The organism is Variovorax sp. KBS0712 (genome assembly GCF_006323185.2).
GTDB classification, from domain to species: Bacteria; Pseudomonadota; Gammaproteobacteria; order Burkholderiales; family Burkholderiaceae_C; genus Variovorax; species Variovorax boronicumulans.
Window position 1 is genome coordinate 1,072,501 of the sequence record NZ_VCCD02000002.1, and the last position, 56,284, is coordinate 1,128,784.

51 protein-coding genes (2 of these 51 running past the window's edge) are annotated in these 56,284 nt (G+C 69.8%); 22 read left to right on the forward strand and 29 right to left on the reverse strand.

Annotated features, from left to right (window positions below):
• Positions 1-645, forward strand: partial view of an ATP-binding cassette domain-containing protein gene (locus FFI97_RS21905; RefSeq protein WP_139701331.1) — the end only. 1,263 nt of this gene lie to the left of the window's left edge; the window shows 645 of its 1,908 coding nt (coding positions 1,264-1,908); its start codon lies beyond the left edge, outside the window; its stop codon occupies positions 643-645.
• Between the two features lie 106 nt (positions 646-751).
• Positions 752-2,482, forward strand: a complete 1,731-nt coding sequence (locus FFI97_RS21910) for a phospholipase D family protein (protein WP_139701330.1) — start codon at positions 752-754, stop codon at positions 2,480-2,482.
• A gap of 18 nt (positions 2,483-2,500) precedes the next feature.
• Here the strand turns inward: FFI97_RS21910 and FFI97_RS34350 are convergent, their stop codons facing one another.
• From FFI97_RS34350 to FFI97_RS21930, 4 genes are all read right to left on the reverse strand, one after another.
• Complete coding sequence (locus tag FFI97_RS34350) at positions 2,501-3,427, reverse strand: copper chaperone PCu(A)C (RefSeq protein WP_139701329.1); 927 nt, start codon at positions 3,425-3,427, stop codon at positions 2,501-2,503.
• A 32-nt stretch (positions 3,428-3,459) separates the two neighbouring features.
• Positions 3,460-5,799, reverse strand: a complete 2,340-nt coding sequence (locus tag FFI97_RS21920; RefSeq protein WP_139701328.1) for a TonB-dependent receptor — start codon at positions 5,797-5,799, stop codon at positions 3,460-3,462.
• 86 nt (positions 5,800-5,885) lie between these two features.
• Positions 5,886-6,257 (reverse strand): DUF2946 family protein, encoded by a 372-nt coding sequence (locus tag FFI97_RS21925; protein ID WP_139701327.1) that lies wholly within the window; start codon positions 6,255-6,257, stop codon positions 5,886-5,888.
• Between the two features lie 11 nt (positions 6,258-6,268).
• Positions 6,269-7,525: a TraB/GumN family protein gene (locus FFI97_RS21930; RefSeq protein ID WP_144004507.1), complete on the reverse strand. Its 1,257-nt coding sequence runs from the start codon at positions 7,523-7,525 to the stop codon at positions 6,269-6,271.
• A gap of 65 nt (positions 7,526-7,590) precedes the next feature.
• Here FFI97_RS21930 and FFI97_RS21935 point away from each other — a divergent pair, with 65 nt between their 5' ends.
• Positions 7,591-8,004, forward strand: coding sequence for a VOC family protein (locus FFI97_RS21935; RefSeq protein WP_062482861.1), 414 nt, complete (start codon positions 7,591-7,593; stop codon positions 8,002-8,004).
• 74 nt (positions 8,005-8,078) lie between these two features.
• On the forward strand, positions 8,079-9,206 hold the full coding sequence (locus tag FFI97_RS21940) for a toxin-antitoxin system YwqK family antitoxin (RefSeq protein WP_260685104.1): 1,128 nt from the start codon (positions 8,079-8,081) through the stop codon (positions 9,204-9,206).
• 21 nt (positions 9,207-9,227) lie between these two features.
• Here FFI97_RS21940 and FFI97_RS21945 read toward each other — a convergent pair whose 3' ends face one another.
• The 3 genes from FFI97_RS21945 to FFI97_RS21955 are packed head-to-tail and all read right to left on the reverse strand — an operon-like array spanning position 9,228 to position 12,194.
• On the reverse strand, positions 9,228-10,202 hold the full coding sequence (locus FFI97_RS21945) for a Bug family tripartite tricarboxylate transporter substrate binding protein (protein ID WP_139701326.1): 975 nt from the start codon (positions 10,200-10,202) through the stop codon (positions 9,228-9,230).
• A gap of 4 nt (positions 10,203-10,206) precedes the next feature.
• Positions 10,207-10,443, reverse strand: coding sequence for a hypothetical protein (locus FFI97_RS21950; protein WP_095746954.1), 237 nt, complete (start codon positions 10,441-10,443; stop codon positions 10,207-10,209).
• Positions 10,440-12,194 (reverse strand): FAD-dependent monooxygenase, encoded by a 1,755-nt coding sequence (locus tag FFI97_RS21955; protein WP_144004508.1) that lies wholly within the window; start codon positions 12,192-12,194, stop codon positions 10,440-10,442. Before FFI97_RS21955 ends, FFI97_RS21950 begins: the two co-directional genes overlap by 4 nt.
• Before the next feature lie 84 nt (positions 12,195-12,278).
• Here FFI97_RS21955 and FFI97_RS21960 point away from each other — a divergent pair, with 84 nt between their 5' ends.
• Positions 12,279-13,076 carry a helix-turn-helix transcriptional regulator gene (locus tag FFI97_RS21960; protein WP_139701325.1) on the forward strand — a complete coding sequence of 266 codons (798 nt, stop codon included), beginning with the start codon at positions 12,279-12,281 and terminating at the stop codon, positions 13,074-13,076.
• Here the strand turns inward: FFI97_RS21960 and FFI97_RS21965 are convergent.
• The 3 genes from FFI97_RS21965 to FFI97_RS21975 form a co-directional block, all read right to left on the reverse strand.
• A complete protein-coding gene (locus FFI97_RS21965) occupies positions 13,063-14,190 on the reverse strand; it encodes a zinc-dependent alcohol dehydrogenase family protein (protein ID WP_139701324.1) in 1,128 nt (375 codons plus the stop codon). The genes FFI97_RS21960 and FFI97_RS21965 overlap by 14 nt on opposite strands.
• A 27-nt stretch (positions 14,191-14,217) precedes the next feature.
• The gene (locus FFI97_RS21970) at positions 14,218-15,402 is read right to left on the reverse strand and encodes an ABC transporter substrate-binding protein (protein ID WP_409574646.1); all 1,185 of its coding nucleotides are present in this window, start codon (positions 15,400-15,402) and stop codon (positions 14,218-14,220) included.
• Positions 15,403-15,574: 172 nt separating this feature from the next.
• Complete coding sequence (locus FFI97_RS21975; protein WP_139701322.1) at positions 15,575-16,669, reverse strand: fumarylacetoacetate hydrolase family protein; 1,095 nt, start codon at positions 16,667-16,669, stop codon at positions 15,575-15,577.
• 118 nt (positions 16,670-16,787) lie between these two features.
• On the opposite strand from FFI97_RS21975, the gene FFI97_RS21980 reads away from it, so the two are divergent.
• Positions 16,788-17,960 carry a DUF3108 domain-containing protein gene (locus tag FFI97_RS21980; protein ID WP_139701321.1) on the forward strand — a complete coding sequence of 391 codons (1,173 nt, stop codon included), beginning with the start codon at positions 16,788-16,790 and terminating at the stop codon, positions 17,958-17,960.
• A gap of 109 nt (positions 17,961-18,069) precedes the next feature.
• Complete coding sequence (locus tag FFI97_RS21985; RefSeq protein WP_062478455.1) at positions 18,070-18,351, forward strand: DUF3567 domain-containing protein; 282 nt, start codon at positions 18,070-18,072, stop codon at positions 18,349-18,351.
• Positions 18,352-18,420: 69 nt separating this feature from the next.
• Here the strand turns inward: FFI97_RS21985 and FFI97_RS21990 are convergent, their stop codons facing one another.
• A complete protein-coding gene (locus tag FFI97_RS21990; RefSeq protein WP_139701320.1) occupies positions 18,421-19,476 on the reverse strand; it encodes an AbrB family transcriptional regulator in 1,056 nt (351 codons plus the stop codon).
• A 64-nt stretch (positions 19,477-19,540) separates the two neighbouring features.
• Between FFI97_RS21990 and FFI97_RS21995 the strand changes: the two genes are divergently transcribed.
• A complete protein-coding gene (locus FFI97_RS21995) occupies positions 19,541-20,359 on the forward strand; it encodes a ChaN family lipoprotein (protein WP_139701319.1) in 819 nt (272 codons plus the stop codon).
• Here the strand turns inward: FFI97_RS21995 and FFI97_RS22000 are convergent.
• The gene (locus FFI97_RS22000) at positions 20,343-21,677 is read right to left on the reverse strand and encodes an aminotransferase class III-fold pyridoxal phosphate-dependent enzyme (protein ID WP_139701318.1); all 1,335 of its coding nucleotides are present in this window, start codon (positions 21,675-21,677) and stop codon (positions 20,343-20,345) included. The two genes, FFI97_RS21995 and FFI97_RS22000, sit on opposite strands and share 17 nt — an antisense overlap.
• 70 nt (positions 21,678-21,747) lie before the next feature.
• On the opposite strand from FFI97_RS22000, the gene purU reads away from it, so the two are divergent.
• Positions 21,748-22,605: a formyltetrahydrofolate deformylase gene (gene purU / locus FFI97_RS22005; RefSeq protein ID WP_062478396.1), complete on the forward strand. Its 858-nt coding sequence runs from the start codon at positions 21,748-21,750 to the stop codon at positions 22,603-22,605.
• Between the two features lie 22 nt (positions 22,606-22,627).
• Positions 22,628-23,875, forward strand: coding sequence for a serine protease (locus FFI97_RS22010; RefSeq protein ID WP_139701317.1), 1,248 nt, complete (start codon positions 22,628-22,630; stop codon positions 23,873-23,875).
• A 31-nt stretch (positions 23,876-23,906) separates the two neighbouring features.
• Here the strand turns inward: FFI97_RS22010 and FFI97_RS22015 are convergent, their stop codons facing one another.
• The 4 genes from FFI97_RS22015 to FFI97_RS22030 all read right to left on the reverse strand — a co-directional run bounded on the left by FFI97_RS22015 (position 23,907) and on the right by FFI97_RS22030 (position 30,885).
• Positions 23,907-24,281 carry a YXWGXW repeat-containing protein gene (locus tag FFI97_RS22015; RefSeq protein WP_070063838.1) on the reverse strand — a complete coding sequence of 125 codons (375 nt, stop codon included), beginning with the start codon at positions 24,279-24,281 and terminating at the stop codon, positions 23,907-23,909.
• A gap of 112 nt (positions 24,282-24,393) precedes the next feature.
• On the reverse strand, positions 24,394-25,728 hold the full coding sequence (locus FFI97_RS22020) for a GDSL-type esterase/lipase family protein (RefSeq protein ID WP_313906288.1): 1,335 nt from the start codon (positions 25,726-25,728) through the stop codon (positions 24,394-24,396).
• Positions 25,729-25,794: 66 nt separating this feature from the next.
• Positions 25,795-29,091, reverse strand: coding sequence for a carboxyl transferase domain-containing protein (locus tag FFI97_RS22025; protein WP_144004509.1), 3,297 nt, complete (start codon positions 29,089-29,091; stop codon positions 25,795-25,797).
• Positions 29,092-29,280: 189 nt separating this feature from the next.
• Positions 29,281-30,885, reverse strand: coding sequence for an AMP-binding protein (locus tag FFI97_RS22030; RefSeq protein ID WP_139701396.1), 1,605 nt, complete (start codon positions 30,883-30,885; stop codon positions 29,281-29,283).
• 127 nt (positions 30,886-31,012) lie between these two features.
• Here FFI97_RS22030 and FFI97_RS22035 point away from each other — a divergent pair, with 127 nt between their 5' ends.
• From FFI97_RS22035 to FFI97_RS22045, 3 genes are all read left to right on the forward strand, one after another.
• Positions 31,013-31,702: a TetR/AcrR family transcriptional regulator gene (locus FFI97_RS22035; RefSeq protein WP_139701316.1), complete on the forward strand. Its 690-nt coding sequence runs from the start codon at positions 31,013-31,015 to the stop codon at positions 31,700-31,702.
• Between the two features lie 32 nt (positions 31,703-31,734).
• A complete protein-coding gene (locus FFI97_RS22040) occupies positions 31,735-32,994 on the forward strand; it encodes a branched-chain amino acid ABC transporter substrate-binding protein (protein WP_139701315.1) in 1,260 nt (419 codons plus the stop codon).
• A 193-nt stretch (positions 32,995-33,187) separates the two neighbouring features.
• Positions 33,188-36,406 carry a bifunctional cytochrome P450/NADPH--P450 reductase gene (locus tag FFI97_RS22045; RefSeq protein WP_139701314.1) on the forward strand — a complete coding sequence of 1,073 codons (3,219 nt, stop codon included), beginning with the start codon at positions 33,188-33,190 and terminating at the stop codon, positions 36,404-36,406.
• 75 nt (positions 36,407-36,481) lie between these two features.
• Here the strand turns inward: FFI97_RS22045 and FFI97_RS22050 are convergent, their stop codons facing one another.
• From FFI97_RS22050 to FFI97_RS22070, 5 genes are all read right to left on the reverse strand, one after another.
• Positions 36,482-37,255, reverse strand: coding sequence for an esterase/lipase family protein (locus tag FFI97_RS22050; protein WP_139701313.1), 774 nt, complete (start codon positions 37,253-37,255; stop codon positions 36,482-36,484).
• Between the two features lie 85 nt (positions 37,256-37,340).
• Entirely contained in the window at positions 37,341-37,976 is a 636-nt protein-coding gene (locus FFI97_RS22055; protein ID WP_062478422.1) for a TetR/AcrR family transcriptional regulator, read from the reverse strand.
• A gap of 30 nt (positions 37,977-38,006) precedes the next feature.
• Entirely contained in the window at positions 38,007-38,441 is a 435-nt protein-coding gene (locus tag FFI97_RS22060; RefSeq protein WP_260685105.1) for a phasin family protein, read from the reverse strand.
• A gap of 121 nt (positions 38,442-38,562) precedes the next feature.
• Positions 38,563-39,114: a hypothetical protein gene (locus FFI97_RS22065; RefSeq protein ID WP_095950081.1), complete on the reverse strand. Its 552-nt coding sequence runs from the start codon at positions 39,112-39,114 to the stop codon at positions 38,563-38,565.
• 146 nt (positions 39,115-39,260) lie between these two features.
• Entirely contained in the window at positions 39,261-40,967 is a 1,707-nt protein-coding gene (locus tag FFI97_RS22070; protein WP_139701311.1) for a WS/DGAT/MGAT family O-acyltransferase, read from the reverse strand.
• Positions 40,968-41,202: 235 nt separating this feature from the next.
• On the opposite strand from FFI97_RS22070, the gene FFI97_RS22075 reads away from it, so the two are divergent.
• The gene (locus FFI97_RS22075) at positions 41,203-43,254 is read left to right on the forward strand and encodes a prolyl oligopeptidase family serine peptidase (protein WP_139701310.1); all 2,052 of its coding nucleotides are present in this window, start codon (positions 41,203-41,205) and stop codon (positions 43,252-43,254) included.
• Positions 43,251-44,180, forward strand: a complete 930-nt coding sequence (gene rocF, locus FFI97_RS22080) for an arginase (RefSeq protein ID WP_139701309.1) — start codon at positions 43,251-43,253, stop codon at positions 44,178-44,180. Before FFI97_RS22075 ends, rocF begins: the two co-directional genes overlap by 4 nt.
• A gap of 13 nt (positions 44,181-44,193) precedes the next feature.
• On the opposite strand, the gene FFI97_RS22085 is transcribed toward rocF, so the two are convergent.
• Together FFI97_RS22085 and FFI97_RS22090 are read right to left on the reverse strand one after the other, a co-directional pair.
• Complete coding sequence (locus FFI97_RS22085) at positions 44,194-44,871, reverse strand: DUF2242 domain-containing protein (RefSeq protein ID WP_139701308.1); 678 nt, start codon at positions 44,869-44,871, stop codon at positions 44,194-44,196.
• A gap of 104 nt (positions 44,872-44,975) precedes the next feature.
• Positions 44,976-46,250 carry a Glu/Leu/Phe/Val family dehydrogenase gene (locus FFI97_RS22090; RefSeq protein ID WP_062478443.1) on the reverse strand — a complete coding sequence of 425 codons (1,275 nt, stop codon included), beginning with the start codon at positions 46,248-46,250 and terminating at the stop codon, positions 44,976-44,978.
• A gap of 252 nt (positions 46,251-46,502) precedes the next feature.
• On the opposite strand from FFI97_RS22090, the gene FFI97_RS22095 reads away from it, so the two are divergent.
• Both FFI97_RS22095 and FFI97_RS22100 read left to right on the forward strand, forming a co-directional pair.
• Positions 46,503-46,958, forward strand: a complete 456-nt coding sequence (locus tag FFI97_RS22095) for a hypothetical protein (RefSeq protein WP_139701307.1) — start codon at positions 46,503-46,505, stop codon at positions 46,956-46,958.
• A 143-nt stretch (positions 46,959-47,101) separates the two neighbouring features.
• Positions 47,102-47,569 carry an Lrp/AsnC ligand binding domain-containing protein gene (locus tag FFI97_RS22100; protein ID WP_062478450.1) on the forward strand — a complete coding sequence of 156 codons (468 nt, stop codon included), beginning with the start codon at positions 47,102-47,104 and terminating at the stop codon, positions 47,567-47,569.
• Between the two features lie 7 nt (positions 47,570-47,576).
• On the opposite strand, the gene FFI97_RS22105 is transcribed toward FFI97_RS22100, so the two are convergent.
• Positions 47,577-48,278 (reverse strand): YggS family pyridoxal phosphate-dependent enzyme, encoded by a 702-nt coding sequence (locus FFI97_RS22105; RefSeq protein WP_139701306.1) that lies wholly within the window; start codon positions 48,276-48,278, stop codon positions 47,577-47,579.
• Between the two features lie 51 nt (positions 48,279-48,329).
• Here FFI97_RS22105 and FFI97_RS22110 point away from each other — a divergent pair, with 51 nt between their 5' ends.
• The 3 genes from FFI97_RS22110 to FFI97_RS22120 all read left to right on the forward strand — a co-directional run bounded on the left by FFI97_RS22110 (position 48,330) and on the right by FFI97_RS22120 (position 51,616).
• Entirely contained in the window at positions 48,330-49,373 is a 1,044-nt protein-coding gene (locus FFI97_RS22110) for a type IV pilus twitching motility protein PilT (RefSeq protein WP_062482334.1), read from the forward strand.
• A gap of 132 nt (positions 49,374-49,505) precedes the next feature.
• Positions 49,506-50,642: a PilT/PilU family type 4a pilus ATPase gene (locus tag FFI97_RS22115; RefSeq protein WP_062482331.1), complete on the forward strand. Its 1,137-nt coding sequence runs from the start codon at positions 49,506-49,508 to the stop codon at positions 50,640-50,642.
• A 65-nt stretch (positions 50,643-50,707) separates the two neighbouring features.
• Positions 50,708-51,616: an NAD(P)-dependent oxidoreductase gene (locus FFI97_RS22120; protein WP_062482328.1), complete on the forward strand. Its 909-nt coding sequence runs from the start codon at positions 50,708-50,710 to the stop codon at positions 51,614-51,616.
• A gap of 30 nt (positions 51,617-51,646) precedes the next feature.
• Here FFI97_RS22120 and FFI97_RS22125 read toward each other — a convergent pair whose 3' ends face one another.
• The 3 genes from FFI97_RS22125 to FFI97_RS22135 all read right to left on the reverse strand — a co-directional run bounded on the left by FFI97_RS22125 (position 51,647) and on the right by FFI97_RS22135 (position 53,539).
• Positions 51,647-52,444 carry a BON domain-containing protein gene (locus tag FFI97_RS22125; RefSeq protein ID WP_095950095.1) on the reverse strand — a complete coding sequence of 266 codons (798 nt, stop codon included), beginning with the start codon at positions 52,442-52,444 and terminating at the stop codon, positions 51,647-51,649.
• Positions 52,441-53,082, reverse strand: coding sequence for an SIS domain-containing protein (locus FFI97_RS22130; protein ID WP_062482322.1), 642 nt, complete (start codon positions 53,080-53,082; stop codon positions 52,441-52,443). Before FFI97_RS22130 ends, FFI97_RS22125 begins: the two co-directional genes overlap by 4 nt.
• Before the next feature lie 85 nt (positions 53,083-53,167).
• Complete coding sequence (locus FFI97_RS22135) at positions 53,168-53,539, reverse strand: YraN family protein (protein WP_139701305.1); 372 nt, start codon at positions 53,537-53,539, stop codon at positions 53,168-53,170.
• Positions 53,540-53,587: 48 nt separating this feature from the next.
• Here FFI97_RS22135 and rsmI point away from each other — a divergent pair, with 48 nt between their 5' ends.
• Positions 53,588-54,583, forward strand: coding sequence for a 16S rRNA (cytidine(1402)-2'-O)-methyltransferase (gene rsmI / locus FFI97_RS22140; protein ID WP_139701304.1), 996 nt, complete (start codon positions 53,588-53,590; stop codon positions 54,581-54,583).
• 3 nt (positions 54,584-54,586) lie between these two features.
• Here the strand turns inward: rsmI and FFI97_RS22145 are convergent, their stop codons facing one another.
• Both FFI97_RS22145 and FFI97_RS22150 read right to left on the reverse strand, forming a co-directional pair.
• Positions 54,587-55,315: a glutathione S-transferase gene (locus FFI97_RS22145; RefSeq protein ID WP_139701303.1), complete on the reverse strand. Its 729-nt coding sequence runs from the start codon at positions 55,313-55,315 to the stop codon at positions 54,587-54,589.
• Between the two features lie 89 nt (positions 55,316-55,404).
• The gene (locus FFI97_RS22150; protein WP_062481748.1) at positions 55,405-55,632 is read right to left on the reverse strand and encodes a hypothetical protein; all 228 of its coding nucleotides are present in this window, start codon (positions 55,630-55,632) and stop codon (positions 55,405-55,407) included.
• A 276-nt stretch (positions 55,633-55,908) separates the two neighbouring features.
• Between FFI97_RS22150 and FFI97_RS22155 the strand changes: the two genes are divergently transcribed.
• Positions 55,909-56,284, forward strand: partial view of a tyrosine-type recombinase/integrase gene (locus FFI97_RS22155; RefSeq protein ID WP_139701302.1) — the 5' end (the start) only. 830 nt of this gene lie beyond the right edge of the window; the window shows 376 of its 1,206 coding nt (coding positions 1-376); the start codon lies at positions 55,909-55,911; its stop codon lies off the right edge, out of view.

The following is a 56,284-nucleotide window of genomic DNA, read 5'->3' on the forward strand; positions in this document are numbered from 1 at the left end:
GCGCGCGCCAACTCGCCCGTGCGCTCGCTCAGTGGCGGCGAACGCAACCGCCTGCTGCTGGCGCGCCTGTTCGCGCGACCGGCCAACGTGCTGGTGCTCGACGAGCCGACCAACGACCTGGACATCGACACGCTCGAGCTGCTCGAAGGCCTGCTGCAGGACTACGACGGCACCGTGTTCCTCGTGAGCCACGACCGCACCTTCCTCGACAACGTGGTGACCAGCACGATCGCCTTCGAGGGCGACGGCCGCTGGCGCGAGTACGAGGGCAGCGTGGAAGACTGGCTCATCCAGTCCAAGCGCGCACGCGAGATCGCCGAGCAGCGCCTCGCGTCGGCACCACCGCCGCCTCCAGCCGCCGCACCGGCCCCGGCGCCCGCGGCTGCACCCGCCGCAGCCCCCACCGGCGGTCCCCGCAAGAAGCTCTCTTACAAGGAGCAGCGCGAACTCGAAGCCCTGCCCGCGCAGATCGAAGCCCTCGAAGCCGAGCAGAAGCGCATCAGCGAAATGCTCGAGCTCGACGGCGGCGCCATCTACGCGAGCGACGCCTCCCGTGCGGTCGAGCTGAGCGAGCGCCACGCCAAGATCGACGACGAACTGCTCGCCGCACTGGAGCGCCAGGAAGAACTCGGCGCCGGGCGCTGAGCGCCGTCTTCCTGCGCCGGTTGGCCGCCCGTCCCACCCACGGCGGGCGCCAACTCGGCTATACATGCGGCACCGCCTTCCCAAGCCCCCGGAAAGACCCCGCCGCATGCCTTCCTCTTCCTTCCACGCGTTGGTCCGCCGCAGCGTCGCGCTGCTGGCCCTCATGGTGCTCGGCGCCTGCGCGCAGCTGCCGAAGGAGGTGGACCGCCCCGTCTCGACCGCGCTCGCCTCGCCCGACGGCACGGCGCTGGCCACGCTGCTGCGGGAGCGCCGCAACGCCGACAAGGCGCGCTTCGACTCCGGCTTCCTGCTGCTCGGCGGCCCGCAGGCCGCCTACGGCAGCCGACTGGCGCTGATCGAGAACGCACAGAAGACGCTGGACCTGCAGTACTACGCCATCCACGCCGACGCCAGCACCGGCCGGCTGGTGCGCGGGCTGCGCGCGGCGGCCGAGCGCGGCGTGCGGGTGCGCATCCTGCTGGACGACTTCCACACCATCGGCCGCGACGCGCTGGTGCTCGGCCTGGCCTTCATTCCGAACATCGAGATGCGGCTGTTCAACCCGCTCGCGGGCTCGCGCGGCACCGGCTTCAACCGCATGCTCAACGCCATCGGCGAGGTCTCGCGCATCCAGCAGCGCATGCACAACAAGCTGTTCCTGGCCGACAACGTGATGGGCGTGACGGGCGGGCGCAACCTGGGCGACGCCTACTTCGGCAATGCCCTCACCGGTAACTTCGTCGACGTCGACGTGCTGGCGGCCGGCCCGATCGTGCAGGACCTCTCGCGCAGCTTCGACAGCTACTGGAACAACGAGCGCGCCTACCCCGTGCAGTCGCTGGTCTCGCGCGAGGAGTTCCAGCGCATCCGCGACCGCGCGCGCCGCATCGACCAGGAACTCAGCGACGAAGCGGCCGAGGCGCGCAACCAGCCCAAGGCCCCGGACGGCGAACCGCGCCCCGGCGCCGGCCCCACGCCCGAGCAGCGGGCCCGCGCCTGGGACGAGAAGCCGCTCGACCTGCGCAGCGCCGCCTTCGTCTGGGCCCCGGCCCTGATGCTGGCCGACGCGCCCGGCAAGATCCCGGCCGACAGCGGCCCCGGCGCGGTGCGCAACCCCGACCTCGTGGTGAGCCGGCCCGAGCTGCCCTCGCGCAGCGCCACCGCGCTGGCCGACCTGGCCTCCAGCGGCGACACGGTGGTCGAAGGCCTGCTGCACCTGATCGGCCAGGCGCGCACCGACCTGCTGATCATCTCGCCCTACTTCGTGCCCGGCCCCGACATGCAGCAGGCCTTTGCCGCGGCGCGCACGCGGGGCGTGCGCATCCGGGTGCTGACGAATTCACTGGCCTCGAACGACGCGCCCATCGCCCATGTCGGCTATGCGCGCCACCGCAAGGCGCTGCTCGCCGCGGGCGTGGAGTTGTACGAGCTGCGCAGCGAACAGGCCGACTTCGGCAATGTGTTCGGCTCCTCGGGCGGCAGCGGCGCGGGCAGCGTCAGCGGCGAATCGCGCGCGATGCTGCACTCCAAGGTGCTGGTGATGGACGGCCGGCTGCTGGTGGTCGGCTCGATGAACCTGGACCTGCGCTCGCAGCTGCAGAACACCGAGATCGCGCTGCTGATCCGCAGCGGCGAACTCTCGCGCATGGCGGCCGAGCAGATCGAGCGCGGCATGCGCGAGCGCGCCTGGCATGTCGAACTCGCGCAGGGCACGCTGGTGTGGCACGCGCCCGAGGGCAGCGGCCTGCAGGACACGGACACCGAGCCCGACGCGAGCGCCACGCTGCGCTTCCTGCTGCGGCTGTTCGGGCCGCTGGCGCCGGACCAGTTGCTCTGACGGTCCGGTTCGACCGGCTCAGTGCTTGTGCTGGTGCGCACCGCCCGCCGCGGGCGCAGCAGCAGCGGCGCCCTCCGGTGCACCGACCGGCAGCTTCAGCTCCAGCGTCGTCTTCGCGCCCTTGGCGTCCTCGAACTTCAGGGTCATGGGCACGGTCGCGCCCTTGGTCATGGCGCCCTTCAGGTCCATCAGCATCACGTGGTAGCCGCCGGGCTTGAGCTCGACGGTCTTGCCGGCCGGCAGCTCGAGGCCGCCCGCGAGTTCGCGCATGCGCATGGTGTCGCCTTCCATCTTCATCTCGTGCACCTCGGCCACGCCGGCGGCGGGCGTCGAGATGCCGACCAGCTTCGTGCCCGTGGGCGCGGTGAGCTTCATGAAGGCGCCCGTGCCGCTCTGGCCCGGCACCGACTGGCGCACCCAGGCGTCGCGCACGTCGACCGTGGCCACGCCCTGCGCCACCACGTCGAGCTTGGCCGCGGGCTTCTTCAGGCCGGCCGTGGTGCTGCCCGCGGCGGGCACTTCGGCCCAGTCGACGCTGCCGACGTCGCAGTCCTGGCGCACCTTGAACCACAGCGGGCCCGGCGTGGCGGGCACCTTGCCGCGCAGCACGAACTCGCCGCGCTCGCTGCCGGGCAGCGCGTTCTGCGGCGTCTCTGCCGTCCAGCGCACTTCACCTTCGGCGCTGCCGGCCTTGGGCGCGTCGAGCTTCCAGCCCTTGCGCGCCTGGGCGTCGGTGAGCACGAAGCCCTTGGGCAGGCGCACCGCGAGGCCGGTCGTGGCCTTGGCGCCTTCGCAGGCGTGGCCGACGCGGAAGGCGGCGTTGTACTCGCTGCCGACGGTGGCGCCGCCCGGGGGCAGGCTCACGTGGGCGCCGGCGGCGCCGGCACCGGCCAGCAGGGCGCAGGCGGCGAGGGTGTGGAACGTAGGGGTCGAAAGCTTCGTCATGGCGTGTGTCCTTGGAGAGGAAAAAGTGAGGATCAAAGGTCGAACTTGAGTTCGGCCACGAAGGTGCGTTGCGGGTACGGGTGGAAGGCCCAGTAGGTGCGGTTGTTCAGGTTGTCGATGCCGACGGCGGCGCTCCACTGGCGGTCGATGCGGTAGCGGATGCGCGCATCGACCACGAAGAACTTCGAGAAGCCCATGAAAGCCATGCCGTTCGGGTCGCTGTTGTCGAGCGTGCCGTACTGCCGGCCGCTGTAGCGCGCGCCGACGGTGTAGCTCCACTTCGCGTCGGGCCGGTAGGTGGCGAGCAGCGAGGCGCGCACCTTGGGCACGCGCGGCTGGTCGCGCCCCACGCTGGCCGGGAAGCCGCGGTTGGCGGTGATCTTCGAATCGGTCAGCGTGAGGCTGCCGCCCAGGTCCAGCCCCTGGATGCCCGCGTCGACCGTGTTGATCGCCACCTCCAGCCCGCGCGTGCGGATGGCATCGACGTTCTGCACGGTGCTCACGAGGTTGGTGAGCGCCTGGGTGTAGAGCGCGTCCTTCGTGTGCTCGAAGAACAGCGTGGTGCGCAGCACGCCGTCGACGCCCCAGCGCTTGAGGTCGCGCTCGGCACTCAGCTCGGCGGTCCACGAACGCTCGGGGCGCAGGTCGGGGTTGGTGTTGACGATGCGGTTGCCCTCGATCGAGCCCTGGTAGAGCTCGCTCACGGTGGGCATGCGCACGGCGCGCCCGACCGAGGCCTTGAAGTGCCAGTCGGGCGTGGCCTGCCAGGCGAGCGCGGCCTTGGGCGAGACGAAGCTGTTCTTGCGCGGCGCGAAGTCGAGCAGCCGCGCCGCGTTGCCGAGCTGGCCGCCGTACGCCTCCCAGCGCTCGTGGCGCAGGCCCAGCGTGGTCTTCCAGTCTTTGGCGAAACGCCAGGTGTCCTGCACGTAGAGCGAGCGCAGTCGCGTGTTGCCGTTGAAGGCAGAGAACGGCGACACGGCCGGCCCGCCGATCCAGTCGCGCGTGTTGCCGATGGCGCTGCGCAGCCGTGCGGTGTCCTGCTGGACGCCGAAGTCGACCACGTGCGCGCCCACGCCTTCGGCCGAGCCGGTGGGCCGCCAGGTGCCCGCGGCCTTGAAGGTGTGCCAGCCGGTGCCGCCCATGTCGGTGGTGCGGCCCGGGCCGCCGTAGAAGGCGCCCGGCAGCGCCGTGGTCGGCGTGCGCGAGGTGTCCTTCGCGTAGTCGAACAGGCTCGCCGCCACCTCCCAGTCGAACACGCCGCCCGTGTGGCTCTTCACCGAGAGGCCGTGCATGTAGTGCGTGAGCGCCGTCTCGGTCGGCGCGAAGGCGGCGGCCGGCGTGTCGAGGTTGTAGGTGCGTCCGCCGAGGTTCACGCGCCCGCCGTACACCGGCAGGCCGAGCGCATCGCGCAGGTACGTGTCGGTGCTGCCGTGCGTGGTGTTGTGCCAGGCGCCCAGCGTGTAGGTGGCGCGCACGGTGGGCGAGAAGTCGTAGGCCAGCTTGAGCTTGGCCTGCTCCTGGGTGGTGTCGTAGGCGGTGATGCCGCCCAGCAACCACCACGGCTGGTTCGACGGGTTCAGCCCGAGCACCGCGCCGGTGACGGGCGTGCCCGCGCTGCCTACCGTGCCGGCGCTCACGAGCCGGTTGGCGAACGACAGCGACTGCCCCTTGCTGTGGGTGCGCGAGGCGCCGAGCCACCACGACCAGTCGCCGCTGCGGCTGCCCAGCGACAGGTCGAGCTGCTGGCCGCCCGGCGACGAATGGCTGTTGTACAGGTCAAAGTTCGAGGTGAAGCCGCTGAGCTTGACGTGCGCCTCGAGCTGCGTGGGCATGCGCGTCACGTAGTCGACCACGGCGCCCACCGAGTTGCCCGGGTAGGCGGCCGAGAACGGCCCGTAGAGCACGTCGACGCGCTCGATCTCGTCGGGCGACACCATGCCCCAGCGCGGCGCGAAGGTGGCGCCGTTGCCCAGCGGGTTCGACAGCATGATGCCGTCGGCGTAGACCATCGCGCGGGCGCTGTTGCCCGTGCCCGAGGCGCGCGTGGCCAGCACCGCGTGGTTGAAGTCGCCGATGTAGCGCTTGCGCACCAGCAGGCTCGGCAGGTACTTGAGCGCGTCTTCGGCGTCGGTCGCGTTGACCGTCTCGGCGATCTGCTCGGCGGTCACGCCTTCGATGGTGGTGGGGATCTGCGTCGGCAGCGAGGTCGGCCGGCCACCGCTGATGGTGACGGTACCCAGCGTGCGGCCCGGGGCGGCCGCAGCGCCGGCCTCCGGCGGATCAATGTCCGGCGGCGTTTGCTGCTGCGCCCACACCGGCGCGCTGAAAGGAAATGCCATGGCGATCGCCAGGGCGCGGGAGTGCTGCTTCATGGGGAACCGGCTCCACGAACTTCAAGCCAAAGGGACTGCCTGCGCGCACCCGGGGTGCACCGACAGACAGCGCTGTTGCTGATCGCTCAGGCGGAACGCGGAGGCCCACGGGCCGGAAGCGGCGCGGCCGTGGCCGCGGCATGGCGCGCGGCGGGAATGGGTTGAAGCACGCGCCCCAGCGGCAGGGGCGCATCGAACGCGGCCGCCAGCGTCGGCGGGGGCGGTGCGCCGGTCAGCACGCACAGCGGGCAGTCCATGTGCGTGGCGCCCATGTCCTGCACGCCGTCTTCGGTGTGCACCACCACCTTGATGGTGCCGGCGCCAGAACACACCAGCTCCATCGCCTGCGGATGCACCACCGGCGACGCCACCGCCACGCCCAGCGACAGCATGAACCACAGCAGCACCCAGCGGCCGAGACGGCCGATCAGGCGGGGGTGGGGGCGCAGCGTGTGCATGGCGGTCGCAATTATCGGCGCACTTTGCTGTTGGCGGCCTTGGGGGCGGCACGGGGTGCGGCCTTGCCTTTCGGCGCGGCAGCGGCTTTGGCGGTCGGCTTGGCCCCGCCCTTCGCGGTCGCCTTCTGGCCAGCGCCCTTGACTGCCTTCTGCCCCTTGACGTTCTTGCCACCGCGCACCGCCTTGCGGGCTGGCGGCTCGGGCGCGGCGAGCGCCGGCATCGGCAGCGCCTGCTGCGCCTGCGCCTCGGTGAGCACCGGCGTCACGGTGAAGCCGCGCGCCGCCATCAGCGTGGGCAGGCCCTGCGCGCCGACCATGTGCAGCGCGCCGACCGCGGCGAAGGCGCTGCGCCCGCCCGCATGCAGGCGCTCGATGCCGTCGGCCAGCCCGGGGTTGCGGTCGTCGAGCAGGCGCTTCATGAGGCGCTGCTCGGCCGGCGTGTTCAGGCACTCGCACCACTCGGCGTAGCGCGCCAGCCGGGCCGCGTCGCTGCGCGCCCAGACATCGGCCAGCGTCTTGAGCTGGCCGCGCAGCCGGCCCGATTCGAGCTCGTCGAGCATGGCGTCGATCTGCTCGGCCTCCTCGGCCTCGGAGCCGCCGGTCAGCCAGCGCAGCTGGTCGGCCGCGTTCTCGAGCGCGACGATCGGCTTGTTGCTGTTGCGGGCCGAGACGGCCAGCGTCTCGTCGACGCCGAACTCCGCATACAGGCCGTCGGCGCGCGCCGCCAGCGCGGTCAGCGCCGTCACCTGCAGGATGGGCGGCAGCCGGGCGGTCGAGCCCGGCGACACGCAGGCCTCGGCGTTCTGGCGCTCGAGCCGGCGGGCGCGTTCGCCGCTGAGCACGCGCGCCACCGCGGCCGGGTCGGCCGGCTGGCTCAGGGCGCGCACCGTGGCGTCGTCGCGCGAGTCGAGCTCCAGCGCGAGCGTGTCGCTCTGCGCCAGCGCCTTCTGCACAGTGGGCCCGGGACGCACCCATTCGCCGCGCCCCAGGTGCAGGGTGCCGTAGAGCCACGAGGTGCGGCCGTCGCGCTCGATGCGCCACAGCAGGCCGCGGTCGATGCCGTTGCGCAGGCCGATGCCGGGCTTCTCGAGACTCGCGATGGCCGAGGGCGGGCAGGCGGCGGCGTGGGCCGCGACCGCGATGAAACAACCACCGACGGCCGCGAAGGCCTGGCGGGTCAGACGTGCAAGAAGGCGCTGGGGCGCCGGCCGGTCGGTGCCGCGCGACAGCAGGCGCAGCGGTGCGACGAGGGCTCGGAGTATCCGCAAGGCGAGCTCCATGATTGAAAGAAAGTCCGGCATTCTCACAGCACCGCTGCCCATAATCCAAAACCATGCAAAGCATCTTTCACCTTGCCTTCCACGTGCGCGACCTGGACGGCGCTCGCCGCTTCTACGGCGACGTGCTGGGCTGCGCCGAAGGCCGCAGCACCGACACCTGGGTCGACTTCGACTTCTTCGGCCACCAGATCTCGCTGCACCTGGGCGAGCCCTTCGCCACCACCCGCACCGGCCGCGTCGGCGATGCGATGGTGCCCATGCCGCACTTCGGCATCGTGCTCGCGCTGCCCGACTGGCAGGCGCTGGCCGGGCGCCTCGAAGCCGCCGGCACCGAGTTCGTGCTGAAGCCGCAGGTGCGCTTCGAAGGCCAGCCGGGCGAGCAGTGGACGATGTTCTTCTGCGATCCCTTCGGCAACCCGATCGAGGTCAAGGGTTTCCGTTCGCTCGACACGCTCTACGACAAGTGACCCTGCGCCCGCCCGTTCCCGCTCTTCGGGCGCCTCGGGCGGCCGCGTCCCTCCTCGGCCCGGCCGCGATCGCATTGGCCGCGCTGCTGGGTACCCCGACGGTCCATGCGCAGCAGGAGTGCGAGCTCAACGGCCAGCGCGTGAGCCCCGCCGACGGCAACAGCACCGCCGGCAAGACCGGCCTGATGCGCTGCAAGGACCGCGGCACCGGCGAGCTGCAGCGCGAGCAGCAGGTGCAGAACGGCGTCTTCATGGGCCTGGTGCGCTTCTATGAAAAGGGCAAGCTCGCGCGCGAGCACACCATCAACGCCAAGGGCAACATGCACGGCCGCGCGCGCGAGTTCGCGCCCGGCGGCCAGGTGCTGCGCGACGCCACGTACGACGACGGCCAGGAGCGCGGCCTCGTGCGCAGCTTCTACCCTGGCGGCCAGCTGCGGCGCGCCACCTTCTACCCCGACCGCGGCACCGAGCGCGCCATGGTCGAGTTCACCGAGCGCGGCCAGATGTCGATGCTGCGCTGCGCCGAAGCGCCGGTGCTGGCGCCGGTGGCCGACGATGCCAGGCTGTGCGGCTTCACGGGCGGGCCGTCGAACGTCGACCTGTTCGACGCGCGCGGCACGCTGCGCTCGCGGCTGTCGTACCAGGCGGGCAAGCGCGTGCGCACGCAGGAGTTCTACGACAACGGCAAGCCGTCGGTGGTCGACGAGACCACCGGCAACCGGCGCGTGGAGCGCAGTTTTTCGTCCGAGGGCGTGAAGCGGCGCGAAACCGTGTGGCTGCTGGTCGGGCGCTCGTCGATCCGCCAGCGCGAGCAGGAGTTCTCCGACCGCGGCTCGCTGGTGCGCGACCAGCGCTGGAACGCCGCGGGCGAGCCCCTGAGCGACGACAGCTACCACCTCAACGGCCAGCCGCGCAGCAAGGCCGTCTACAGCGGCGCCGGCAGCGAGCGCACGGTCGACGTGACCGAGTTCTACGACAGCGGCCAGCGCGCCGCACAGGGCCGCTACCTCGCGCCGGGGCGTGGCCGGCAGGTGCCCGTGGGCACGCACCAGCGCTTCAATGAAAAGGGCGAGCTGCTGGCCGAGTCGAGCTTCGACGACAAGGGCCGCGTGACGCGCGAACGCAGCTGGGACGAGAACGGCGAGCTGCAGCGCGACGACGAAGTCTTCGAAGACGGCTCGCGAAAAGCGTTCGCCCGCTAGGACGAACGCCCCTGGGCGGCATCAGTCCAGCTTGATGCCGGCCTGCTTGATGATCGGGCCCCAGCGCTTCGACTCCGCGCGCGACAGCGCCGCGAACTGCGCCGGCGTGCCGGGCATCGCTTCCATGCCGAAGTCGTCGAAGCGCTTTTGCACGGCCGGCGTGCTGAAGGCCTTGTTCAGGTCGCTGTTGAGCTTGTTCACCACCGCGGCGGGCAGGCCGGCCGGGCCGAGGATGCCCTGGAACGCGAACACCTCGGTGTTGGGCACGCCCACTTCGGCCAGCGTCGGCACGTCGGGCAGGCGCTTGCTGCGCGCGCCCGAGCCGATGGCCAGCACGCGCACCTTGTTGCCCTGCATGATCGGCAGGCCCGAGGCCAGGTCCAGGAACATGCACGGCACCTGGCCGCCCATCACGTCGGCCATGGCCGGCGCCGCGCCGCGGTACGGGATGTGGGTGATGAAGGTGCCGGTGCGCGCCTTGAACATTTCCATCGCCAGGTGGTGCGGCGAGCCGTTGCCCGGCGAGGCGTAGTTGACCTTGCCGGGGTTGGCCTTCACGTAGGCCAGGAACTCCTTGAAGGTCTTGGCCGGGAAGTCCGGGTGCACGACCAGCGCGAGCGGGAACTTGCCGATGGCGCCGATGTAGGTGAAGTCTTTCTCGGGGTTGAACGGCAGCTTGGTGAACAGGTGCTCGTTGAAGGCCAGCACGGCGTTGTCGGCCGACAGCACCGTGTAGCCGTCGGGCTTGCTCTTGGCGACCAGGTCGGCGCCGATGTTGGTCGACGCGCCGGGGCGGTTGTCGACCACGATCTGCTGGCCCAGCGTCTGGCGCATGGCCTCGGCCAGCACGCGCGCGATCACGTCGGTGCCGCCGCCCGCGGGGTACGGCACGACCCACTTGATGAGCTGCGCGGGGTAGTCCTGTGCGTGGGCGAAGGGGGCTGCGGCCACGGCGGCGCCGGAGGCGAGCGTGGCGAGAAGGGTGCGGCGATCCATGAGATCAATCTCCTGTTTTTTGTTCGGAAGCGGACAGCGATGGTACGGGCAGCGCGCGCAACGCGTCGGCCAGCGCGGCGCGGCAGCGCGCCTCGTCGCCGACCTGCTCGAACAGCAGCAGCGCGAGCCGCGCGAGGAACAGCGATTCGCGCTCGGCGCCGGCCTCGGTGATGGCGCGTGCGCACTCGGCGTACAGGCGGTCGCGGGCGTCGGGGTGGAGCGAGGGAGCGGAGGTCGTCATGCGGGAATGTCCTGTGAAGTGGCGACGGCCGCGCGCGCCAGCGCGGCGGGCAGCGCGCCGGCCGGCAGGCGGTGCCAGCGCGCGGCCACGTGGCCGTCGGGGCGCAGCAGGTAGACGGCGCCATCGCCGGCGCCGAGCGCGGCGAAGACGGCGGGGGACGCCTGCGCATCGGCGCGGTCGCTGCGGTCCAGGCTGGCGATGGTGCGCACCGCGAAAGGCAAGGCGCCTTGCCGGGCCTGCGCGATGTCGGCGTCGGGCAGCGGCGCCAGGTCCGGCTGCAGCACCAGCAGCGTGAACACCGGGCCGATCCAGTCGGTGAGATGGCCTTGCGCGAGCGGCTGCTCGGGCATCGCCTCGCCCGGCAGTGGACCGGCGGGCAGCGCATCGCCCACACTCGACAACGCCGAATCGTCATAGCGCACGGCCTGCGTCTGGCGCGGGTTGATGAGCTGCGCGATGCCGCGGTGCGCCTCCGACAGCGACAGCGCCGCCTCGCGCAGCAGGTCGAAGCCGCGCGAGGGCGGCGACATGAACTCGGTGCTGCGCATCGCGCTCTCGGCGTTGATGTGGAAGGCCGCGATGCGCTCCTGCGAATACGAATCCAGCAGCGCCGGGCCCGACAGGCCCTGGGCCACGAAGGCCAGCTTCCAGGCCAGGTTGTCGGCGTCGTCGAAGCCCGAGTTGAGCCCGCGCACGCCGAAGATCGGCATCGCGTGCGCCGCGTTGCCCGCGAACACGACGCGGCCGTGGCGGTAACTGTCGAGCGTCATCGCGCCGGCGCGGTACACCGAGGTCCACACCGTCTTCCACGGCAGGTGGCCTTCGCCGATGGCGTCGAGGTGGCGCTGCACGAACTCGGCCACCGCCGCGGGCTGCAGCGCGTCTTCGGTGCTCTGCCCGGCGCGCAGCTGGTAGTCGATGCGCCAGATGTCGTCGGGCTGGCGGTGCATCAGCACGGTCGAGCCGGGGTTCCACGGCGGGTCGAACCAGGCGCGGCGCTCGGTCGGATGGTCGCTGTGCAGCTCGATGTCGATGATCACGTAGCGGCCTTCGTAGCCCGTGCCCTCCAGCGCCAGCCCGAGCGACTTGCGCACGAAGCTCTGGCCGCCGTCGCAGGCCGCGAGCCACTGGCCACGCAGGCGGTAGGCGCCTTCGGCGTTGCGCACGTCGAGCGTCACGCCGTCGTTGTCTTGCGCGAGCGCGGTGAGCTCGGTGCCCCAGCGGATGTCGATGAGCCCCGGCGTCGCGGCGTTACGGCGCTCGATCTCGTCCAGCAGGTACTGCTCGATGTAGTACTGCTCCAGGTTGATCATCGGCGGCAGCTTCTGCTGCGCGGCCTGCGGCATCTCGAAGCGGAACACCTCGGCCGTCTTGTAGAAGCTGCGCCCCACGCTCCACGGCAGCCCCTTGCCCAGGAAGGCCGGCAGCGCGCCCAGGCGCTCGACGATCTCCAGGCTGCGGCGCGAGATGCAGGCCGCGCGGCTGCCCACGCAGACCGTGTCGTCGGCCTCGAGCACCACGCAGCGCACGCCGTGGTTGGCGAGCCCCAGCGCCAGCGCCATGCCCACCGGGCCGCCGCCCGCGATCACGACGGGGTGGCGGCCGGGCTCCATGCCGTCGGCGCCGAGCGACGGCAGCCGGGGCGCGAAGCGCGTGTAGTGGAAGGCGCCGACCGAGGGCGGCAGCGCGGTCGCGCAGGCTGGCGGCGGCACGGGGCCGGTGGCGGCGTCGGCGGTACGGGTGGTGGTCATGGAACGGGATTGTCCCGATGCACCGCCCGCGCCAATGTCATAACTTCGTAGGAGGTATTTACCCTAGTTCTCCTTCGAAACCCCATGAAACGCTGGCGCCTCCACCCCGCCGCCGACGCGCTGTTGTCGGCCGCCGTCGTCGGCGACGTGCTGGCGGGCATCGGCACGCCGCACCTGGCGGCCAGCTGCCTGGCGGCCATGCACCGCGTGATGCCCGTCACCTTCTGCACCGTGTTCGGCGTCGACGCCACCGGCCGCATCGAGACCGTGTCGGCCGCCAGCAGCTACGGCCACACGGCCGAGCGCACCGCCGAGCGCTACGTGGCGCAGCGCTTCGACCGGCTCGACCCCCACATGGCCTGGCTGGCCGCGCGCAAGCTGCCGAAGCGCGCCCAGCTGTGGATGGGCCACCAGCACGGCGACGAGGTGGCCGACCCCGCCTACCGCGCCGCCTGCTACGGCGACGTGGGCATCCGCGAGCGCAGCTCGGTGCTGTTGCTGCGCCCGAGCGGCCAGCGCGTGGCCGTGAGCTTCTACCGCAGCCTGGCGCAGCCCGAGTTCGGCGAGACCGACTTCGGCGTCATCGCCGCCCACGCCACCCTGCTGGCCGACGCCGCCAGCGCCCACAGCCGCAGCGCGGCGGCCGTGCACGAGGCGGCCGCGCCCACCCTCGCCTCGCGGCTCCTGACGCTGAGCCTGCGCGAGCGCGAGGTGATCGGCCACCTGATGGCAGGCCGCACGGCGAAGGAAACGGCGCGCGTGCTGGGCGTGGAACTCAGCACGGTGCGCACGCATCAGTACCGGGCGTTCCGGCGGTTGGGGATTCGGACGCAGAAGGAGTTGCTGCGGGGGGCGATGCCCGCGGCCGTCACGGCATCGTGACGATCTGCCGGATGGCCTCGCCGCGCTGCAGGCGGTCGAAGCCCTCGTTGATCTCCTCGAGCTTCAGGCGCCCGGTGAGCAGCCGGTCCACGGGCAGCTTGCCCTGGCGGTACAGCGCGATGAAGCGCCCCAGGTCGCGCCGCGGCACGCAGCTGCCGAGGTAGCTGCCCTTGAGCGTGCGCTCTTCGGCGACGAGGTGCCAGACCGGCGTGTTCAGCGTCTGGATGGCGGCGGGCAGGCCCACGGTCACGGTGGTGCCGCCGCGGCGCGTGACCTTGTAGGCGAACTCCAGCGCCTTGGCCGAACCCACCATCTCGAGCGCATGGTCGACGCCGCCCTCGGTCATGTCGCGCAGCCGCTTGGCCGCGTCGGGGTCGCTGGCGTTCACGCTGTCTGTGGCGCCCAGCGCGAGGGCGAAATCGAGCTTGTCCTGCGCCAGGTCGACCGCGATCACGCGCGCGGCGCCCGCCGCCAGCGCGCCCATGAGCGCGGCCAGCCCCACGCCGCCGAGCCCCACCACGGCCACGGTCTGACCCGGCCGCACCTGCGAGGTGTTGACCACGGCGCCGACGCCGGTCACCACCGCGCAGCCGAACATGGCGGCGATCTCCAGCGGCAGCTCGCGGTCGATCTTGTGCAGCGAGCGGCGCGACACCGTCGCGTACTCGGCAAAGGCCGACACGCCCACGAAGTGGTCCATCGGCTCGCCGCGGTACGACAGCCGCCGCGCGCCGCCCAGCAGCGTGCCCGCCACGTTGGCCGCGCCGCCCGGCTCGCACAGCGCGGGCCGGCCCTCGGCGCACGGCGCGCAATGGCCGCAGCTCGGCACGAACATCAGGATCACGTGGTCGCCCGGCGCCAGGTCGGTCACGCCCTCGCCCAGCGCCTCGACCACGCCGGCCGCTTCATGGCCCAGCACGATCGGCGTGCGGCGCGGCCGGTCGCCGTTGAGGATCGACAGGTCCGAGTGGCACAGCCCCGCGGCCGCGATGCGCACCAGCACCTCGCCGGGGCCGGGCGGCGCCAGCTCGACCTCCTCGATCTCGAGCGGTCGGCTCTGGGCATAGGGCGCGGGGGCGCCGAGGCGCTGCAGGACGGCGGCACGGACTTTCATGGGGTCTCCTTGGGTTCGGTCAGGCGATCAGGACTTCGCTGCGGCAACCAGCGGGCACTTGCTCTTGGACAAGGGCTGGAAGGCCTTGTCGCCGGGGATCGTGGACAGCACCGTGTAGTAGTCCCACGGGTACTTCGACTCGGCGGGCTTCTTCACGCTCACCAGGTACATGTCGTGCACCATGCGGCCGTCAGCGCGGATCGTGCCACCCTGCGCGAAGAAGTCGTTCACCGACATCGCCTTCATCTTCGCGGCCACGGTGGCGCCGTCGTCGGTGCCCGCGGCCTGCACCGCCTTCAGGTAGTGCGTGACCGCCGAGTAGGCGCCGGCCTGGATCATCGAGGGCATCTTCTTCATGCGCTCGAAGTAGCGCCGCGCCCAGGCGCGCGACTCGGGCGTGCGGTCCCAGTAGAAGCCGGTGGCGAAGGTCATGCCCTGCGCCTGCGCCAGGCCCAGCGCATGCACGTCGTTGATGAACATCAGCATCGGCACCACGCGCTGCTTGGGCGACACGCCGAACTGCCGCGCCGCCTTGACGGCATTGACCGTGTCGCTGGTGGCGTTGGCCAGCGCGATGGTGTCGGCCCCCGAGGCCTGCGCCTGCAGCACGTACGACGAGAAGTCGCTCGCGTTGAGCGGGTGGAACACGCTGCCGATCACCTTGCCCTGCAGCTCGCCGACGAACTCGGTCATGTTGGCGGCCATGGCCTTGCCGAAGGCGTAGTCCACGCCGATCAGGTACCAGGTCTTGCCGCCCTGGCGGCTCACGCCCTGCGCGGCGCCGTTGGCCAGCGCATAGGTGTCGTAGGTGTAGTGGACCGAGGTCGGCGCGCAGGCTTCGTTGGTGAGCGCCACCGAGGCGCCGCCGGTGTTGATCGACAGCTTCTGCCGCTCGCGCGCCAGGTTGACCACCGACAGCGCGACGGCCGAGTTGTTCATGTCGAAGATGGCGTCGACGCCGTCGCGGTCGTACCAGGTGCGCGCCAGCGAGGCGCCGATGTCGGCCTTGTTCTGGTGGTCGCCCGAGACCAGTTCGATGGGCCGCCCGAGCACCTTGCCGCCGAAGTCCTCGATGGCCATGCGCGCGGCCTCGACCGAGCCGCGCCCCGCGGTGTCGGCGTACAGGCCCGACATGTCCGACAGCACGCCCACGCGCACCTTGTCGTCGCTGAGCTTCTGGGCGGCGGCCTGCCCGGCCAGCGCCATGCCCATCCCCACCCATGCGCACAACGCGCGCCCCGCCAGCTTCGGCATGCCCATGGACCTGTCTCCTTGCAGTGAACGGATCGCTGCATCCTAGGCAGCGCCCGCCGCGCAGGGTTGGGCTTTGCGGAACGGGGGCTTCCGGCCAGCCGAACGGGGAGAAACCCCGACAGGGCCTGCGTCAGCCTTCGGCGGCGGGTTCCGGCGCGGTGCCGGTGTCGGTTCCGGCCTGCGGCTTGGTGAGCGACACCGGCGCCTCCACCGGCCGCCCCGCCGTCGACACGATCTCCTGGTCGATCGCGCCGAACAGCGAGCGCCCGTCCAGCCCCTTCATCTCGATGCGGATGGTGTCGCCGAACTTCATGAAGTCGGTGGCCGGCGCGCCGTCCTGGATGGTCTCGATGCAGCGCTTCTCGGCGATGCACGAGTAGCCCTTGGGCCATTCCATGCGGCCGTTCTTCTCGACGCCCTTGTTGCTCACGGTGCCGCTGCCGACGATGCTGCCGGCGCGCACGTTGCGGGTCTTGGCGATGTGGGCGATGAGCTGGCCGAAGTGGAAGGTCATCTCGGGGCCGGCGTCGCACAGGCCGACCTTGCGGCCGTTCCAGCTGCTTTGCAGCGCCAGGTGCACGCGCCCGTCCTGCCAGGCCTCGCCGAGCTCGTCGAGCGTGACGGCCACGGGGCTGAAGGCGGTGGCGGGCTTGCTCTGGAAGAAGCCGAAGCCCTTGGCCAGCTCGGCCGGGATGAGGTTGCGCAGGCTCACGTCGTTGGCCAGCATCACGAGGCGGATGCCGTCCAGCGCCTGCTCGGGCGTGGACCCCATCTTCACGTCGCCGGTGACGACGGCGATCTCGGCCTCGAAGTCGATGCCCATGGCCTCGCTGGGCACGATCACGTCGTCGACCGGGCCCAGGAAGTCGTCGCTGCCGCCCTGGTACATGAGGGGGTCGGTGTAGAAGCTCTCGGGCACCTCGGCGTTGCGCGCCTGGCGCACCAGCTCGACGTGGTTCAGGTAGGCCGAGCCGTCGGCCCACTGGTAGGCGCGCGGCAGCGGCGCCATGCACTGGGCAGGGTCGAAGGGAAAGGCGTGGCGCGCGCGGCCGTGGTTGAGGGCGTCGTACAGGTCCTGCAGCTGCGGGCTCATGAAGCCCCAGTCGTCCAGCACCTGCTGCAGCCGGCTCGCGATGCCGGTGGCGTAGTGGGCGAGCGTGAGGTCGCGCGAGACGACGACCAACTGGCCGTCGCGCGAGCCGTCCTTCAGGGTGGCGAGTTTCATGGTGCGGGCGTGAGCAAGAAAAAGGGCGCGGCGCCGCGCCCACTAAACTGGTTGAACGGGCGGCAGTGTACCGAGTGGACTTCGTGAACCTCGGCGCCGCAGCCCACTCCACACACCCATGTCGACGCACGTCGCGCCCCCACCGCTGTCCCTGGGCCTGCCCGGGCGCCCGTCCTGGCGCGCGCTCGCGGGGCTGACGCTGGCGGTGGCGCTGGCGCACCTGCTGCTGCTCGGGCTGGCGCCGATGGCCATCGGGCCGGAGCCCTCGCCGCTGGCCAGCAAGTTCATCACGCGCACGATCGTGATCGCTCCGCCTGCGGCGCAAGCCCCTGCGGCACCGGCCGCCGTGCCGGTCGCGGCCAAGCCGCCGCCTCCGGCCAAGCCCCGGCGTCCGCGCGAGGCCTCGGTGTCCCGCCCCAAGCCGGCCCCGGCGCCCGTGCCGGACGCGTCGGCCCAGACGCCTCCGCCCGAAACGCCCGACCAGACCGCGCAAGCCGCTACAGATTCAGGAGCGACCGCCCCCGAGGCACCGGCCAGCGCCCCGGCCGCCGCCACCGGCAACACGGCCGGCGGAACGCAGGGCGGCACGACCACGGCCGGCAGCGGCGCCTCGGGCACCATCGCCGGCACCCAGGCGCTGCGGATTCCGGGCTCGGTCACGCTCGATTTCGAGGCCACGGGCCAGAAAGGCGCCTCCCCGCAGCGCGGCGTGTTCGGCGAGCTGGTCTGGCTGCAGGACGGCACCCGCTACGACGGGCGGCTCACGCTCAAGGCGGTGTTCTTCACCCTGCTGAACTGGCACAGCACCGGCAAGATCGGCCCCTCGGGCCTGGAGCCCGAGCGCTATTCGGAGAGCCGCAAGGCCGAGGTGGCCTCGCATTTCGCGCGCGACCAGGGGCAGATCATCTTCAGCAACAACGCCCCCCCCGTGCCCCTGCAGCCCGGCGCCCAGGACCGCATGAGCGTCATGATGCAGCTGGGCGGCCTGCTGGCGGCCAGCCCGGCGCGCTACCCGGCCGGCACCCGGATCTCGGTGCAGACGGTGGGCGTGCGCGACGGCGATGTGTGGGTCTTCGAGGTCGGCGACGAGGAGCAGCTGAGCCTGCCGGCCGGCGACTTCACCACGCGCAAGCTCACCCGCACGCCCCGCAAGGATTTCGACCGGAAACTGGAACTCTGGCTGGCGCCGCGCTACGGCTACCTGCCCGTGCGCATCCGCCAGACCGAGGCAAACGGCGACTTTGCTGACGCCCAATTGCGCAAACCCCTACCCGAAGCGCCCGCCAATTGAGGCAAAAAGGCTCACATATCAACGGCGCGACGACAACTGTTCTTGAAACTGGCGCGTTGATTGCTATCTAACCCCCATGAACGCCATCGACATCCTCACAGGGCCCGCCATGAACATGCTTTACGACTCCGAGTCCTTCGTCGTCGTGCACGTGCAGCCGAACGACGGCGACGAGCCCAGCACGACGCCCAACGGCCCCGTGCTGGAACGCCACGGCTTCGAGATCGTGGACAAGCGATCGGGCAAGGAGGTGTACCTCGACGGCTCCTGGGCCGAACTGTTCCAGCAGCAGATCGCCGCCTGGCAGCTCAACACGCCCACGCAGGAAGAGGTCGAGGACACGCTCGAAGGCTATGCCGAGCTGGCGCACACGCCGGTGCTGGTGCACTGAGCAGCCCGCCCCGCCCGAACGAAAAAAGCGCCCCGCGGGGCGCTTTTTCTTTGCCGGTGTCCGTCGCCGTCAGCGTTCGGTCCACCGGTACATCGGCCCGACGATCAGCAGCACCGCCACCAGCCGGCACACCTGGAACGCCGTGACCACCGGCACGCCCAACTGCAGCACCTTGGCCGTGATCGACATCTCGGCGATGCCGCCAGGCGAGGTGCCCAGGATCATCGTGGCCGGATGCAGCCCCGTCGCCCACGCCAGCAGCCAGGCCGCGCCGGCGCACAGCACCAGCATGCCGACCGTGCCCAACGCCACCGAGCCGAGCCAGCGCGGCGCCGTGTGCAAAAACTCGCGGCTGAAACGCACACCCAGGCTCACGGCAATCACCAGCTGCGCGGTGTTCGACAGCCAGGTCGGCACGGCCGACAGCGACTGCCCCGCGACCGTGAGCCCCATCGCCACCAGCAGCGGCCCCATGAACCACGGATTCGTGCGGCCCAGCGCCCGCATCACGAGCCCGCCCGCGCCGGTGGCCAGCGCCAGCAGGGCCAGCCCGGCCGGGTTCACCTCGCGCACGCCGGGCGGGTTGATCTCCAGGCCGTGCAGCCCGCTCCACTGCATCGCGAACGGGATCGTCACCGTCACCACCATCAGTCGCAGGCTGTGCGCGGCAGCCACCAGGTCGGTGCGCGCGCCGGCCGATTCGGCCAGCAGCGTCATCTCCGAAGCGCCGCCGATGGCGCCCGCGAAGTAAGTCGTGGCTCTCATGGATTTCGCCGGCACATGCGGCATGCGCGCCGCATGCACGCGGTGCAGCCAGCGGCCGAAACCCCAGCCCAGCAGCAGCGCCCAACCGATGGCCAGCAGGATCGCCCACCACACGCCGGCCACCAGCGTCACCACCTGCGGCGTGAAATACAGGCCCAGCGCGGTGCCGATGACCCACTGCCCCAGGTTGCGCAGCGGCGTGTGGCTGGCGGTCGGCTGGCCCGCGATCGAGGCCAGCGACACCGCGAACAGCGGGCCGATCATCCAGGGCAGCGGGGTGTGCAGCGCGACACAGGCGAGTGCGGCGGCCAGCGCCAGCAGCAGCGTGGCCAGCACACGAAGGGGAAAACGAAAGGACACGGGCAGAGAAAGCAGCGGAAAAGGACGACAGCCCGGTGCAGGGCGCCGGGCATAGTATGGCGGGATGCCTCCTCGTCCTTCCCGTGCTTCCCGGTTCCTCGCGCCCCTGGTCGCCGTCGCCCTGCTCGCCGGCTGCGCCGCGCTGTCCGCCGAGGCGCCCGTCGCGCGCCGCGTGGCGGCCCTGCTGCCGGCCGATGCGCTGCTGCTCGGCGAACAGCACGACGCCCCCGAACACCACGCCCTCGAGCGCGAGACCGTGCAGGCCCTGTCCGAGCGCGGCCAGCTCGCCGCGCTGGCGCTCGAGATGGCCGAGGACGGCCGCAGCAGCGCCCGCCTGCCCGCCACCGCCAGCGAGGCCCAGGTGCAGACCGCCCTCGGCTGGAACGAGAAGGCCTGGCCCTGGACGCGGTACGGCCCCACGGTGATGACGGCGGTGCGTGCCGGCGTGCCGGTGGTCGGCGCCAACCTGCCGCGTGCGCGCATGAAGGACGCGATGGCCGACGTCTCGCTCGACGTGCAGCTCAACGGCGAGGCCTACGCCGCGCAGCAGGAGGCCGTGCGCGAGGGCCACTGCAAGCTGCTGCCCGAATCGCAGATCGGCCCCATGACCCGCATCCAGGTCGGGCGCGACCGCGCCATGGCGCAGGCGCTGGTGAAGGCCCGGCAGCCGGGCAAGACGGTGCTGCTGATCGCCGGCGCGGGCCACGTCACCAAGGTGTTGGGCGTGCCGCAGCACCTGCCGACCGACGTGTCGGTGAAGACGGTCCACCTGCAGGCCGGCGGCCCGGCCGAGGACGACACCGACGCCTACGACGCCACCTGGCGCACGCCGGCGCTGCCGCCGGTGGACTACTGCGCGGGCGTGCTCAGGCGAACTTCCTGATCGAATCCGCCAGCGTGTTGACCAGCGTGTCGATGTGCTGCTTCTCGACGATGTAGGGCGGCGCGATCACCAGCACGTCGCCCGCGGGCCGCACCAGCGCGCCCTTGTGGAAGCAGTCGAGAAACACCTCGTAGGCGCGCTTGCCCGGCGACCCGGCGATGGGCGCGAGCTCCACGGCCGCCGCCAGGCCCAGGCTGCGGATGCCCACCACGTTCGGCAGGCCCTTGAAGGTGCTGTGGAAGGCGTCGCCCAGCACCTTGCCCATCTCGCCGGCGCGGGCGAACAGGTTTTCTTCCTTGAACAGGTCGAGCGTGGCAATGGCAGCGGCGCAGGCCACCGGGTGGCCCGAGTAGGTGTAGCCGTGGAAGAACTCGACCACGTGCTCGGGCGCGTCGGTCTTCATCATCGCGTCGTAGAGCTTGTCGCGGCAGATCACGCCGCCCAGCGGAATCACGCCGTTGGTCACGCACTTGGCGAAGTTCAGCATGTCGGGCACCACGCCGAAATAGTCCGACGCGAAGTTGGTACCCATGCGCCCGAAGCCAGTGATGACCTCGTCGAAGATCAAGAGGATGCCGTGCTTGTCGCAGATCTCGCGCAGGCGCTTCAGGTAGCCCTGCGGCGGCAGGTACCAGCCGGCCGAACCGGCCACCGGCTCCACGATGATCGCGGCCACGTTGCTCGGGTCGTGCAGCGGCAGGATGCGGGTTTCGAGTTCGACCAGCGGGTCTTCGGACCACACCGGCTCCTGGTTGTGGATGTAGGCGTGGTTCACCGGGTCGTGGATGAAGCGCATGTGGTCCACGCGGGGCAGGAAGGCCGAGCCGAACACCTTGCGGTTGCCCGGGATGCCGCCCACCGACATGCCGCCGAAGCCCACGCCGTGGTAGCCCTTCTCGCGGCCGATGAACACGTTGCGGTGGCCCTCGCCGCGCGCGCGGTGGTAGGCCAGCGCCACCTTCATGGAGGTATCGGCGGCCTCGGAGCCCGAGTTGCAGAACAGCACCTTGTTCAGGTCGCCCGGGGCCAGCGCGGCGATCATCTCGGCCGCCTTGAAGGCCTTGTCGTTGCTGACCTGGAAGGCGGTGGCGTAGTCCAGCGTGTCCAGCTGCTTCTTGATCGCCTCGTTGATCGGCTTGCGGTTGTGGCCCGCGCCCACGCACCACAGCGAGGAGATGCCGTCGACCACCTTCTTGCCGTCGTGCGTGGTGAACGTCATGCCGTCGGCCGCCACGAACACCCGCGGGTCCTTCTTGAAATGGCGGTTGGGCGTGAAGGGCAACCACTGGTTGTCCATGTTGAAGTCCTGGAAGGCCATGTCTCGCTCCTGCGGTTATGTGGGGAGGGAAAATCGCGATTCTGGCACCCCTGCCACAATCCTGCCCCTGATGACGACCACTACGCCTGCCTACATCCTGAACCTCTCCTGTCCCGACCGGACGGGCATCGTGCACGCCGTGTCGGGCTTCCTGCTCGAGCGCGGCGCCAACATCGAAGAGGCCGCCCAATACAACGACCACGGCACCGGCCTGTTCTTCATGCGCGTGCGCTTCGCCTGCGGCGACCACAGCGAAGCCGTGCTGCGCGAGGAGCTGAAGGCCTTCGCCACCGGTTTCGGCATGAGCCTGCAGCTGCACGCCGCCGCCGACCCGATGAAGACCGTGATCCTGGTCAGCAAGGAAGGCCACTGCCTGAACGACCTGCTGTTCCGCTGGAAGAGCGGCCTGCTGTCGATCGACGTGCGCGCCATCATCTCGAACCACCGCGACTTCTACCAGCTGGCCGCCAGCTACAACGTGCCCTTCCACCACATCCCGGTGACGGCCGCGACCAAGGCACAGGCCGAGGCCAAGCAGCTGGAGATCATCGAGGCCGAAGGCGCCGAACTCGTGGTGCTCGCGCGCTACATGCAGATCCTGAGCAACGACCTGTGCAAGAGCCTGGCCGGCCGCGCGATCAACATCCACCACTCGTTCCTGCCCAGCTTCAAGGGCGCCAAGCCCTACTACCAGGCGCACGACCGCGGCGTGAAGCTGATCGGCGCCACCGCCCACTACGTGACGGCCGACCTCGACGAAGGCCCGATCATCGAGCAGGACGTGGCCCGCGCCGACCACACCGACACGGTCGAAGACCTCACGGCCCGCGGCCGCGACACCGAAAGCCAGGTGCTGGCCCGCGCCGTGAAGTGGCACAGCGAGCACCGCGTGCTGCTGAACGGCCACCGCACGGTCGTGTTCCGCTAACCCACTCCATCGCCGCTCCCAGATGCGCCTGCAGCTTCCGCTTTTCGCCCTTGCTGCCGCTCTGGCAGCGCCCGCCGCCTTCGCCCAGGACGCCCGCGCCGGCGGCGCCCCGCTGGCGCCCGACGCGCTGTTCGCGCGCGTCTCGCCCAGCGTCTGGGTGGTGCAGGCCAGCGACGCCCAGGGCAAGGTCCTGGCCACGGGCAGCGCGGTCGCCACCGGCCCGGGCACGGCCGTCACCAGCTGCAAGCTGCTGGCCAAGGCCAGCGCCGTGGCGCTGCGCCGCGACAACGTGAGCTACGGCGCCGTGCTGGAGCACCCGGACGTCGAACGCGACCTGTGCCAACTGCGCATCGCGAACCTCGTGTCGCCGACCCTGGGCGTCGTGCCAGCGGGGGCGTTGCAGGTCGGGATGCCGCTGTACGTCATCGGATCGCCGCGCGGGCGCGAGCTCACGCTCGGCATTTCCATGCTCGGCGGCGTGCGCCGCAACGCCGCGGGCGCGCTCGAGTCGCTGCAACTGGCCACGCCGACCGAGGCGGGCCTGGCCGGTGCCGGCCTGTTCGATGCGCAAGGCCGCCTCGTGGGCCTCGTCGCCGGATCGGCCCCGGCGACCCTCGCCATGCCGGCCGCATGGATCGCGGAACTGCCGACGCGCGGCCAGCGGGCCATCGAGCGCCTGGCCTCGCAGCCCGCGCCGGCCAGCGTGTCGCTGCAGCGCCCGAGCCTCGTGGAGTACCAGCTGCACGACCGCCTCACCAACACGTACCGCAAGGTGATCTACCGCGCGGACACGGCCACCACCAGTGAGGACCGCCTCAGCTTCAACAACGGCGGCTGGATCGAGAAGCCGGGCGGCGAAGTGATCGGCGTCACGACGGCCGTGGCCGGCGAGTTCGACAGCGTCATGCCGCCGCGCGGCTGGGCCCGGCCGACCCTGGAACAGGACGCCGCCTGGGCGACGGAATACGACGCCACCATGGGCGGCACGCGCATCAAGATGGACCTGCGCGCCCACGTGGTGGACGACGCCGCCATGCTGCCGGTCAACGGCCGCGAGATGAAGGTGGTGAAGATCGACTACCGCGGCCACACCCAGCGCTTCGCGAACGCGGGCGCCTGGAGTGGCAACCAGTACGGGACCTACCGCGCCAGCGTGTGGTTCTCGCCGGAGCTGGGCCGCGTCGTCCGCTTCGAAGTGCAGACGCGCGGCGGTGCGAGCGGCGGCGCGTTCCAGGTCAGCGAAGTGCTCGAGCTGGTGAGCATCCGCTAGCCCCGGGCGCGCGCCGCGCGCTCTCTATCGATCAATTGCGGTACGGGTTGTCCGGACGCCGGTCCTGGCGGTTCGGCACGCCGTCGCCGTCGCGGTCCCAACGGCCGCGGTTGTATTCCCAGCGGCCATTGTTCTCGCGCCATTCCGGCGCGCGGTAGGCATAGCCCGGGCGGGCGCGCACGTACATGCCGCGCACCCACACATGGCGACCACCACGCCACTCATAGTGGCCCGGCGACCACACATAGCCGCGACGCGGCGGCGGCATGCGCTCGTAGCGCGGTGGGGGCGGCGGCCCCTGGATGGTGATCACCGCCTGCGCCTGCGCGGCCGTGGGAACGGTCAGGGCGCCCACCGACAGCAGCGAAGCGGCACCGATGGAAAGAGCGACTGCGAGTGTTTTCATGAGAAAGCCCCATGGTTGTTGGAGGAGCCTTCATGCTGCCGGGACCGTGTGAAGCGCCTGTAAGCGCTGCGCGAAATCTTGTGTAGAGCTGTTTCGCTGCCGCGGACGCGCTTTACTCCTGCAATTCGCGCAGGTCGATGGCCGCGGCCATGGCCGCGTGGCCGGCGCGGTTGGGATGCAGGTGATCGCCGCTGTCGAATGTGGGATTCAGCTGACGCGGTGCGGTCGGGTCGCGCAGCACGGCATCGAAGTCGACCACGCCATCGACGTCCTGGCGGCTGCGCACCCAGCGGTTCACGGCCTCGCGCATGGCCTCGTTGGCGTCGGTGCCGTAGATCGTGTTGCCGAAGGGCGGCACGGTGCCCAGCAGCACCTTCACGCCCTTGGCGCGCGCCTGCTTGACGAGCTGCCCCAGGCCCTCGGTGACGCGCTCGGCCGTGGGCACGTCGTGCGGCGGCACCTTCAGGCCGGGGATGCCCGCGAAGATGGCGCGGCCGATGTCGTTGGTGCCCAGCAGCACGATGACGTGCGTCACGCCGCTCTGGCCCAGCGCGTCGCGCGCAAAGCGCGACAGGCCGTCGGGGCCGATGCCGTTCACCAGCAGCCGGTTGCCGCCGATGCCGGCGTTGATCACCGACACCGCGTGCGCGGCCTGCGGACTGTCACGCAACCGCGTGGCGAGCATGTCGGGGTACGAACCGTCGCCCGACTCGCCACCGCCCGCGGTGATCGAATCGCCGAACGCGACGACGGTGCGCACGGGTCGGGTGGTGAGCACGTCGAGCCCGGTCACGATGTGGCTCATCGGCAGCGCCACCGGCTTCGGCAGCCGGGGCGACGCCACGACGTTGCCGTTGGCCAGCCAGCCCGTGTCGCTGGACAGCAGGTACATCGTGGCGAACGGTGTCGCGCGGTCGAGAAAAAGGCTCACGGCCACGGCCTGGCCCGCCGCAACGTTCAGCGCCACGCCGTCGCTCCATGCTTCCGCGCCCGGCGCCACGGTGACGGTGGCGCGGCCGCCGAAACGCAGCGTGCGCAACGAGGCCGGCGAGATGGCGTCGCCGCCCGTGCCCAGTGCCACGGTGGCCGCGGCGATGCGCAGCGGCGTCTTGCCGAAGCGGTTCGACACCCGCACGCGGATGCGCTCGCCGTCGATCGTCGGGCGCATCATCTGGCGCAAGGTCTGGCCGCGGAACACATGGTCGCCCGGTCCGCCGATGGCGGCCGTGGCGGGGTTCGCGTCCAGCTCGGCGAAGTCGAGCACCGCCACGGCCCAGCTCGCCACCCAGCGCGCTTCGGCCGGCTGGCGCGCCGCCTGCTCGACCTTCTCCGCCCACACCGCCTGCACGCCCACGAGCAGCACCGCAAGGCCGAGAACGGCCATCCAGTGTGCAGGGGAAAAGGCGGCGTCGCGCAGACGGACGCGCCAGCGGGCAGGAAGCTTCATGCGTGCAAAAGCGGCCCAGTGTACGGAGCCGCCTTGCCCGCGCAGGTGACGAGGTCTAAGCCTGCGTTACCAAGTGTCGACGTACGCCGAGACCGCCGCGGCCGGCCGCGTCGCCGAGGCCAGGCCGCGCACCAGCCAGGTGCGCGTGTCGGCCGGGTCGATCACGGCGTCGATCTCCAGCGTCTGCGCCATGTGGATCGCCTCGCCGTTCGCGTACTGCTGCGCCACCAGCTGCTTGAACAGCGCGTCGCGCTCGGCGCCCTCGGGCACGGCCGCGAGTTCCTTGCGAAAGCCCAGTCGCACCGCACCTTCGAGGCCCATCGCACCGAACTCGCCGGTGGGCCAGGCCACGGTGAACACGGGCGCATCGAAGCCGCCGGCGGTCATGGCCTGCGCGCCCAGGCCGTAGCCCTTGCGCAGCACCACCGCGAAGAAAGGCACGCGCAAGTGCGAGGCCACCATGAACATGCGGCACACGTGGCGCACCTGCGCCTGCGCCTCGACCTCGGGTCCGACCATGAAGCCGGGCGTGTCGCACAACGACACGATCGGTAACCCGTGGGCATTGCACAGTTGCATGAAGCGTGCGGATTTGTCGGCCGCCTCCACGTCGATCGCGCCGCCCAGATGGTGCGGGTTGTTCGCCATCAGGCCGACCGGCTTGCCCTCGATGCGCGCCAGCGCCGTGACGATGCCCGCGCCGAAGCCCGCGCGCAATTCGAGCAGCGAGCCGGTGTCGGCCACGCCGCGCATCGCGGCGCGCACGTCGTACACGCGCAGGCGGTTCTCGGGCACCACGTGGCGCAGCGTGCGCGGATCGGCGCATTGCCAGTCGCTCACCGGGCCCTGGAAGTACGACAGGTACTGCTTCGCAGCCGCCACGGCTGCAGCTTCGTCTTCCACCAGGATGTCGATCACGCCGTTGCGCGACTGCACGCTGCTCGGCCCGATCTGCTCGGGCGCGAAGGTGCCCAGGCCGCCGCCTTCGATCATCGCGGGGCCGCTCATGCCGATGTTGCTGCCCTTGGTGGCAATGATCACGTCGGCGCAGCCCAGCAGCGCCGCGTTGCCCGCGAAGCAGCGGCCATGCACGATGCCGACCACCGGCACCTTGCCCGACAGCGCCGCGAACTGGCTGAAGGTGTGGTTGTTCAGGCCCGCGACGATCGGCATGTCGGTGTCGCCCGGCCGCCCGCCCCCGCCTTCGGCGAACAGCACCACCGGCAACTTGAGCTGGTGCGCCACCGCGAGCAGCCGGTCGGTCTTGTGGTGGTTGCGCATGCCCTGCGTGCCGGCCAGCACGGTGTAGTCGTAGGCCAGCACCGCGCAGCGCGATTTCTCGGGGCCGAACTGCTTCGCGTTGACGCTGCCCAGCCCGGTCACCATGCCGTCGGCCGGCGTGTTGGCGATGAGGTCTTCGAGCGTGCGGCGGCGCGTCTGCGCGGCGATGGCGAGCGCGCCGTACTCGATGAAGTTGCCCGGGTCGCCGGCCATGTCGCACAGGTCGGCGATGTTCTCGCGCGCGGTGCGCCCGCCCTGCGCATGCCGCTTGTCGACGGCCGCCTTGCGGTTCACATCGAGCGTGGGCGCATGGCGGTCGATGACCTTCTGCAGGTCGGGACGGATCGCGTCGAGATCGTGCGCGACACGCGCCTGCGCTTCGACGCCCTGCGCATCGACGGCCTCCAGCCGCACCAGCGACTGGCCTTCGACGAGGTAGTCGCCGGGCGCGGCCAGCAGCGCCAGCACACGGCCGGCCACGGGCGCGTGCAGCAGGTGCTCCATCTTCATGGCCTCGAGCACGCCCAGCTGCGCGCCGGCGGGCAGCACGTCGCCCACCGCGACCTCGAACTGCACCAGCTTCGCGGGCATCGGCGCCTTGACGGTGAGGCCGTCGTCGTCTTCTGCGTCCGGCGCCGGTGCGCTCGTGGCGGCGGGTGCGGTCACCTTCTTCGTGTGCTTTTCAAATGCCTTCGCGTCGGCGAGCAGATCACCCAGGTGCGCTTCCACGAAACGCGTGTGCACCGCCTGCGTCGCGAACTCAGGCCGCGCGGCGATGGCGCACAGCAGCGGCAGGTTGGTGGCGATGCCGTCGATGTGGCATTCGTCGAGCGCGCGCAGCGAGCGGCGCAGCGCGTCCGCGAAACGCGGCGACGGCGAATGCACGATGAGCTTGGCCAGGAGCGTGTCGTAGTGCGGCGAGGGCGCGAGGCCCGTGTAGCCGTGCGTGTCGACGCGCACGCCGGGGCCGGCCGGCAGGTCGAAGCGCGCGAGCGTGCCGCCCGCGGGGCGTGCGTTGCCTTGCGCATCGAGCGTCTCGGCGTTGATGCGCCACTGCACCGCGAAGCCGCGCTGCGGCGCCGTGCGGCCGGCCTCCACGCCGAGCGCGTCCAGCGTGTCGCCCGAAGCCACGGCGATCTGCAGCTGCACGAGGTCCAGCCCCGTCACCGCCTCGGTCACCGTGTGCTCGACCTGCAGGCGCGGGTTCGCCTCGATGAAGACGAAAGGCAGGGTGGTCGATGCGGCATCGACCAGGAATTCGAAGGTGCCGAGACCGCGATAGCCCACGGCCTTGGCCATGCTCAGCGCGGCCTGCGTGACCTGTGCGCGCAGCGGCTCGGGCAGCGACGGGCTGGGCGCGATTTCCACCAGCTTCTGGAAGCGGCGCTGCAGCGTGCACTCGCGCTCGCCGAGGCTGGCCACGGCGCTGCCGTCGCCGAGCACCTGCACCTCGATGTGCCGCGCGTTGCGCATCAGGCGCTCGACGTACACGCCCTCGATGCCGAACGCCGCCTTGGCTTCGGACATGCAGCGCGCATGCGCCTCGGGCAGCTCGTCGGCCGTGAGCACCGCGCGCATGCCACGCCCGCCGCCGCCGCCGATGGCTTTCACCATCACACCCGCGCCCTGCGCGTGCTGCTCGGCGAAGAAGGCCTGCGCCTGCGCGAGCGTCACCGCGCCGGCGCTGCCGGGCATCACGGGCACGTCGCACCGCGCGGCCAGTTCGCGGGCGCGGGCCTTGTCGCCGAACAGGCCCAGCTGCTCGGGCGTGGGGCCGATGAAGACCAGGCCCGCGTCGGCGCAGGCCTGTGCGAAGTCGGCGCGCTCGCTGAGGAAGCCGTAGCCGGGATGCACCGCATCGCAGCCTTGCGCCTTCGCCACCGCGATCAGCGCGGCCACGTCGAGGTAGGCCGAAGGGCCGGTCGCATCGAGCGCCACCGCCACGTCGGCCAGCTGCACATGCAGCGCGGCGGCATCGTCGCGCGCATGCACCGCCACGCTGGCGATGCCCAGGTCGCGCAGCGCACGCACCAGGCGCACGGCGATCTCGCCGCGGTTGGCAATCAGAACTTTGGAAAACACAGAAGAAATCCTTTCGAGCCGTCGCGGTGCTCAAGGCACATCAAACCGCGCGGATTGCATGAGTCCAAGGGCCTCGCTACCGCGAGGCCTGTTCGGGGGCACCCGCGGAACCGGCTTTGCCGGGCCGCTGGGTGCGCCCCCTTGAGGGGGTGTCCGAGCCACACGAAGTGGGCAAGGCTGGGGGAGGGCTCATTTCAGCAGGCGGCGCAGCACCTTGCCCGCGCCCGTGGTGGGCAATGCATCGATGAAGCTCACGGCGCGCGGCGCCTTGTAGCTCGCCATGTTCTCGCGCGCCCAGGCCACGAGCGCGTCGGCCTCGAGCGCGGCGCCGGGCTTGCGCACGATGAAGGCCTTCACGACCTCGCCCTTCTCGGGATCGGGCTGCGCGATGACCGCCGCCTGCGCCACCGCCGGGTGCTTGATGAGGATGGTCTCGACCTCTTCAGGGAACACGCTGTAGCCCGAGACCTTGATCATTTCCTTGAAGCGGCCGATGAAGGTGAGGTAGCCGTCGGCGTCGAGCTTGCCCATGTCGCCCGTGTGCACCCAGCCGTTGCGCAAGGTGGCGGCCGTGGCCTCGGGTTTGTTCCAGTAGCCCTTGAACGAGCCGGCGCTGGTGAGCACGATCTCGCCGACCTCGCCCGTGGGCATGTCGGCCTGCGTCTCGGTGTCGATGATGCGGATGGTCACGCCCGGCACCGGCACGCCCTGCGTTCCCCAGCGCGGCGCCACGTGCGGCGTGTAGGTGTCGCAGGTGTGGGTTTCGCTCAGGCCGTAGGCGGCCTCGAACGAGCTGCAGTGGTTGGCGTGCGAGCGCCACTGCGCGGCCAGCGGTTCGGTGAAGGCGATGCCGAAGCTGGTCACCGGGTTCATCTTCAGGCTCGACAGGTCGAAGCTGGCGATGTCGGGCACCTGCATGCAGGCCACGTTCATCGGCGCGATGCTGTACCACCAGCTGACGTCGTAGCGGTCGATGGCCTGCAGCACGGCGCGCGGATCGAAGCGGTGCATCAGCACCGAAGCGGCGCCGCTGAGCACGGGCACGTTGACGCCCATGAGCATGCCGGCGATGTGGTACAGCGGCGCGATCGACAGCAGCACGTCGTCCGGCCCCACGCCGTTGCAGTCGGCCGCGGCGCGCGTCTTGAAGAGCGCGTTGCCGTAGCTGAGCATCGCGCCCTTGGGCAGGCCGGTGGTGCCCGAGGTGTAGGTCATGAGCGCGATGTCGTCCATGTCGATGGCGACGGGCTGCGGCGTGGCGCCGCTGCGCATCACGGCAAGGAAGTCTTCGCAGCCTTCGGGCACGGTGCGTTCGGCCGTGCGCTCGGCGGCCAGTTCGGCCGGCAGGTCGAGCGTGGGCTCGGCGGGCAGCAGGTCGGCGTAGTGCACCACGAACACATGCGCGAGTGCGCTCTCGGCCTGCACCTTGCGCACCACCGGCACCAGCGGCGCAGCCGCGACGATCACGCGCGCCTTCAGGTCGTTGACCTGGTAGGCCAGCTCGTGCTCCTTGTTGAGCGGCCCGCTCGGGCAGACGATGGCGCCGATCTTCTGGATGCCGAAGTGCGCCACCAGGTACTGTGGGCAGTTGTTGAGGAACAGCACCACGGGTTCGCCCTTGGCCACGCCCAGGGCCTGCAGGCGCGCAGCGAAGGCGTCGCTCGCGCGGTCGAGCTCGGCCCAGCTCAGGGCCTGGCCGTACCAGAGGCAGGCGGTGGCGTCGCCGCGCGTGCGTGCGTGGTCGCGCAGGTAGGCGTGCAGGGGCTGCTGAACGCGCGGTGGCAGTTCCTTCAAGCGTTCAGCGGCAGGTGTGGGGGTGGCGGGCGTTGTCTCCATGGCGTCACTTTCTCAGGGTTATCGATAGCCGCCTGCACAGAGCCGGCGCTTGCCAATGCGGCATCGTGCACGAACAATCCTACCCATGGGTATAACTTCCGCGACACCGAACAAACCCTCTGCCACGCACACGGCGCTGGCGGCGCAACCGCACCTGCCGCAGGGCACGGGCCGCCAGCGCGCGGCCACGCAGGGCACCGACCTGCAGCGCGAGCGCATCCTGCAGGCGGCGGCGCAGCTGTTTGCCGCGCAGGGCTACGCCAACACGACCATGGCGCAGATCGTGCGCGAGCTGGGCGTGACCAAGCCCTTCGTGTACTACTACTTCCGCGACAAGCAGGAGATCTTCGAGACGCTGTCGTGGCGCCCCGCGGTCGACTGTTTCACCGCGCTCGACTTCGCCGCCGCCGACCCGCGCCGCGCGAGCGAGAAGGTGATGGAAGGCATCGAGCGGCTGATCCGCGCCACCATCTCGCACCACCCGGTGGCCTTCTTCGCCTACCGCGAGCCGCAGGTGTACCGCCCCGAGTACCTCGAAGCGCAGAAGAAGCTCGCGCACCACTTCTACGACCTGCTGTGCCCGCTGCTCGAAGAAGCCCGGCGCGACGGCGACCTCGACTTCGACGAGACCAAGATCACCGCGCTCGCGGCCTGCAGCCTGCCGGGCTTTCTCTACAGCTGGTACCGCCCCGGCGGGCGCCTCTCGCCCGACGAGGTGGTGGCACAGCTCACGAAACTGGCCAGCCGCGTGATCGGGCTGCGCGCGAAGAACTGATTCCGTCTTTCACACACCCTCCGGAGACACCCATGAAGCTCACGCATGCGCCATTGGCGCGGATCGCCCTTGCCTCTTTGTTTGCCATCGCCGGCACCGCGGTGCAGGCTCAGCAGCCGACCTACAAGATCGCCTACATCGATCCGCTTTCGGGGCCCTTTGCCAACGTGGGCGAGCTGATGCTGATGCACACGCAGTACGCCATCGAGGACATCAACGCCAAGGGCGGCGTGCTCGGCGGCATGAAGCTGCAACTGCTGCAGTTCGACAGCAAGCTCTCGGCGCAGGAAAGCCAGAGCGCGCTGCAGGCGGCGATCGACCAGGGCGCCAAGGCGATCGTCACGGGCGGCTCGGGCTCGTCGGTGGTGACGGCGCTGGTGCTGGCGGTGGCGCGCTGGAACCAGCGCAACCCGGGCAAGGAACTGATCGTGCTGAACCACTCCTCGATCGACCCCGAGATGACCGGCAAGGGCTGCAGCTTCTGGCACTTCCAGACCGAGGCCAACACGGCGATGAAGATGAAGGCGCTGGCCAACTACATCAAGAAGACGCCGGACGTGAAGAAGGTCTACCTGCTGAACCAGGACTATGCCCACGGCAAGCAGTGGGCCAGCTACGGCCGCCAGCTGGTGGGCCTGGCGCGCCCCGACATCCAGTTCGTCGGCGAGACGCTGCACCCCATCGGCCGCGTGAAGGACTTCGCGCCCTACATCGCCAACATCAAGCAAAGCGGCGCCGACTCGGTCATCACCGGCAACTGGGGCCAGGACATGACGCTGCTGCAGAAGGCCGCGGGCGACGCGGGCTACAACCTGCGCTACTTCAACCACAGCGCGGGCTCGGTGCCGGGCACTGTCACCGCCGTGTCGCAGGCCAAGACGGGGCAGCTCACCTGGGTGGCCGAATGGCACCCGGGCCAGGCCGACACGCCGAAGGTCGACGCGCTGGCCAAGGCCTACAAGGCCAAGACCGGCAAGGACTTCCTCGCACCGCGCATCGACCTGACGCCGCGCCTGCTGGCCGCCGCCATCGCCAAGGCCGGCAGCGCCGACACGGTGAAGGTGGCGCGCGCCCTCGAAGACCTGAGCTTCGATTCGGTGGTGGGCCCGGTGCGCATGCGCGGCGAAGACCACCAGCTGCTGCTGCCGCAGGTGGTGAACACCATCGCGCCGGTGGACGGCAAGGCGGTGAAGACAGGCTGGGAAGGCACCAACTACGGCTTCCGCACCGATGCGGTCTATACCGGGAACGAGCTGGCGCAGGGCACCGACTGCAAGATGGTCCGACCCTGACTGAGTTCTTTCGGGGGACCTGCCCGGGCCACTGTGAATGGCGATCACGCTGACGGCGTGATCGCCCCCTGCGCCGTGCAATTGTTTCCTAGGGAAACCCCGTCCTGCCCACCCCCTGTGCCATCGGGATACTCCGGATTCGCATCCCGGACATCCGAAGCGGGTCCATACCGAAGGCACAACAAGGTACACCATGGCAGGAAAGAACTCGCTCCATCCGATCCCCCATCCGGCGAAGAAACCCTTCGTCGGCAATCTGCTGTCCATCGGCTCCGACTCGCCGGTGCTCGACATGTGGAAGATCGCGCAGGACCTCGGCGGCATCTACTGGCTCGACATGCCGGGCATGCCGGTGATCGTGGTGTCGTCGCCCGCGCTGGTCGACGAGCTGTGCGAAGAGCCGCGCTTCGACAAGAGCACGCGCGGCGCACTGCGCCGGCTGCGCGCCGCGTCGCACGGCCTCTTCACGTCGGACACGCACGAAGAGACCTGGTCGAAGCCGCACAACATCCTGCTGGCCAACTTCAGCCAGCGCGCGATGCAGGCCTACCACCCGATGATGCTGGACATCGCGGGCCAGCTGGTCACCAAGTGGGAGCGCCTCAATTTCGACGAAGAGGTGGACGTGGTGCGCGACATGACGGCGCTCACGCTGGACACCATCGGCCTGTGCGGCTTCGGCTACCGCTTCAACTCGTTCTACCGCGAGGGCTTCCATCCTTTCGTCGATGCGATGGTGCGCACGCTGGAGACGGTGCAGAACCGGCGCGGCATTCCGCTCGAGGAGCTGATGCTCAAGAAGGAGCTGGCACAGCAGCGCAAGGACATCCGCTACATGCACAAGATGGTGGAAGACATCATCGAGGAGCGACGCGCCAGCGGTGCCGACATCGCCACCAAGCCCGACCTGCTGAGCTACATGATCGCGGGCGTGGACAAGAAGAGCGGCGAGAAGCTCACCGACAAGATGATCCGCGACGAGTGCATCGAATTCCTCATCGCGGGCCACGAGACCACCAGCGGCCTGCTGTCGTTCGCCATCTACTTCCTGCTGAACAACCCCGAGGCGATGGCCAAGGCGCAGGCCGAGGTCGACAGCGTGTTCGGCGGCGACACCACGCAAAAGCCCACCTACGCGCAGGTCAACCGACTGCAGTACGTGATGCAGGTGCTGAAGGAATCGCTGCGCCTGTACCCGACCGCGCCCGCGATCTCGATGCGCGCGAAGGAAGACACCAAGATCGGCGGCCAGTACACGATCAAGAAGAACAACATGGTCATCATGCATGCGCTGGCGCTGCACCGTGACAAGGGCATCTGGGGCGAGGACGCCGACCAGTTCAACCCCGACCACTTCAGCCGCGAGGCCGAACGCGAGCGGCCCGTGAACGCCTTCAAGCCCTTCGGCAACGGCCAGCGCGCCTGCATCGGGCGGCAGTTCGCCCTGCAGGAAGCGGTGCTCACGCTGGGCATGATCCTGCAGCGCTTCAACCTCGTCGATCACACGGGCTACAAGCTCAAGATCAAGGAAGCGCTGACGATCAAGCCCGAGAACTTCAAGATCAAGGCGCTGCTGCGCGACCCGGCCTCGCGCCCGCGCGGCAACGCGGAGGCGGCGGCCGCGCCCGCCACGCCGACGAAGCCCGCCGCGCGCAAGCCGCAGGCGGCGCGCCACGGCACCTCGCTGCTGGTGCTGCAGGGCTCCAACCTCGGCACCGCCGAAGACCTGGCGCGCCAGCTGGCCGAGGCCGGCGAGCTGCGCGGCTTCTCGACCCAGCTGGCCTCGCTCGACGACTATGCCGAGCGGCTGCCGGCCAACGGCGCGGTGGCGATCGTCTGCGCCTCGTACAACGGCGTGGCGCCCGACAACGCGGCGGAGTTCCACCGCTGGCTCGACAAGGCCGACGATTCGCTCAACGGCGTGCGCTTCAGCGTCTTCGGCTGCGGCAACACCGACTGGGCCGCCACCTACCAGGCGGTGCCGCGCCGCATCGACGAACGGCTGGAAGCATTGGGCGCCGACCGCGTGCACGAGCGCGGCGAAGGCGATGCGCGCGAGGACATGGACGGCGCCTTCCAGGACTGGAGCGACGCGCTGTGGCCCGCGCTGGTGAAGACCTTCGACATCAAGAACGGTGCCGACACGCCGGCCGAGGCCGAGCCGCTGTACACGCTCGAAGAGCTGCCGCCGCCGCAGAAGAACGCGCTGGTCGATGCGCTGGGCGCCGTGCCGCTGCGCGTGATCGAGAACCGCGAGCTGCAAAGCGCCGGCGCCAACGGCGAGGCCGGACGCTCCACGCGCCACGTCGAGCTGATGCTGCCCGAGGGCGCGAACTACGTGCCCGGCGACCACCTGAGCGTGGTGCCGCGCAACAGCCCCGCGCAGGTCGAGCGCGCGATGGCGCGCTTCGGCTTCGACCGCTCGGCGCACGTGCGGCTGTCGGCGGTGCCGGGCCGCAAGGCGGCGCTGCCGGTGGACCAGGTCATTGCGGTCGATCGCCTGCTGGGCGACTACGTCGAGCTGCAGGACGTGGCCACGCGCAAGCAGATCGCCACGCTCGCCGCGCACACCGAGTGCCCCTTCACCAAGCCGAAGCTGCAGGCGCTGTCGGGCAGCGACGAGGCCTCGCAGGCCGCGTACAAGGCCGAGGTACTGCACAAGCGCAAGTCGCTGCTGGAGCTGCTCGAAGAGCACCGCGCCTGCCAGGTGCCGTTCGCGGTGTTCCTGGAAATGCTGTCGCCGCTGTCGCCGCGCTACTACTCGATCTCCTCGTCGCCGACGATGACGCCGGGGCGCTGCAGCGTGACGGTGGGCGTGGTGAGCGCGCCCGCGATGTCGGGCAACGGCACCTTCGAGGGCGTGTGCTCCAACTTCCTGGCGCGCGCCGAGGCCGGTGACACGGTGCACGGCGTGATCCGCGAGACCACGGCCGAAGGCTTCCGCCTGCCGGAGGACGCCAACCGGCCGCTCATCATGATCGGCCCGGGCACCGGCCTGGCGCCGTTCCGCGGTTTCCTGCAGGCGCGCGCCGCGCAGGTCGAACGCGGCGACGCGCTGGGCGAGGCGATGCTGTTCTTCGGCTGCCGCCACCCCGAGCAGGACTTCATCTACGCCGAAGAGCTGCAGGCCTGGTCGCACCGCGGCCTGATGAAACTGCACACGGCCTTCTCGCGCGCCGGCGACCGCAAGGTCTACGTGCAGGACCTGATCCGCGAACAGGGCGCTGCCGTGTGGAAGCTGCTCGAAGCCGGCGCCGTGGTGTACGTGTGCGGCGACGGCTCGCGCATGGAACCCGACGTGCGACGCACGCTCAGCGACCTCGCGCGCGAGCACGGACAGGACAGCGCGGCGTGGATGGACAGGATGATTGCCGAGCAGCGCTATGTGCTCGACGTGTGGGCCGGGGCCTGAAGAACCAAGTCTGGAGCCCCAAAGCAAAAGACCGGCATTCGCCGGTCTTTTTTCATGGGGAGTGTTCGCCTCGGATCAGATGTTGCGATCCGGGTCCGGGTACACCAGCGGCCCGAGCATGCCGCGGTTGAACGGCTTCCATTCGCCCTCGGGCTGCGCCAGCCGGTCGGCCACCGCATAGAGCACGGCCGGGTGCGCGCCGAGCCCCAGGTGGCTCGCGACCACCTCGATGTTCTCGGACTGCGGGCCGGTCTTCTCGAGGCTGCAGCGCCATGCGACGACACCGTCGGTGCGGCTGAAGATCGAGGTCGTGGGCACGGGCGGCGTGGGTTCGACGAACTTCATGCGGCGCGGGTCGTGCGAGCTCTGGCCGCTCACGCCTTCGTACACGCGCCAGGCGTTGGTGGCGCGCGGGCTGCCCGAGAACGGGCTGCCGAGCGTGATCACGTTGCGGATGAGGTCCTTCTGCGCCGAGGCCAAGAGCCGCGCGTAGACGCCGCCCAGGCTCCAGCCGATCACGCTGACCTTCTGGCCGCTTTTGTCGGCCAGGGTCTTGAGCAGGTCGACCATGCCGTCCTCGACACCGGCGCGCGGGCCCAGGTTGCGGCCCTGGCCCCAGCCGTGCGCGTCGTAGCCGCGGCTGCACAGGTAGCGGCGCAGCAGCAGCGTAGACACGTCGCTGGCCACCAGGCCCGGCAGCACGAGCACGGGGTGCCCGTCGCCGCGCGGCGCGAGCTGCAGCAGCGGCCACATGGCGAGGCCGGCGCCGGTTTCCCAGAGGGCGCGCGCTTCGGCCAGCAAGAGCAGGCGCGACGGCGGTGCGATGGGTTCGTGGGTGGCGGTGGTCATGATGGCGGCTTCCTTTCTGTTTCTTTCTTCTGTAGGACGACGATGGGGGTGCGAAGTTGCATTCCCCGTCGGACGACGACTTCATTTATCCGAGGTATTTGCCCCTCAGGTAATCAAGATAAGCCCTCGATTCGCTGGAAACATACGGAGAAACCAGCGTGAGTGTGTAGAAAGCCGCCAAACCGGGGTCGGCCTGCGCCAGCGCGTCGCGCCCCGGCACCAGCCGCTCGAACGAGAGCCAGCAGGTGGTGGTGAAGACCATCTGCAGCGCCAGGATGCGCGCCTGCTCGGCGCTGGTCTCGATCACGCCCGAAGCCACCAGCCCTTCGCACAGCGTCTGGGCCGCCAGCAGGTTCTGCGCGGTCATGGCCTGGGCGCGTTGCCCCAGGGCCGGGTACTCGCTGGCCAGGAAGGCCATGTCGCGGTAGATGAAGCGGTATTCGTCGATGGCCTCGAAGCGCAGATGCAGCGCCAGCCACAGGTCGTCGATGGCGGTGATGGAGGCCGACGAGCCGTTGAGCACCTCGAGCCGCTGCTCGAAGCGCCGGAACAGCCATTCGACGATCAGCTGCTTGGCCTTGAAGTGGTAGTGCAGGTTGCCCGGGCTCATGCCGAGCTCGGCCGCGATCTTGTGCGTGGACACGGCCGGAAGACCTTCCGCGTTGAACAGCGCAAGGCTGGTCTGCAGGATGCGATCGCGCGTGGTGTTGGAGCTGGCCACAAGCGGCGTGTTGCGTGCGTTGCGTGCCGCTCAGCGCTTGCCGCCGGAGCCGCCTGAACTGGACGGTTTCTCGAGTCTGGCGAGGCGTTCGCGCAACTGCGCCACCTCGTCGCGCAGGGCCTGCACCTCGTCGGCGCTGGGCATGCCCAGGCGTTGCAGGGCGGTGGCGACACGCTGGTCGAACACGTCCTCGAACTTGCGGATGCCGAAGGTGTCCAGGCTGGGGAAGCCGCGCGTCAGCGCCGCCTTGGCACCAACTGCGTCGGCCTTGCCGTGCCCGATGCCCAGCAGGCCTTCGATCACGTTGGCCTGGCGCTTGGCGACGTCGTTGCGCACGTTGTCCAGCGCCTTGAGGCCGGCACGCAGCAGCGCTTCGGCCTTGTTGGTGCCAGCCGCAGCAGTGTCTGCAGGCGGTGCTTTCGCAGCCGGCGCCGCCTTGCGGGGCGCGGCCTTCTTCTTGGCCACCGGAGCCTTCTTCGCAGGCGCCGCCCTCTTCTTCAACTTTGCAGTGTCATCGGGACGGGTCGCCATGCGGTGGTGCTCCAGGGGCGGTAGAAATGAAAAGGGCGCGGTCAGCGCCCCGGGATCAGGCCGCCTTGCGGGCAGCGCGGCGAACCGGCTTCTTGGCCGCAGCGACCTTGGCCTTCACGGTGCGCACGGGGGCGGCTTCTTCGGTGCCGCTCACACGGGCCTCGATCTGCTTGGTGCCGGCAACGATGCGGTCAGCGATCTGCACCGACACGGTGGCGAAGGGCTGGTTCACGGCCGACAGGGCGTTCAGCACGGTGGTGGCAGCGGGCGATTCGATCTGGGCGACGCGGTTGGCGACGGTTTCGATGCCGCTGGTGGTGCCGGCGGCGACGCGGTCCATCACGTTCACGATGCGGCTGGTGTCGATGTCCAGGCGGTTGGCCAGGAAGCCGTGCACCTTCTCTTGCGCACCGATCAGGTTGGCCTTGATCTGTTCGCTCACCAGCGGGATCTGGCGGTTGCCCAGGAACTCGCTGTAGCGCGAAGCGGCACCGCCCAGCAGGCGTTGCACGCCGGTGCGGTAGGCACCGACCAGGGTCTTGCCGGCGTCGTTGTACTGGCCGACGACGTGGATGGCGGCGGAAGCGATGTTGGTTTGCGTGGACATGTGAGATTTCCTTGAAGTTGAGTGGCTCGCGGGGAATCGCGATGGGCCAATCATCTTCCGCAGGGCCTAGGCCTGGAAAACTAGAACGGTCGGAAAACTAGTCCAACTGCCCCAATTTTTTGCCCAGGCCGGGCCGGCCCTGTCGATCATGCCGCAGCGGCGCGCGGCGATGCGGCGGCCTTGCGGGCCGCGGGCCGGGGTGCGGCCTTCTTCGCCGCAGCCTTCTTCGCAGGGGCTTTCTTCGCTGCCGCCTTGACCGGCGTGGCCTTGGCAGGGGCCTTCTGCGCCGTCTTCTTGGCGGCGACGGCCTTCACCGGCGCCTTCTTGCGCGCGGCCGGCTTGCGGGCCGGCGCAGCGGCCTGGGCCTCTTCGTCCGCTTCCGGCGCGGGGGCCGCCACGGGCTTGGGCGGTGTGGCCGGCGCGCCGGAGACGGCCGGGTGCTTCTGCGCCAGCTCCATCAGCAGCTTGTGCTCGGCCAGCAGGTAGTCGCCGATCTCGGTGATGTCGGGCACGGCACGGCGGCAGGCGATCAGGCCGTAGTCCATGCGACCGTTGTAGCTTTGCACGGTGACGTTGAGCGCGGTGCCGTGGCTGGCGATCGACACCGGGTAGTAGCAGGTGACCAGCGCCCCCGCGAAGTACATCGGGAACGGCGCGCCCGCCACGTTCGAGACGGCCACGTTGGCCGCCGGCGGCAGCAGGTTGACGATGCCCGAGCGCCCCACCATCGACGCGATGCCCGACACCAGCCAGGGCGCGGCGAAGGTCGGGAAGTCGTCCAGGATCACGGCCTTGAAACGGTTCATCGTCGACTTCGAGGAGTTCGACGAGGCGTTGATCGCCTTCAGCCGCTGCAGCGGATCGGTGATGTCGGTGGCCAGGCTCACGAGGATCATGCTGGCCTGGTTGTTGGCCGTCTGGTCGCCGGCCTCGCGCAGGCTCACAGGCACGCCGGCCACCAGCGGCTTGGCCGGCAGCTCGTTGTTGTCGGCCAGGTAGTGGCGCAACGCGCCGGCCACGGTGGCCAGCACCACGTCGTTGAGCGACACGCCGAAGTGCTTGGCGATGTACTTGGTCTCGGCCAGCGAGATGGTGCGCCCGGCGAAGGTGCGCTGGTTGGTGATCGACACATTCAGCGAGGTGCGCGGCGCGAAGAGGTTGAACTTCTTCGGCGCGGTGGCGGCCGCCTTGTCGGCCGCCTTCTCGTCGGGCTGTGCCAGGCCGCCGATGGCGCGCGCGATGGCCGGCGCCATCTTGAACAGCTTCACGTACTGCTGCGCCGTGTTGCGCAGCGCCGCCGTGGCGAGCTCGGCCATGCCCAGCTGGTAGCCGTTGCTGCGCGGGCGCGCACGCGGTGGCTTGATCACGCGGCCGGTGGCCTCGAGGTCGAAGATGGCCTTGCCCAGCTCGACGCCGGCCTGCCCGTCGATGCCCGCGTGGTGCACCTTGGTGTACAGCGCCACCTGGCCGCTCTTGAGGCCGTCGATGATGAAGAACTCCCACATCGGACGGCTGCGGTCCATCAGCGTGGAGTGCAGCCGCGCCACGTACTGCTGCAGCTGGCGGTTGGTGCCGGGCTTGGGCAGCGTGATGTGGCGCACGTGGTAGTCGAGGTCGATGTCGTCGTCCTCGACCCACACCGGATTGGTCATGTCGAAGGGCATCAGCGCGAGCTTGCGCGTGAACACGTCGGCCAGGTGGATGCGGCTGGCCATGAAGGCCTTGGCGTCTTCGTAGAAGTCGCCCTTGTAGCCCTTGGGCAGGTCCAGCACGTTGAGCGAACCCACGTGCATCGGCATCTCGGGGGTTTCCAGGTGCAGGAAGGTGGCATCAAGACCGCTCAGGTGTTTCATGTGTGGTTCTCCTCGTTGGGGCATGCGCCGTCCGGCAGGATACCGTGGGCATCGCGTTCGTGGGCCTTCGCTTCTTCAGTGTTTCCACCGGGGGAAGGCACGCCCGGGACAGGGGTTTGCCCCAAGGATGGCCGGGGCGCGCGTCCACATGTAATGAAAAAATCGACGCGCCTCGCAGGCCGCAACAACTGCTCACAGGCCGCCGCATTCACGGGGGCTTCGTACACTGTGCCGCATGACCTCTGCGCACAACGAAGACCCCCATCTCTGGCTCGAAGACATCGACGGCGAAGCCGCTCTGGACTGGGCTCGCCAGCAGAATGCACGCGCCGTTCACACCTATGCGCAGTCGCCGGCCTTCCAGTCGATCGAGCAGGGCCTGCTCGAGGTGCTCGACTCGGACGCGCGCATTCCGATGGTCAGCAAGATCGGTGCGCTGTACTACAACTTCTGGCGCGACAAGGCGCACCCCAAGGGCCTGTGGCGCCGCACCACGCTCGACCAGTACCGCACGCCCGAGCCCGCGTGGGAGACCGTGCTCGACCTCGACGCGCTGGCCGCGCAGGACGGCGAGAACTGGGTCTGGCACGGCGCCGACTGCCTGGAGCCCGCGTACGAGCGTTGCCTGATCTCGCTGTCGCGCGGCGGCGCCGATGCCGACGTGGTGCGCGAGTTCGACCTGGTGAACCTGGCGTTCGTCGAAGGCGGCTTCGCGCTGCCCGAGGCGAAGAACCACGTCACCTGGAAAGACATCGATCACCTGTACGTGGGCACCGATTTCGGCCCCGGCTCCATGACCAGCTCGAGCTACCCACGCCTGGTGAAGGAGTGGCGACGCGGCACGCCGCTGGCCGAAGCCGTCACCGTGTACGAAGGTGCGCACGAAGACATGTCGGTGAGCGCCTGGAGCGACCACACGCCCGGCTTCGAGCGCGACTTCGTCTCGCGCCAGATCGACTTCTACGACAGCGAGACCTGGCTGCGCGCGCCCGACGGCACGCTGGCCAAGATCGACGTGCCCGACGACGCCAACACCGGCGTCACGCGCGAGTGGCTGCTGATCGAGCCGCGCGAAGACTGGACCGTGGCCGGCCGCACCTACACCGCCGGCTCGCTGCTGGCCGCGCGCTTCGACGACTACATGGCCGGCGCGCGCGAGCTCACGTTGCTGTTCGAGCCCGACGACACCACTGCGCTCGACGACTACTCGTGGACGCGCCACCACCTCATCCTCAACGTGATGCACGACGTGGTGAACCGGCTCGAGGTGCTCACGCCGCCGGCGGACGGCCTGGGCGACTGGGCCCGCGACAGCCTGGGCGGCGCGCCCGCGCTCTCGTGCGTGGCGGCCGGCGGCATCGACGAGACCGAGAACGACGACTACTTCCTGACCGTGAGCGGCTTCCTGCAGCCGACCACGCTGTACATCGGCACCCTCGGCCAGGGCGAGCCCCAGGCGCTGAAGCACAGCCCCGGCTTCTTCGACGCCTCGCGCTTTCGCGTGAGCCAGCATTTCGCGACCTCGGCGGACGGCACGCGCGTGCCCTACTTCGAGATCGCCGCGAAAGACCTCGTGGCCGACGGCACGAACCCCACGCTGCAGTACGCCTACGGCGGCTTCGAGATCTCGCTGGAGCCGAGCTACAGCGGCGGCATCGGCCGCGCCTGGCTCGAACGCGGCGGCGTGTACGTGGTGGCGAACATCCGCGGCGGCGGCGAGTACGGCCCGCGCTGGCACCAGGCCGCGCTGCAGGAAAACCGCCTGCGCACCTGCGAAGACTTCGCGGCCGTGTCGCAGGACCTGTTCGCGCGCGGCATCACCTCGCCGGCGCACCTGGGCGCCATGGGCGGCAGCAACGGCGGCCTGCTCATGGGCAACATGCTCACGCTGTACCCGCAGCTGTACGGCGCCATCGTGAGCGAGGTGGCGCTGCTCGACATGAAGCGCTACACGCAGCTGTCGGCCGGCGCCTCGTGGATCGCGGAGTACGGCGACCCGGAACTGCCCGACGAGTGGGAATTCATCCAGACCTTCTCGCCCTACGAGAACGCCAAGGCCGGCACGCCCTACCCGCCCGCCCTTTTCACCACCTCCACGCGCGACGACCGCGTGGGGCCCGTGCATGCGCGCAAGATGCACGCGAAGCTGCTCGCGCAAGGGCACGACAGCAGCTTCTACGAGAACATGGAAGGCGGCCACAGCGCCGCCGCGGACAACAAGGCGTCCGCCTTCATGGATGCGCTCGGCTACGCCTACCTCTGGCACCACATCGGGAGACCGACATGAACAGCAGCAGCACCGGGACCACCACCCTCGAACTGATCGGCGCGCCGACCGACATCGGCGCCAGCGTGCGCGGCGCGGGCATGGGCCCCGACGCGCTGCGCGTGGCCGGCCTGGCCGAGGCGCTGGCGGGCCAGGGCTTCACGGTGCTCGACCGTGGCAACCTCGCGGGCCCGGCCACGCCGTGGGCACCGCCGGCCAACGGGCTGCGCCACCTCCCCGAGGTGATCGCGTGGAACCGCTCGGTCTACGCCGCCGTCGACACCGCGCTGGGCGCCGGCCACGTGCCCGTGATGCTGGGCGGCGACCACTGCCTGGCGATCGGCTCCATCAGCGCCGTGGCCTGGCATGCGCGAAAACGCGGCAAGAAGCTGCGCGTGCTGTGGCTCGACGCGCACTCCGACGTCAACACCGAGACCACGAGCCTCAGCGGCAACCTGCACGGCATGCCGGTGTCGTGCCTGCTGGGCCACGGGCCGGCGGACCTCACGGGCTGGAGCGGCGAGCCCGCGGCGCTGGCGCATGACGCCATCCGCTTCATCGGCATCCGCAGCGTCGATGCCGACGAGAAAGAGGCGATCCGCACGCTGGGCCTGCACGTGTTCGACATGCGCCACATCGACGAGAACGGCATGCGCACCACCATGACCGAGGCGCTTCAAGATGTGGACGAAGACACCCACCTGCACGTGAGCTTCGACCTCGATTGCCTCGACCCGGCCGACGCGCCCGGCGTGGGCACGGGCGTGCGCGGCGGGCCGACCTACCGCGAGATGCAGCTGTGCATGGAAATGATCGCCGACACCGGCCGGCTCGGCTCGGTCGACGTGGTGGAACTCAACCCCGCGCTCGACGTGCGCAACCAGACGGCCGAGGTGGCGGTGGAGCTGATCGAGAGCCTGTTCGGCAAGTCGACGCTGGTGCGCTGACTGCCGAGCTTGTTCAGCCGCGGTTGGGCGACGGCGATACCGGGAAGGTGGTGGCCGCGGGGCGCGTGGCGGGCTTCGGCGCGTCCTCAGCATCGGCCGGCATGTCGGGGCCGCCGCCCTGCAGGAAGCGCTCGACCAGCGTGAAGAAGCGGTCGTAGAAACGTTCGTCGGTGAGCGTCTGGCTCGCCACCTTGACCATGGCCTCGTTGCTGCCGCCGAAGGGCAGCGAGAGCGAGCCGATGGCGCCCACGCCCAGGCTGGCCGAGTTGCTGCCCTTCTTCAGGCCGTAGCGGTCCTGCAATGCGGTCGCGAAGGCCACGGTGCTGCGGCCGGCCGAGGCGCTGCCGGCGCCCCCTTCGCGCGCGCAGACCACGCGGAACTCGACCTCGACGTGCGTCTCGGCCGCGGGCTGGAAGCTCTTGCGCGCGGTCACCAGGTCGGCGTTGGCGGCCGTCACCATGTAGCCCTGGCTCAACAGCGCGCGGCGCGCCGCCTCGCAGGTCTGGGCCTCGCTGGCGGCGTAGTTGCGCGTGTGGGTGGTGGTCGAGTCGAAGTCTTCGGGCTCGTAGGCTTGGCCCGTGCCGAAGCTGCCGCAGCCGGCCAGCAACAGGGCCGACAGCAGGCCCGGGAACAGAAACGCCGGCACGCGGGCCGGCGAAGAGAAGAAAGCAGCAGAAGAGGTGGGGGGCATGGCAGGGCGGGAAGGACACCGGATGCTAACCAACCGGCGGCTTCGCTTCGAGCCCCCGGCAGGCCGGGGGTTCCCGAAAGGCCCTGAAAGCCCGAGAGATCGCGTCAGGGGTACAGACCGCGTTCCTGGCGCGCCATCAGGATGCGCTCGCAGGCCACCGCGTAGGTGGCGGTGCGCAGCGGGATCTTGTGCTTGTCGGCCGTGTCCCAGATCTGGTTGAGCGCGTTCATCATGATGCGGTCGAGGCGCACGTTGATCTCGTCCTCGTCCCAGAAGAAGGACGAGAAGTCCTGCACCCATTCGAAGTACGAGACCGTCACGCCGCCGGCGTTGCAGATCACGTCGGGCACGACCAGCACGCCGCGCTCGGCCAGGATGTCGTCGGCCTCGGGCACCGTCGGGCCGTTGGCGCCTTCGAGCACCAGCTTGGCGGTGGTCTTCTTGGCGCGCTCGGCCGTGAGCTGGCCTTCGAGGGCGGCCGGAATGAGGATGTCGCAGGCCACGTCCCAGAAGTCTTCGTTCGGCACGATGTCGCCGCCGGCCTTGAAGCCGACCACGCCGTCGGTGCGCGAGATGGGCACCAGCTGGGTCAGATCGAGGCCGTTGGTGTTCACGATGGTGCCGGTGTGGTCCTGCACCGCGACGATCTTGGCGCCTGCCTCGACGAACAGTTCGGCCGCGACCGAGCCCACGTTGCCGAAGCCCTGCACCGCGATGCGCGCGCCGCGCAGGTCCATGCCCAGGCGGCGTGCCGCTTCACGGCCGGTGACGAACACGCCGCGGCCGGTGGCCTTCACGCGGCCCAGCGAGCCACCCAGGTGCAGCGGCTTGCCGGTGACCACGCCGGTGGCGGTGCCGCCGACGTTCATGGAGTAGGTGTCCATCATCCACGCCATGATCTGCGCGTTGGTGTTCACGTCGGGTGCGGGGATGTCGGTGTGCGGGCCGATGATGATGCCGATCTCGCTGGTGTAGCGGCGCGTGACCTTCTCCAGCTCTTGCAGCGACAGCTTCTTCGGGTCGACGCGGATGCCGCCCTTGGCACCGCCGTACGGCAGGTTGACGGCGGCGGTCTTGATGGTCATCCAGGCCGACAGCGCCATCACTTCTTCGAGCGTGACGTCGGGGTGGAAGCGCACGCCGCCCTTGCCCGGGCCGCGGCTCATGTTGTGCTGCACGCGGTAGCCCTCGAAGTGGGCGATGGTGCCGTTGTCCATCTCGATCGGCACGTCGACGATCAGCGCGCGCTTGGGGCGCTTGAGGGTTTCGACCCAGCGCGCCAGCGGGCCGAGGTACGGCACGACGCGATCGACCTGCGACAGGTAGGTGCCCCAGGGGCTGTTGGCCGTCGGATTGACGAAGGAGAGTTTCTCGTTCATGGAAGATTCCCTTGGTTGGAATGGATGGGCGCAACGATATTCCGACTGAGGGCCGCGCGCCATGGCTTATGCATGCCGCGATGGCGGTTATGCAAGAGAAGTTGGAAGGCCCCTTGCGGTCCCTCTCGGCGCGGCCCGATGCAGGTGGATACGCACATGACAAAACCGTCATCCAGACGTTATCGGTCGCGTGGATGCGCTTCGTACAGTCGTTCTCACCAACCAAGCAACCACCTCAAGGAGTGAACGAACATGAAGCTGTCTGCCACCACCCGCCTTCTGAACACCGCCGCCGTCGCCGCCCTGCTGGGCCTGGCCGCCGCGCCGAGCTTTGCCGGCAACTACGCCGAAGGCGACCCGCGTCCCGCGCCCTTCGCGTCGTCGACGACGCGCGCCGCCGTGACGGCCGATGCCCAGCAGTGGCTGAAGACCGCGCCCACCCAGGGCTACAACGAGAACATGGGCCAGGAGCCGGTCGCGGTGTCGGCCAACAGCCGCGCCGCCGTGGCCGCCGACACGCAGCTGTGGATCCGCTCGGGCCTGGCCGCCCAGCAGTCGGGCGAAGCCGGCGCCGACACGTCGCGCCCAGGCTACCGCGAAGCCCAGGCTGCGTACACCAAGCTGCGCGAAGGCCCGGCCTACGGCGCGCTGGTCGACCAGCTCTCGGGCCGCCAGGCTGCCGCACCCGGCGCGACCACGGTGCGTTGAATGTGGTGACCCACGGCTTTCGGTAGTTCAAATGACTGCGAAAGGGTAGTCCAACGGCATTTCCTTGGTTCTATCTCCTATGGCCGTGGCAAATAGGCCGCATTTCTTGCAGTCGATCGATGTGTGCGCCGGATAATCCTCGAATGCTTGATCTGGACCGCATCGATCTGCGCCTGCTGAAGATCCTTCAGGAAGACGGCCGCATCACCAACCTCAAGCTGGCGGAGGCGGTCGCGCTGTCCCCCACCGCCGTGCTGGCGCGCGTGCAGCGCCTCACGCGCGACGGCTTCATCCTGGGCTACGAGGCCCGCCTCGACCCCTACAAGCTGGGTCGCGGCTTCACCGTGTTCGTCGAGGTGCTGCTCGACCGCACCACCGCCAACGTGTTCGACCAGTTCAAGGCCGCCGTGCAGGTGCGCGACGAGATCATGGAATGCCACATGGTCGCCGGCGGCTTCGACTACCTCCTCAAGACCCGCATGGCCGACATGGCCGCCTATCGCGAGTTCGCCGGCACCGTGCTGTGGCAGCTGCCCGGGGTGCGCGAGACGCGCACGTACGCGGTGATGGAAGAGGTGAAGAGCAGCGCGCGCTTGCCGCTGGGGGTCTGAGCCGACCCTAGGCGGGCTTGCGTCCCCGCCCGCCGAAGATCGCCGTGCCGACCCGCACCATCGTGCTGCCGGCACTGACCGCCGCCTCGAGGTCCCCGCTCATGCCCAGCGACAGCGTGTCCAGCGCGATGCCCGCCGCGCGGATCGATTCGAACAGCGCGTGCGCGCGCAGGCACAGTTCGCGCTGCGCCGCGAAATCGGGCGCGGGTTCGGGGATCGCCATGAGCCCGCGCAGCGTCAGTTGTGGCAAGGCCGCCACAGCGCGCGCGAGCGCCAAGGCTTCTTCCGGCGGCACGCCGGACTTGTTCACGCCGCCGTCCACGTTGACCTGCAGGCACACCTGCAGCGGCGGCAGATGGGCCGGGCGCTGGGCCGACAGGCGCTCGGCGATCTTCAGGCGGTCGATGCTGTGGACCCAGTCGAACTGCTCGGCCACGGGCCGCGTCTTGTTGCTCTGCAGAGGGCCGATGCAGTGCCATTCGAGTCCCGCGCGCAGGTCGGCCAGCGCGGCAATCTTGTCCAGCCCCTCCTGCACGTAGTTCTCGCCGAAGGCCGTCTGGCCGGCCGCGTGCGCCTCGCGCACCGTCTCCGGCCCGAAGGTCTTGGACACCGCCAGCAGGCGCACCGCCGACGGGTCGCGCCCGGCCTGCGCACAGGCCCGGTCGATCCGGGCCCTTACTTGCTGGAGATCGTCGCCAATCATCGTCATAATCTTCCGAATTCGTATCAAAACGTCACTAAAGCCTGCCTGAGGAGCCCCGTGGACATCACCCAACTGCTGGCGTTCAGCGTCAAGAACAAAGCCTCCGACCTTCATCTGTCGGCCGGCCTGCCGCCGATGATCCGCGTGAACGGCGACGTGCGCCGCATCAACGTCGATGCACTGGACCACAAGGCCGTGCACGCCATGGTGTACGACATCATGAGCGACACTCACCGCAAGCACTACGAAGAGTTCCTGGAGGTCGACTTCTCGTTCGAGATCGACGGCCTCGCGCGCTTTCGCGTCAACGCCTTCAACCAGGCACGCGGCGCGGCCGCGGTGTTCCGGACCATTCCCTCGAAGATCCTCACGCTCGAGCAGCTCAACGCGCCGAAGATTTTCGGCGAACTCGCGCTCAAGCCGCGCGGCCTCGTGCTGGTGACGGGCCCCACGGGCTCGGGCAAGTCGACCACGCTGGCGGCGATGGTGAACTACCTCAACGAGAACGAGTACGGCCACATCCTCACGGTGGAAGACCCGATCGAGTTCGTGCACGAATCCAAGAAGTGCCTGATCAACCAGCGCGAAGTGGGGCCGATGACGCTGTCGTTCGCCAACGCACTGCGCTCCGCCCTGCGCGAAGACCCCGACGCCATCCTGGTGGGCGAATTGCGCGACCTCGAAACCATTCGCCTCGCGATGACCGCGGCCGAAACCGGCCACCTGGTGTTCGGCACGCTGCACACCTCGTCGGCCGCCAAGACCATCGACCGGATCATCGACGTGTTCCCGGGCGAGGAAAAAGAAATGATCCGCGCGATGCTGTCCGAATCGCTGCAAGCCGTGATCTCGCAGACGCTGTGCAAGACCAAGGACGGCCAGGGCCGCGTGGCGGCGCACGAGATCATGCTGGGCACGCCGGCCATCCGCAACCTGATCCGCGAAGCCAAGGTCGCGCAGATGTACTCCACCATCCAGACCGGCCAGGGCTCGGGCATGCAGACGCTCGACCAGAACCTGACAGAGCTGGTGCGCCGCAATACGATCTCTGCCGCCGAAGCGCGCGGCAAGGCCAAGATCCCAGAAAACTTCCCCGGCTAGTCATGAGGCCCCCCGGCTTTTCACTTCGCTTCGCTACGTGTAACTCCACCCCCCAAGGGGGAGGCGCGGCCGCCTTGGGGCGGCCCGGCGGTCGGCCGCAGACAGGTTCAAATTAAACAAGGAGCGCTCTTCATGGAACGCGATCAAGCCAGCCAGTTCATCAACGACCTGCTCAAGCTCATGGTGAGCCGCAACGGCAGCGACCTGTTCATCACCGCCGACTTTCCGCCGGCCATCAAGGTCGACGGCAAGGTCACCAAGGTGTCGCAGCAGGCGCTGGGCGCGCAGCACACGCTGGCGCTCACGCGCTCGATCATGAACGACCGCCAGACGGCCGAGTTCGAGCGCACCAAGGAGTGCAACTTCGCGATCTCGCCGACGGGCATCGGGCGCTTTCGCGTCAACGCGTTCGTGCAGCAGGGCAAGGTCGGCATGGTGCTGCGGACCATTCCCGCCAAGCTGCCGACCATCGACGGGCTGGGCATGCCGCAGGTGCTCAAGGACGTGGCGATGACCAAGCGCGGCCTGACCATCCTGGTGGGCGCCACGGGCTCGGGCAAGTCGACCACGCTGGCCGCGATGATCGACTGGCGCAACGAGAACTCCTACGGCCACATCGTCACGGTGGAAGACCCGGTCGAGTTCGTGCACCCGCACAAGAACTGCGTGGTGACGCAGCGCGAAGTGGGCATCGACACCGACAGCTGGGAAGCGGCGCTGAAGAACACGCTGCGCCAGGCGCCCGACGTGATCCTCATGGGCGAAATCCGCGACCGCGAAACCATGGAGCACGCCGTGGCCTTCGCCGAAACCGGCCACCTGTGCATGGCCACGCTGCACGCCAACAGCGCCAACCAGGCGCTGGACCGCATCATCAACTTCTTCCCCGAAGAGCGCCGCGCGCAACTCCTGATGGACCTGTCGCTGAACCTGCGCTCGCTGGTGTCGCAGCGGCTGGTGCCTACCGAGGACGGCCAGGGCCGTGTGGCGGCGGTCGAGATCCTGCTGAACACGCCGCTGATCTCCGACCTGATCTTCAAGGGCGAGGTGGGCGAGATCAAGGAGATCATGAAGAAGAGCCGCAACCTGGGCATGCAGACCTTCGACCAGGCGCTGTTCGACCTGTTCGAGGGCAACGCGATCAACTTCGAAGAAGCGATCCGCAACGCCGACTCGGCCAACGACCTGCGCCTGCAGATCAAGCTCAACAGCCAGCGCGCGCGCAGCACCGACCTGGCGGCCGGCACCGAGCACTTCGCGATCGTCTGAAGCCGCCCCGCCGGTGCGTCCCTGGGGCGCGCCGGCTTTCTTTCTTTGGCTTTAAGCTGTCGGCCATGAGCAGCATCAACCCCCGCACCTACGAATCCGTTCCCGCCCAGACGGTGGCCTTCCTCGGCCTCGGCGTCATGGGCGGGCCCATGGCCGGGCACCTGGCCAAGGCCGGCCACGCGGTCACGGTCTACAACCGCACGCCCGCCAAGTCGCAGGCGTGGGTCGCCGAGTTCGGCGCGCCCGGCCGCCACGCCCCCACCCCGCGCGAAGCGGCGGCCGGCGCCGACATCGTGTTCTGCTGCGTCGGCAACGACGACGACCTGCGCTCGGTGGTGCTGGGCGACGACGGCGCCCTGGCCGGCATGAAGCCCGGCGCCGTGCTCGTGGACCACACCACGGCCTCGGCCGACGTGGCGCGCGAGCTGTCGAAGGCGGCGCAGGCGCGCGGCCTGCACTTCATCGACGCGCCCGTGTCGGGCGGCCAGGCGGGCGCGCAGAACGGCGCGCTCACCGTGATGTGCGGCGGCGACGCGGCGGTGTTCGAGCGCATCCGGCCGGTGGCCATGGCCTTCGCGCGCGCCGTCACGCTGCTGGGCGACAGCGGCGCGGGCCAGCTCGCCAAGATGGTGAACCAGATCGCGATCGCGGGGCTGGTGCAGGGCCTGTCGGAAGCCATCGCCTTCGGCCAGCGCGCCGGCCTGGACATGGAGGCCGTGCTCGGCGTCATCGGCAAGGGCGCGGCCCAGAGCTGGCAGATGGACAACCGCGGCAAGACCATGATCGAGGGCAAGTTCGACTTCGGCTTTGCCGTCGACTGGATGCGCAAGGACCTGGGCCTGGTGCTCGACGAAGCCAAGCGCAACGGCGCGCGCGTGCCGGTGACGGCGCTGGTCGACCAGTTCTATGCCGACGTGCAGCAGGCCGGCGGCAGGCGATGGGACACCTCGAGCCTCATCATTCGGCTCAAATGAAAAAAGCCCGCGGAAGCGGGCTTTTTGGTTTCAGCGGACCGGCGAGGTCGTTGCACCACCGGCCGGCGCGGGCAGCGGCTCCATCGGCGGCAGCGGCACGCGCGAACCCGAGGAGGAAGCACCCGGCGTCGATGGCGTCGCGTTGCTCACCGGTGCGGGGCCCGTGCCGCCGCGCTGCGCAGCGGACTGGTTGGCCGCCTGGCTCGCGGCGAGGTCGGCCTCGCTCACCACCTCGACCACGCGCACGACCTTCGCCACGCCCGTCACGCCGCGCGTGATCTCGGTGGCGCGGTCGGTCTCGCGACGCGTGGCGATGCCCATCAGGTAGACCGTGCTGCGCTCGGTCACGACCTTGAAGGAGTTGGCGAAGATGTCCTTGGCATCGAGCAGCGAGGCCTTCACCTTGCCGGTGATGTACAGGTCGTTCGAGCGGTCCTGGAAGGTGCTCGGGGCGCCGATGGTGAGCTCGTTCACCACCGAGCGCACGTTGACCACGCGGCTCACCTCGTCCTCGACGCGGCGGCGGTCGGCGTCGTTGCCGACGGCGCCGGTCAGCAGCACCTGGCGGTTGAAGCTGGTGACGCTCACGTACATGTTGTCGTTGGCGATGTCGCGCACGCGGGCCGCGGCGCGCAGCTCGATGCCCTGGTCGTCGAGCTGGGCGCCCGAGCTGCGGCGGTCGGTCGCCACCATGCCCACGCCCACCACCGCGGCGCCGCCCACGACGAGCGGCACGCAGGCGGACAGTCCGGCCACCAGGGCGGCGCCCAGGGTGAGCGCCAGGGCGAAACGTTGGGTCGAGGCCTTGGTCAGGGTCGTCATGGTCATGAGGAAACTTCCTGTTCTCCGAGTAACTGGGCATCCACGCCGTCGCACAGGCAATGCAGCGCGAGCAGGTGGATTTCGTGAATGCGCGCCGCACGCTCGTGCGGCACGCTGATCTGTACATCGGTTTCGCGCAGCGCGCGGCCGATGGCGCCGCCGGTGCCGCCGACGCCGGGCGCCGCGGTGGCCAGCCCCGTGGCGGCGTTGCCGAGCAGCGCCACCACCGTCATGTCGCGCTCATGCGCGGAAAGCACGGCGGCCAGCACCGCGGACGACTGCCCGCTGGCGCTGAGCACCAGCAGCACGTCGCCGGCCTGGCCGAGCGCGCGCACCTGGCGCGCGAAGCGGTCGGCATCGGCGGCCTGCGGGCTGTCGGCCGCCGGGTCGGTGGTGTCGCCGGGCAACGCGATGGCGCCCAGCTCGGGGCGCTCGCGTTCGAAGCGGCCCACGAAGTTCGAGGCGAACTGCGCGGCCAGCAGGCCCGACACGCCGGCCCCGCAGGCCAGCACCTTGCCGCCGCTGGTCACGCAGGCCAGCAGGGCCTGCATCGCTTGAGAGATGGGTTTGCTGAGGACCGGGCCGGTCTGGTATTTGAGGTCGGCACTGTCGATGAAGTGCTGCTGAATCCGTTGCTCGAGCATGGGGCGCGATGATAACTGGGGGTCGTGAAACAAGACGTTTGAGTGGTGGAGCCTTCAGCAAGGCTTCAGTTCCCTTTCGGGTGCGTCAGCCGGCGTCGAAGGCGGCTTTCAGCCAGGTGATTTTCTCCTCGATCAGCACCACATCGAAACGGCATGGCGGCAATGCGCGCAAACGGCCCAGGTAGTGCCGCGCGGCCAGCACGATGCGCCGCTGCTTGCCCGCCGTGATGCTGCCGCCCGCGCCGCCGTGCGAGCCCGCGCTGCGCTGTCGCACCTCGACGAACACCAGCGTGCCATCGCGCGGATCGCGCATGATCAGGTCGACCTCGCCGCCGCCGCGCCCCGGCGTCCGATAATTGCGCGCGACCGGCACGAGGCCGGCCTGGCGCAGGTGGTCGAGCGCGGCGTCTTCCGCCGCATCGCCGCGATGCTTCGTGGTCGTGGTGCTTGTCGTCATGGCTCCCTGCCCTGTTTTCTTGTTTTCGCTGCCCTACGGAGAAACCCCTTGGCTTCACTCGCCCCTGCTTCCTTCGGCGCGGCCCTGCCGGCCGCGCTCGATGCCGCGGGCGCGCAGCATTATCCGCAGGGCACGCTGTATGTCGTCGCCACGCCGATCGGCAACCTGGCCGACATCACGCTGCGCGCGCTGCATGTGCTGCAGCTGGTGGACGCCGTCGCCTGCGAGGACACGCGCCACACACAGAGCCTGCTGCGCGCCTACGGCATCGACCGCCCCGGCGCCCAACTGCTCGCGGTGCACCAGCACAACGAGGCCGAGGCCGCGCAGGCCGTGGTCGCGCGGCTCGCGCAGGGCGAGCGCATCGCCTACGTGAGCGACGCCGGCACGCCCGGCGTGAGCGACCCCGGCGCGCGCTTGGCCGCCGCCGTGCGCGCGGCCGGCCAGCGCGTGCTGCCTCTGCCGGGCGCCAGCAGCGTCGTCACGCTCGTGAGCGCGGCCGGCCTCGTGGCCGATGGCGGCGAGAGCAACCACGCGCACAACAGCAGCGCCTTCGTGTTCGCGGGTTTCCTGCCGAGCAAGGCCGGCGAGCGCGACACCGCCGTGCAGGCCCTCGCGCAGGAGCCGCGCGCCGTGGTGCTGCTCGAAGCGCCGCACCGCATCGACAGCCTGGCCCGCGCGCTGGCCGTGCTGGGCGAGCGCCGCATCACCGTCGGCCGCGAGCTCACCAAGCAGTTCGAAGAAATCGCCACCGTGGCCGCCAGCGCGCTCCCCGACTGGTTCGGCGCCGACCGCGACCGCACGCGTGGCGAGTTCGCGCTGGTGCTGCACCCCGTGGCGGTGAGCGGCGACGGCGGTGCGGAAGGCGAGCGCGTGCTGCGCCTGCTGCTGGCGGAACTGCCCGTGAAGACGGCCGTGAAGCTGGCCGCCGAGATCAGCGGTGCGCCGCGCAACACGCTGTACGAGCTGGCGCTGCGCATCCGCAACGAAGCCGGCGACGACGACGACGACGACGACGACGACGACGACGACGACGGCGCCTAGCCCTCAGCCGTCCAGCTCGGCATAGCGCCGAAAGATTCCATCCTCGTTGAACGCGATGCGGCGCGGACTGCGCAGGTAGTCGTGCACGCGCTGGCGTCGCCGGATGTTCGCGTGCAGCTTCACGACCGCGGGCGTGGCGTCGAGCGCCCGCGCGGCAGCTTTGGGAAAGGCGTACTGCAGCCCATCCACCAACTGGAACAGCGACAGGTCGGCATAGGTCAACACGTCGCCGACCAGGTGCAGGTCGCCCGAAGGGTTGCGCTGCAGCACCTGCTCGAACCAGTTCAGGAATTTCGGAATGCGCGCTTCGCGGAAGGCGCGCGCACGCTGCAGGGCCGCGTCGCGCTGGTCTTCGTAATAGTCGCCGGTCGATATCGGGTGATGGGTGTCGTGCGCCTCGGCCACCGCGTCCGCGATGGTGAGCTGCAGTTGGTGGGTCCACAGGCCGTCGGATTCGCCGATGCCGGCCAGTCCGAGCTTGGGACCGAGGTACAGCAGGATCGCGGCGGTCTGGCCGACCACGATGTCGCCGTCGATGAGGAACGGTGGCGCGAACGCGGCGCGCGGATTGTCGGGATCGCCGAGCCGTCGGCCCAACGCGGACTCGCCACCGCCTTGCGATGCGGGCAGCCGCGCGACATCGACGTAGTCGGCGCCCGCGGCCTCGAGTGCGAGCCGCACGAATTCGCCACGGCCCTGGATCGTGGGCCAGTAATGAAGTTGGTATGCCATGCGGCCATGGTGTCAGGGCCGACGGGGCGCTGCAACCGATGACCGGCTGCGAGGAATGTCAGATCAGGCAGCGAAGGCGCGCGGCAGGCTCACCAGAACTTCCACCACGGGCGCGGTGGCTGGCGCAGGGCCAGGGGGCGGGTGTCCAGGTCGGCGCTCTGGCTCGGCGGAATCGAATCGCCGAAGCGGCGGCGCATCTCGGCCTCCAGGGCATGTGCGATGCCGCGGGCCTGTTTCTCGCCGCGCAGCGCGCGCCGACGCCATTCGGCGGCGTGTGCTGCGAGGCTGGTTTCGTCCAGTTCGGAGAGCTCCATCATGCGGGGAATTTTTACATGCGTGCGTCCGGGTGACAGGGTGCAACGGCGTGTCACGGCCCGGTCGCGCGGATCTCCGGATCGGCCTTGTCGCGCAAGGCCGGGCCGGATCGGGGAAGAAGTGAAAAAACCGGAAGCCCTTGCGGAATTTCCGGTCTTGAAGGTGGTCGCCGCCAGGAACCCAACTATTGGCTCCAAGCCGCATGACTCCTTGCTATTCTAACGTTCGATTTTGGCGTATACCCCGAAAAATACCCCGCCCCCTGAAAGCTCAGCATCATGTCGCTATCCGACGTCAAAGTCCGCAATCTCACCACCCCCGGTCGTTATACCGACGGAGAAGGTTTGTACCTTCAAGTTACACCTAACGGCGGCCGGTACTGGCGCATGAAGTATCGCTTTGGCGGTAAGGAGAAATTGCTCGCCTTCGGTGTGTATCCGGTTGTGGGAATCAAAGAAGCACGCGAAAAGCGCTTCGCAGCCAAGCAGACACTGAGCAACGGCGAAGATCCCGGAGCGCTCAAAAAGGCCGCCAAGGTGAAAGCCATTCAGGAAACGACCAGCACACTTCAAGCGGTCGCCGAGGACTGGCTTTCGCATCAAGCGGGACGCTGGGAAGCCAATACTCTGGCACGCACCCGCGCCTCGCTGGAGG

Coding starts and splice junctions, on each gene's coding strand:
- FFI97_RS21995 (WP_139701319.1), top strand. CDS start 19,541: ATGCCTCCTCGTCCTTCCCGTGCTTCCCGGTTCCTCGCGCCCCTGGTC.
- FFI97_RS22000 (WP_139701318.1), bottom strand. CDS start 21,677: ATGGCCTTCCAGGACTTCAACATGGACAACCAGTGGTTGCCCTTCACG.
- FFI97_RS22015 (WP_070063838.1), bottom strand. CDS start 24,281: ATGAAAACACTCGCAGTCGCTCTTTCCATCGGTGCCGCTTCGCTGCTG.
- FFI97_RS22075 (WP_139701310.1), top strand. CDS start 41,203: ATGACCTCTGCGCACAACGAAGACCCCCATCTCTGGCTCGAAGACATC.
- FFI97_RS22040 (WP_139701315.1), top strand. CDS start 31,735: ATGAAGCTCACGCATGCGCCATTGGCGCGGATCGCCCTTGCCTCTTTG.
- FFI97_RS21965 (WP_139701324.1), bottom strand. CDS start 14,190: ATGAAAGTCCGTGCCGCCGTCCTGCAGCGCCTCGGCGCCCCCGCGCCC.
- FFI97_RS22100 (WP_062478450.1), top strand. CDS start 47,102: ATGCTTGATCTGGACCGCATCGATCTGCGCCTGCTGAAGATCCTTCAG.
- FFI97_RS22010 (WP_139701317.1), top strand. CDS start 22,628: ATGCGCCTGCAGCTTCCGCTTTTCGCCCTTGCTGCCGCTCTGGCAGCG.
- FFI97_RS21960 (WP_139701325.1), top strand. CDS start 12,279: ATGAAACGCTGGCGCCTCCACCCCGCCGCCGACGCGCTGTTGTCGGCC.
- rocF (WP_139701309.1), top strand. CDS start 43,251: ATGAACAGCAGCAGCACCGGGACCACCACCCTCGAACTGATCGGCGCG.
- FFI97_RS22125 (WP_095950095.1), bottom strand. CDS start 52,444: ATGACCATGACGACCCTGACCAAGGCCTCGACCCAACGTTTCGCCCTG.
- FFI97_RS22065 (WP_095950081.1), bottom strand. CDS start 39,114: ATGTCCACGCAAACCAACATCGCTTCCGCCGCCATCCACGTCGTCGGC.
- FFI97_RS22020 (WP_313906288.1), bottom strand. CDS start 25,728: ATGAAGCTTCCTGCCCGCTGGCGCGTCCGTCTGCGCGACGCCGCCTTT.
- FFI97_RS22085 (WP_139701308.1), bottom strand. CDS start 44,871: ATGCCCCCCACCTCTTCTGCTGCTTTCTTCTCTTCGCCGGCCCGCGTG.
- FFI97_RS22150 (WP_062481748.1), bottom strand. CDS start 55,632: ATGATGGAGCTCTCCGAACTGGACGAAACCAGCCTCGCAGCACACGCC.
- FFI97_RS21985 (WP_062478455.1), top strand. CDS start 18,070: ATGAACATGCTTTACGACTCCGAGTCCTTCGTCGTCGTGCACGTGCAG.
- FFI97_RS21925 (WP_139701327.1), bottom strand. CDS start 6,257: ATGCACACGCTGCGCCCCCACCCCCGCCTGATCGGCCGTCTCGGCCGC.
- FFI97_RS22115 (WP_062482331.1), top strand. CDS start 49,506: ATGGAACGCGATCAAGCCAGCCAGTTCATCAACGACCTGCTCAAGCTC.
- purU (WP_062478396.1), top strand. CDS start 21,748: ATGACGACCACTACGCCTGCCTACATCCTGAACCTCTCCTGTCCCGAC.
- FFI97_RS22045 (WP_139701314.1), top strand. CDS start 33,188: ATGGCAGGAAAGAACTCGCTCCATCCGATCCCCCATCCGGCGAAGAAA.
- FFI97_RS22090 (WP_062478443.1), bottom strand. CDS start 46,250: ATGAACGAGAAACTCTCCTTCGTCAATCCGACGGCCAACAGCCCCTGG.
- FFI97_RS21955 (WP_144004508.1), bottom strand. CDS start 12,194: ATGACCACCACCCGTACCGCCGACGCCGCCACCGGCCCCGTGCCGCCG.
- FFI97_RS22035 (WP_139701316.1), top strand. CDS start 31,013: ATGGGTATAACTTCCGCGACACCGAACAAACCCTCTGCCACGCACACG.
- FFI97_RS21935 (WP_062482861.1), top strand. CDS start 7,591: ATGCAAAGCATCTTTCACCTTGCCTTCCACGTGCGCGACCTGGACGGC.
- FFI97_RS22145 (WP_139701303.1), bottom strand. CDS start 55,315: ATGGCATACCAACTTCATTACTGGCCCACGATCCAGGGCCGTGGCGAA.
- FFI97_RS22095 (WP_139701307.1), top strand. CDS start 46,503: ATGAAGCTGTCTGCCACCACCCGCCTTCTGAACACCGCCGCCGTCGCC.
- FFI97_RS22105 (WP_139701306.1), bottom strand. CDS start 48,278: ATGACGATGATTGGCGACGATCTCCAGCAAGTAAGGGCCCGGATCGAC.
- FFI97_RS21975 (WP_139701322.1), bottom strand. CDS start 16,669: ATGAAACTCGCCACCCTGAAGGACGGCTCGCGCGACGGCCAGTTGGTC.
- FFI97_RS22120 (WP_062482328.1), top strand. CDS start 50,708: ATGAGCAGCATCAACCCCCGCACCTACGAATCCGTTCCCGCCCAGACG.
- FFI97_RS21910 (WP_139701330.1), top strand. CDS start 752: ATGCCTTCCTCTTCCTTCCACGCGTTGGTCCGCCGCAGCGTCGCGCTG.
- FFI97_RS21920 (WP_139701328.1), bottom strand. CDS start 5,799: ATGAAGCAGCACTCCCGCGCCCTGGCGATCGCCATGGCATTTCCTTTC.
- FFI97_RS22135 (WP_139701305.1), bottom strand. CDS start 53,539: ATGACGACAAGCACCACGACCACGAAGCATCGCGGCGATGCGGCGGAA.
- FFI97_RS22050 (WP_139701313.1), bottom strand. CDS start 37,255: ATGACCACCGCCACCCACGAACCCATCGCACCGCCGTCGCGCCTGCTC.
- FFI97_RS22070 (WP_139701311.1), bottom strand. CDS start 40,967: ATGAAACACCTGAGCGGTCTTGATGCCACCTTCCTGCACCTGGAAACC.
- FFI97_RS21950 (WP_095746954.1), bottom strand. CDS start 10,443: ATGACGACCTCCGCTCCCTCGCTCCACCCCGACGCCCGCGACCGCCTG.
- FFI97_RS21945 (WP_139701326.1), bottom strand. CDS start 10,202: ATGGATCGCCGCACCCTTCTCGCCACGCTCGCCTCCGGCGCCGCCGTG.
- FFI97_RS22130 (WP_062482322.1), bottom strand. CDS start 53,082: ATGCTCGAGCAACGGATTCAGCAGCACTTCATCGACAGTGCCGACCTC.
- FFI97_RS21980 (WP_139701321.1), top strand. CDS start 16,788: ATGTCGACGCACGTCGCGCCCCCACCGCTGTCCCTGGGCCTGCCCGGG.
- FFI97_RS21970 (WP_409574646.1), bottom strand. CDS start 15,402: ATGGGCATGGCGCTGGCCGGGCAGGCCGCCGCCCAGAAGCTCAGCGAC.
- FFI97_RS34350 (WP_139701329.1), bottom strand. CDS start 3,427: ATGACGAAGCTTTCGACCCCTACGTTCCACACCCTCGCCGCCTGCGCC.